Origin of the sequence: Paenibacillus sp. Leaf72, from assembly GCF_001422685.1 — a bacterium.
Lineage (GTDB): Bacteria > Bacillota > Bacilli > Paenibacillales > Paenibacillaceae > Pristimantibacillus.
Genome location: NZ_LMLV01000023.1, coordinates 403,701 through 460,013 on the forward strand (window position 1 = coordinate 403,701; position 56,313 = coordinate 460,013).

A 56,313-nucleotide genomic window follows, 5' to 3' on the forward strand; every position below is an offset into this window, starting at 1 on the left:
TAATCAACCAGGTTAGAATTATTGGCTATTGCTGGAATTCGCTCTTGATGTAGATCAGACATTCTATCACTCTCCCATCAAATCTATTACACCTTTACCGAGTGGAATACGCTTACATGGACGATTATAACATATCTGCTTTATTTTCGACCATGCTTTTCATTTGGCTGAATGTTTGCTATAACCATTAGTAGAACAAGCTTTACCATTTAGGCAGCACCACAGAGAGGGGAGTATGCCTTGCAGCATCGCAAACATTATCAGCAAGACAAAATCATACTCGAAGACGGCCGGGAGCTTGTGCTGGAAGGGCCTGTTCCCGCTGAGCAGCTATCACAGCTTATCATGCATCCAGACCTTGATGCGTTTCGCAGGCCTACCGAGCAGCATGAGGCGCTTGTGGAAATCGCCGCCTTGGAAGAAGGCCGCATTATTTTGACACGGGAAGCTGATTGCATCGTCGGTTATGTCACCTTCCATTACCCCGATGAGCTAGAGCGGTGGTCCGAAGGAAATATGATCGATTTGGTCGAGCTTGGCGCTGTCGAAGTAGCCAATGACTACCGCTCCTATGGGCTCGGCAAAAAAATGATCCAGCTCGCCTTCGCGGAGCAGCAGATGGAAAACCTGATTGTTTTCACAACGGAATATTATTGGCACTGGGATTTGAAAAGCACGGGTTTAAGCGTCTGGGAATATCGCACGATGATGGAAAAGCTCATGAAGTCTGTCGATATGATTTGGTACGCAACGGATGATCCGGAAATATGCTCTCATCCCGCCAACTGCCTGATGGTGCGGATCGGCAGCGAGGTGCCGCTGGCATCGATCGAACAGTTTGACCGCGTTCGGTTTCGGCAGCGGTTTATGTATTAAGGATAGATCGGCGTTATAGGCCGGAGGAGGACGTGATTCGTTTATGCCGTCAAATGCTATTTTTGTGCATCAGCCAGGCTGCTCGCTTTATAAATTTGGCGAGGAGCATCCTTTTAATCCGATCAGGCTGACGCTTACGGTTGACCTGCTTCAAGCACTGGGTGCGCTCCCCCAGAAGCATTGGCATGAGACGGACCGCCAAGCAAGCAGCCAAATGCTCGCGCTGGCGCATCGCCAGGACTACATAGAAGCGGTTAAACAGCTCAGTACGCAGACGCCAGCAGCGGAAGAACAAGACAGCTCCGGGCAATTTGGGCTTAATACGGAGGATACGCCTTTTTTCCCGGGCATGCATGACGCAGCGGCGGCTATCGTCGCTGGTTCCGTAGAAGCGGCGGAGCAGGTGATGAGCGGCAAGACGCTGCATGCTTATCATATGGCAGGCGGGCTGCATCACGCTTTTCCAGAGCGCGGTTCCGGCTTCTGCGTCTACAATGACGCGGCCGTAGCGATTAAGCATTTGCGGGAAACGTATAATGCGAGGGTGCTTTATATCGATACCGATGTCCATCATGGCGACGGGGTGCAGTGGATTTTTTACAATGATCCCGATGTGTGCACCTACTCTATCCATGAGACGGGCAAGTTTCTTTTTCCCGGTACCGGCTATGTGTATGAAAAAGGAACCGATGCGGGCATTGGCACGTGCTTTAATCTGCCAATGGAGCCTTATACGGAGGACGATTCGTGGCTGGAATGCTTCCGCTCCTCCATTACGAAGGTCGCGGCCGCTTTTAAGCCCGACATTATTATTAGCCAGCATGGCTGCGATGCCCACGCCTATGATCCGCTGTCGCATATTCATTGCAGCATGCGCATTTATAGCGAAATGCCTGCCATTATCCATGAGCTGGCCCATACGTTTGCGGGAGGCAAATGGGTCGCGCTAGGCGGTGGCGGCTATGACCTGTGGCGCGTCGTTCCGCGTGCTTGGGCACTCGTATGGCTGACGATGACCGATCACCCAATCGCCTTGGCGCTTGCCGGCAAAACGGGTGCGGGGCTCAAGGAAGCCGGGTTCACCCCTGAGAGCAATCTGCGACTGCCGCAGCAGTGGCTCGATAAATGGCAAGAAAGCAGCCCTAGCGGGCTGCCCGAATGGTGGCTGGATGATTTGGCGCAAATTCCGCCTATTCCCCGCCGTAGTGAAATTGAAGCCAAAAATCGTGCTATTTGTGAAATCGCAATACAGGATTTATAAGCTGGCGTGGCCGAACAGAGCGGGCTATCTATGAAAAACTGCGGGGTGAGAAGCTTTGAGGGAAAACTTAAGGGAAGCTTTCCGAGAAACGTTTAAGAGGCTTTCAAGGAAGCCTTCAAAAAAAACCTCCAAGCTTCCCCCGCTCGCTCTGCCTCAAAGCTCGAATGTCTTTTTCAAATGAGCCTCAAGCTTCGCTAAGCCATCATCCACATCAGGCTCGCGCATCGAAGAATAAAGCGAGAATGTAGGCAGCGGCTTCAGCCCGCAATACTCTTGGGTTTTATGTACGCTGAACAGCACCTCGTCCTCGCTTTTTCCTTCCAGGAAGCCCGCTGGATCGGAGAAAGCGCCAGCGGACGATCCCCAGGTGAGCGACAGCATATATTTTTTATCGGTGAGCAGCCCGCCCCGGCCAAACTTCGTCGCTTTGCCGAAAAAGATATTCGGCAGATAAATGTCGTCGATATATTTTTTAAGCAGGCCCGTAATGCTGAACCAATAAATCGGCGTCTGAAAAATAATGACGTCGGCCCATTGGAATTTTTGAATCTCCTGCTCCACCTCATAGCCCTCTGCAACCGTTGTTGTCTGAACCGTATGCTGCGCAGAAAGCTGTGAAACCGCCGCGGCAACGAGTGTCTGGGTCAGCTTACCTTGCGCTCTGTCATAATAATCATGTCCGTTCACAATCAGAATGTTCGTCATCTGCTTGCAGTCCCCCTGTAGGTGTTTAAAATGGCAAGCTTGCTTAGGCTACTGATAGACCAGTTCTACCTTGCTTATTAAATCAAGTGCAGCCTGCTTCGCCTCCTGCGGCGTATCGGCCACGGTAATGACATAACCGAGCCTGTCATCCGAGCTTCTGGCTACGGAAATCTGGTCGCCTTGCTGAACCGATATATGCGAACGGACGATAGCGTCTCCCGGCTGCAAATGCTCAAGCCCTTCTACAGAGGCAACGGTGCCGTCCTTCTCGGCCAGCAAATAAGCGATCGCCGCCGCTCGGCTGCGGCTGGCATGAACATTGACAGGTTCTGCTAAATAATAATGCACGGTCGCTTCAAAAAAATCAACACCGAGCGCTTGAACGAGCAAATCGGAGGAAATATTGTCCCCACCAGGCCGGCCGTTCACCTCAATGATGCGCGGTCCTTGCTCCGAAAGCTTCACCTCGACATGGCTAGGGCCATCCGTAATGCCTATTGCCCGCAGCGCGCTTACCGCTGTTTCAATAATTTCCGCTTGCTTATCCTTATGCACGGAGGTAGGCAGCGTATGCGCCACCTCGACGAAATAAGGCAGCGGCGACGTTATTTTTTCGGTAACGACCGCAAACGCCGGCTCGCTATTTTCCAGGAAAATTTCCACGCTGAACTCCTGGCCATCCAAATATTCTTCAACCAAATATTCCTCTCTCACTTTGAAATCCATATACGTTACTTTAAAATCCGAGATGATCGCCATCGCTTCCTTCAGCTCATCCTGCCCGGAAATAAAATAAACGTTTTGGCTGCTTGCGCAATTGGTCGGCTTAAGTACAATAGGATAGCCAATTTCACGAGCCGCAGCCTCCGCTTCCTCATAAGTTCTCACCTTCCTGTATTTTGCGCTGGGCACCCCAAACGCCTCATAGGCTTCACGGGCCAAATCTTTATTTCTTGATTTTAACGCCGCTTCATACGGCACGCTTCTAAGCCCCAGCCGCTCTGCCACCTTTGCCGTCAAATGCGAGGCATAGTCCGTCGCCGGAATTAAAGCATCCAGCTTGCCGAAATACGCTGAGCTGCGAATCGCCTCGTAAACGGACTCCTCATCTCTTATATCCGCAACAATTAAATCATGGTAAATGCCCTCATAGCCATACGTACGCGGGTTATCCACAGAAGATACAATCGAAATCACGGTGCAGCCCTGCTGAAAGGCAGCTCTTGCGAAGCTCACCCCGTAGAAGCTCGGCTCAACAAAAGCGACGATTTTAGTTTCGGTCATATAACCATTCTCCTTTAGTTCATGAATTTATACTTCCAGCGTTTTTTTCGCCTTCACGCCGCTGCTTGCTACTAGCATCCGGTGCAAAATCAGCCCGACGAGCATCAGCCCGCCCATGCAGAGAAAGCCAACAGCTGCGGAATAACGGTCGATGAGCAAGCCCAGCGCCGAAGCGGATACCGTCTGCAGCAGCAGCGAAATGGCCATCCACACCGACATCGCCCGGCCCATGTACGACTTCGACACACTCTCCATCAGCGTCGTCGTCATGACGATTCGCAGCGAGGAATTGCTGAGGCCGATGAGCACACTGCCCAAGTAAAGGATAAACGCAAATGTGTTGAATGCGACAGCGACTAATACACCGAAGGCTACGGCGAAAAATAAAGCAATCGTCGTATTTTTCGATAATTTCGCGGCCAGCGGAGCGGCAATGAAGCCCGATAGCAGCCCGCCAATGCCATAAAACATATCCGACAGGCCAAACACGACCGAGTCGCCCTTTACGGCATCGCTCACATAACCCGGCAGCACGACATTATAAATCATCGTGGATACTAACGGAATAATAGCGATGACGCCGAGGAAAAAAATAAACGGGCGCTCAGCCAAATAGCTGAGTCCATTTTTAAAGCTGGAAACAAACGATTCTTCTTTATTTTCAACCGCAATCGCTTCATAGCTGACCCGGAACAGCAGCAGGCTGCTGACGATAAACACAAGGGCATTAATAAGCAGAATCACTTCGAAGCCCGAATATTTATACAGCACGCCCGATGCTGCGCCAGCCATAAACATGCCGACCTGCAGGCTGATTTCGATTAAGGAATTGCCCTTAATTAAGTCCTTCTCAGGCAGCAGCTCCTGCACCAGGCTGCGGGAAGCCGACATATAGATGGTCCAGCCCATCCCATTTACGATCGTAAATAAATACAAATATTCAATGCGGAATCCAGTCCATAAAAACAAGCCCATAATAGCCAGCACAGCTGCCGCCCGGATAAAATACGTCCACTGAATAATCGCTTTGCGATTAAACTTGTCAGTCAAGCTGCCCACAAAAGGCGAAATCAGAAAGCCGGCGATCACATTCAGAGACAGCATAAACCCGATTGCGCTGATGGAGCCCGTCTCGTCCATTAGAAACCAGTTGGCGCCAATGGTGCTCATTCCTACTCCAAAGCCGGATATAATGTCCGAGAGAAAAAAATAACGGAATTTCGCTGGCCGCAGCACACTAAAAATCATCGGCATCTCCTCCGAGCTCTGCGATTTGCCTTGTCAGCGCTTCATAGCCAAAGCCTAAATAATGCAGCACATCAGCATGGCTGCCGCCATATATCGGCCATTCCTCGCCGCAATCATGCGAGTAGACCTGGCTCTCAGGCAGCAGCAGGGCGAGACTTGACGCTGTACCGCCAGCAGCCCGGTGCTCCTCTACAACAAGGAAGGTTCCCGCTGCCGCTTGCAGCTCCGCTTTGTAGCGCTTCAAGCTGTCGCGGTCGACATAGCAAAGATGCGCATGATTGACCCGCTCATTTTCCTGATAAATCCGGCTGCATATTTCAGTAGCCTGCTCGCCAATCGACACCAGGCACAGCGGCGCATCGCTGCGGACAGCGCCTTCGAACAGCAGCTCGCGGCAGCTGCTTGACTCATCACGGGCGAGGCTGTCGAACTTGTCATTGCGCGACAGGCGGATGTAATAGGGCTCCTTCGACGCTGCGGCCTCCTGTACGACCCGACGCGTCTCCGCTTCCCCATGAGGACAGGCGATACGGATGTTCTGGAACGTCTGGATAACCGCAATGTCCTCCAGACAATGATGCGTTGTCCCGAACCAGCCGCCCGATACACCGCCGTAAGCGGCGACGATTTTAATATTTTCACCCATATACCCTAGCGCCAGCTTCACGCCCTCTGCTGCCCGCAGAGCAGCAAATGACGCAAAGGTCGAGAAAAACGGCACGAAGCCTGCCTTCGACAGCCCCGCAGCAATATCTACGCTGGCGAGCTCTGCTATGCCTAGATTGAAGAAACGATCCGGATAGCTTTGCTGAAAAGGATGCTCCTTCCCTCCCAAGTCCGCCTCCAAGCAAATAATGTTCCCATTATCCGCTGCCAGCTTCGTTAATTCATCTTTGTAGGCCTCTCTTGCTGCCAAGCTGCTCATTGCAAGCCCCTCTTCCATTTCAGCGCTATTTTCTCGGAAATTTTGGCATAATGGGCATGCGGATTGCCTTCAATGGCAGCTACGCCCTTGCCCTTCACCGTGTGGGCCAAAATCGCCAGCGGCTTCTCCCCGTCCGGCTCCAGCGCTGCAATAATTTGCCCCAGATCATGGCCGTCGATCTCCTTCACCTGAAAGCCAAACGCTTCAAAGCGCTCCCGCAAATTCGGCAGCGGCGATATGTCGGCTAGCAAGCCGTCGTTCTGACCTCCGTTGCAATCGACGACATAAATAAAATTCGTAATGCCCTTCGCCTGCACGAGCTGTGCCGTTTCCCAGCACAGCCCTTCCTGAAGCTCGCCATCGCCGCCAATGGCAATGCCGAGCCCACTCGTACGCCGCAGCTTTTGTCCGAGCGCCCAGCCAGCTGCATAGGCTACCCCGTGACCGAGACTGCCCGTCGCAAATGGGATGCCAGGCAGCTTCGGGTTGGGATGCCCGGTGAATAGCGAATCTGCCCCGCCGTAGGAGGCCGCTGGATCATCCGATAAAATTCCGTACTGGTACAGCGCTGCATATAATGCCGCTGCGGAATGACCTTTGCTCAGCACGATGGCCGTATTCTCGTCCTGATGATATTTTGCATAGGCGCCTATGAGCAAATCGATGACCGACAAGCTGCCGCCGATATGGCAGCCTGTCTCACGAGCCGCCATATCGATAATAGAGCTGCGCGCAGCCTGCGCCTTTGCTAGCAATTGTTCAAACTCAGCTGAATGACTTGCCGACTGTACCAACGTACCCATAGGAACCCTCCTCCGATCGCAGGCGATACCATTCCTCAATTGCTCCCCGCAAAATCGCTCGCGCGCCATGCACCTCGCTGAGCTGCAAATACTCCTCATTCGTATGGTCGAGGCTCGCATCACCTGGGCCGTAAGCGACCATTGGTACGCCCTCCCAAGTCGTAGCCAGCGTATTCATATCGCTTGTTCCACGCTTTTTAATATAATGAATCGCTTTCCCCTTACTCGCAAAGCTGCGTACAAAGGCTTTCACTAATGGGCTGTTTCGCGGATTTGCGAAGCCCGGCGTAGCCCGCAGCACCGTTACAGAAACCCCATCGCCATAATCAAGCTGGATCTGCTTCGCATACTCCTTGCCCGCATCCGGGGAAATCCGAAAATTTAAAATACCCACAGCACTAAGTATTCCATTATGATTACTATGTTTTATATCAATAAGAGATGACAGATGGTTCGGGTCAACACCCCCTACCTGCTGCCGGATATCCGCCACAATCGTATAAAGCTGATCCAGCACGCTAATGCTGTCCTTGCCGGCGGAATGCTCCTGCGGCTTGCTTATGGCGATACTTAGCTTATATAGTCCGTAGTAGCCTAAGGTCAAGCTGTCCTCCCCGCTCGGCTCGCCGATAATGACCGCATCCGCCCGGTAATGATCCCTGACATAGAAGGCCCCCTTGGACGAAGATACTTCCTCCTCCACCGCTCCAATGACGAGCAGCGAGCCATCCTCTGGCACCTTGGCCTCATAAAGCATTTGAATGAAGCTGAGCAGGCTGCCCTTGGCATCGACCGTTCCCCGGCCAGCAATTCGCTCCTCATCGCATGCAACAGGCCAATTATAGGGCACGGTATCCAGATGGCCGAGCAGCAGCAGCTGATTAGGCCCGTTGCCTTTGCGGAACACCACATTGCCCGCCTCATCGACAAAACCGTTTACCTCTGGCAATTGCACGGCATTCAGCAAATAGTTCGCAAGCTCAGACTCGTCGCCGGATACCGACGGAATTCGAATCGCTTTTCTAAGCAAATCCGTCCCGTTAGCATCCCGCTGCATATTCCAAAACCATGTTTTGCCTGTGCCCGGCCGATTCAGCGAATGGGGGCCCGTTATGCTTACGTCGCAAATGCCTTTGCTGATGGCATGATTCGCCGCCCGTACCTTTTGCTTCATCCGTCCTTTGATGGAATGAATGTCATCGCCCAAGTAGACGTCGGATATCGTAGAAGCTGGTTCATCCACATTTTCCAAAAGCCCTGCCGTGCCTGTCACAAATCGCAAATGCTCGGCTGCAAGCTCGGTTGCAAGATGAGCGGCCAGCATGTCCGCATCGATGTTAATATATTCGCTTAGCTCACGGTCATAAATAGGCGGTGTCAAGCATACGACATCAAATACCTGCAGGGCGCCCTGTAGAAAATCGACGTTGCAGCCTGTAAAAGAGCCGAACAGGGAATCGCGAACGATAACCGTTTTGCCATCCTTGACCGCTTTAACCGGCTTCGATTTTTGTCCAAATACAACCTCGTTGTCACCGCCAATTTGGGCGAATACTTTGAGCTCGTAGCTTTTTAATTGCTCATGGATCTTCGCTAAAATAAACTCCTGATACGCCTCCCGAATGAGCGGCATCTCTGATGGAGAGCAGTACCGCGCCTCGTCTCCATTCGCTAAAGCGAGAACCGGAATGCTCCGGTTCAGCTGCTCGTATTTTTGCCGGATGCCTTCTGCACCACCGGCAACGAGCAGCACCTTTTTCCCTTTTTGCACCAGATCATTGAGCTCGGCAAACACTTCGGGATGGTGCATAATGGTGCTGCTCCCGAGCTTAATGACGTACAAGCTCTGGCTTGACATTAAGGCCACGCCCCCTCTAGCTCAAATTGTAAGCCTGCCTCCTCCGCAATGCCGCTGTACAGGTTCGCCGCCTGAATCGCCTGTCCCGCCGCTCCTTTAATCAAGTTGTCGATCGAGGCAATCGAGACGCAATTGCGCCCCTCTACATAAGCGCCAACTTCAGCGTAATTCGTCCCGGCTGTCGTTTTGATCATCGGATACGAATAGGAGCCGTTTTTGGAATTGAAATAATGGACAAACGGCTTTGCCGCATAAGCGCCATAAAATGCTTTTTTCACATCGATTTCGCTCGCATGCTCTTTCAGCAAGGAGTAGGAGGTAACGAGAATGCCTCGCGGCAAATCCAGGCTGTGTACGGAAAATTGCAGCTCCACGGAACGTTCCAGATGCTCCTCGAGCGCAAATTCGATTTCCGGCCTGTGGCGATGCCCATGCACTTTATAAGGACGGAAGTTATGGGCGCGCTCCGCGTGATGCTCCGTGCTCGCCTTGCCGCCGCCGCTGGAGCCCGTCTTGGCGTCCGAGATGACGCGCGGCTCAATCAGATTAGCTGCCAGCAGCGGAAACAGCGTATAAATCGTTGCGACCGCCATGCAGCCAGGCAAATTGACGACCTTCGCCTCCAAATTAATATCGCTGAACTCTGGAATAAAATAATGGCTGCCCCCTTGCGCCGGATGGCTGAGGCTCTCTGGATAATACTGCCGCAGCAGCTCCTGATCGTTCAGGCGATAATCGCCGCTGACATTAATCACATATTCGGCATGCTCGGCAATATGGTCGATATGTCGGGGCAATACCCCGGTCGGCAGACAGGAAAAGATGAAATCATAATGTCCAGAAAGCGAAGCCAGCTTTTGAAACTTTCCGCCATCCGCCCGTTTCTGGCGCGCCGACGAAACAAAAAATTTATCCAGCGGCAGCCCCGCCTTCGATTCCGAAGATACAAAATCAACTTTGAAATAAGGATGGCGTTTCAACAGGCGATAAAGCTCCCCGCCTGTAAAGCCATTGCCGCCCAAAATGGCGACGCGCTTCACGCTGCTCCTAGTTACACTCATCCGAGCCTCGCATCCCTCTCATATGATTTTTTGGCCGCCGTGTTCTGAAGCACGAGTTCACGAATAATCGCCGGGTTCGCATCAATTTTCTGAAACGCCAGCGCATATGCGGCTATGCGCTCATATTCAATGGGCGAGCGCAGCTCCCGGCAAATGGTCAGCGTTGAGCGCAGCATGCTCAGCGTCGCGGGGAAACGGTCGATATGGTAACCAAAGTCTTTGCGCTCTGACAACGTAAAGGGATACCCCCTGCCGAACCCTTTGCGATTTTGAAACGGCAGATGGCCTGGAATCGGCACGTTTTGCCATTCCCGTGCAAACACGCCTTCGCTCGATGCCAGCTCTTGAATGGCCTCTTTCACCTGATAATCCGGCAAACCTCCCAATCCCGCCGCTTCCGGGTCCAGCTTTATTCGGTACATATTGTAGCTATGCTTATGCCCCTCAGGCACATGAGGCCCTTTAAACAGCTTCGTTTGCGCTAAAATATTCGTTAAATAGCTCGCATTTCTCGCCCGGATCGCATCGTAATACGGCAAACGATCCAGTTGGCTAATGCCAAATGCCGCAGCGATCCAAGACATGCGGTAATCAATGCCTGTCTCCTGCAAAAAACTCAAAGCCCGCTCATAATCCTCCCGCTCCTTGAAGAAGGCGATGCCCCCCTCTCCGCCTACAGGAAAGTTTTTGTCCGCCATTAGACTCTGCCCCGCTCCATCGCCGATAGATCCGCACAGCTGGCCGCCAATGGAGGCCGAATGCGCATGGGAGGCATCCTCCACCAGCCGCAGCTCATGCTTGTCAGCGAGTGCCCTGAGCTGCGCCAAATCAGCTGGCAATCCATGGACATGGACAGGCATAATAACCTTCGTCCTCGCCGTGATCGCCTGTTCCACCAGCGCAGGATTCAAGTTATAGGTCAGTGGATCAATATCCACAAATACAGGGATCGCTTTTGCCGCCACAACGGCCTGTGCGGTCGCAATAAACGTAAACGCCGGAACGATGACCTCATCCCCGGGCTGTACGCCAACACCAACGAGCGCCAGATGCAGGCTTGACGTCCCGCTTGCCGTAGCGATCGCATAATTCGCCCCAACGTAGCTGCGGTATTTTTCCGTAAACTCATGAATCACTTCTTCCGGGCTTTGCTGAATGGACACTAGCATTTGAACGATATCTTCTTTCGTAATGGAAGGAAAGGTCGTCTTCCGGCTATCCTCGGGAATGACGGCTGGGCCTCCATAATAAGCAAGCTGCTCGTTAATCCAGGCTTCCGATGGCAAGCTCAGCGGCTTGCGGATAAAATCAGTTTTCATAGCCGCTATTCCTCCTTAGAAGCGATAATTTGACGCATGCCGCCACAAGCGGGCTGAGCCTGTAGTTAAACTGTGCGCCTGGCTGAATGTCCGGCTCCGCCTCCTCCTGCGTCCACATCGTCTTCAAATCGAAGGCGCCGAATATTTTCAGACGCTCCGCCTTGGTCCATACGCTCTCGTCATTTACCGAAATTGAGGCGCAGGGGCCGAAGCCAAGCTCCGTGAAATCCAGCACCAGCACGGGTGCTTTGTGCAGCTTAGGCTGTAGCTCTTGCTCAATGCGGGGCAAGTTATCCCACGTCACCGTTACCTTCTCGAAGCCTTGCTGCACATCAGAGTCCGTGACCAGCCCTACTCCGAGCCAGCTTGCAAAACGCTGATCCTGCTCGCTTGCTTCCTCCAGGCGCGTCAGCGAGCCATGGACGATATCCTGTCCCCAAAGCGCGGCATGCACCGCGCCCGTGTAGCTGTTGAACAAGGAAACATATTTGCTTTGTGTCAGCTTGCCGATGCTTTTTTCTAGCCCCTTGAGCTCACTCTCATTTTTTTCAATACTCATGATGACGCCCGAATTCAGCACACGGGATAAAACAAAGGAAAGAGAAAAATATTGCTCCTTTTTGATTACTGGTGTCACCTTCTCTGGAGCTGTAATAATTGTCGTATGGGCCATCGCCGATTCTCCTTTATCCGTAGCTTGTTTTCGTGGTTCATGGTTCATGGTTCGTCGTTTAACTGGAGCTCGATCATCTAAACTGCGTTAGGCGTTAACCTCCTGCCTCGTTCTGGAGGCCAATTTCCCCTGCAAATAAAGCGCGATATGAGCGGCTACATCGACGCCATGAATTTTCCAGGACTTCGAAAACTCCGGGTTTTGATTAACCTCGCATACGAGATATCGTTTATTTTGATAGTCATAAAATAAATCCAGACCGTAGATGCCTTCACCGAGCACCTCGGTCAGCTTGCTGCAAATCGATTCTATTTCCTTATTGACAGCAATAGGTTCAACCTCAGCCCCCAAATGCGTATTCGTCTTCCAGTTGTCGACCGACACCCGGCGAAACGCTACGATTGGCTTGCGGCCGACAATGACAACGCGAATATCATAATCCCCCTTATCCACGTATTCCTGTACGAGTACTGGAAAGGACTGCTGGGTCGGATCAAGCGATTCCCGTGCTGCAATCCAGCCATCTAGGCATTCCTTGCCGACAATGCGGGCAATGCCCCTTCCCCAGGAGGAGCTGGGTGGCTTGATTACAAATATGTTGCCAAAATCCTCGAACGATTCGAGGATTTTGTCTGCTGTAAAAGCGACCTTGAAGCGGGGCTGTGGAATGTTATGCTTTTGGAACACGATTGCTTGATGAATTTTATTTGTGCAAATGTTAATCGCTTTAACGGAATTAATCGTTTCAATGCCGGATAACTCCAGCATCGTTGAGCGGCTTAACGCTTTTTTCTGGGAGAGGCAGCGAATGAGCGCGACACCATACTGATCCGCCCAGCCCTGCTCAAGCGGCAGCTCCATCGAATCCAGATTTACTTGGACATGATGTCCAGCCTGCTGGAGCAGCTCATAGATTCGCTTCTCTTCCTCACGCAGCTTCGTCACACATAGCAAAATATCCGTGTTTGTCTGCTTCATCCCCTGGCTCCTTTACTCGCCCCAAGTTTCTTCAATCTCGGGAGCTAATGCAACTGAAATGCTATTATTTACGGCATGCACCTCATGCTCTTGTCCGCATGACGAGCACTCTACGATTTCTCCGCTTATTGCATCAGACTCAACACTAATTTCCGATTTGCATACGACACAGCTAACGTCTGCCATTACCTATCTCCACCTATCCTAAAGTTTAATTTGCGCCAACAGCCTTATTTTCAGAATATTCGGTCTTTTAAATCGTTTCCGCGCTACTCTACGCTCTCTTTTTTCTTCTCTCCTCCTCATTTAACCAAAAATAGTAAAATGCTGGTGGCAAGATGAATCGTACAATGGTTTTCCTATCGCTGTCAATTAAAATAGATAATTCCTATCGGAATATAATTATTTCTATCTATTTCCTATTTTGAATACTGATTTCCAACGACAAAAACCGCCATCCCGTGTGCCCGGATGGCGGTTTGATACCTTCTTATGAACTAAATATGTCGAAGCATGTCGTCAATAATGGCGTAGGAATTGTTAGCTGCTTTCACCGTGAACTCTGGGAAATTGACATGCGCAGATCCGTCAGCCTTGTCCGACATGGAGCGGATGACCACGAATGGCACCTCATTCATGTCGCATACATGGGCTACTGAAGCGCCTTCCATTTCGGCGCAAGCGCCATTCATCGTCTCACGCAACAGCCCAACCGTCTCGCGGCTCGCAATAAATTGGTCACCGGATAACACGATGCCTTTCAAGCTGCGCCCTTCGAACAAGCGATTGCTAGAATCAACGGCCAGCTGGACTAGCCGCTCATCCGCCACAAACTCCGAACGCGCATGGAATGGAATTTCACCGCGGGCGAAGCCTAGCGGCGTGCAATCCATATCATGCTGAACACAGCTCGTAGATACGACAATATCACCAATATTCAGGCTTGGATCAACGGCTCCGGCTACGCCAGTAAACAGCACGCAGTCCGCACCCAAATCGATTAAAATTTGCGTACATACAGCAGCGTTCACTTTGCCAACACCGGATTTGCAATAAATAACGGTCTTGCCATGAAACTGGCCTTCGTAATAAGTGATGCCAGCCTTAACGGTTTCTTTCGTTACTTGGACGTGCTGGCCGAGAAGTTCTATCTCTTCCACCATCGCCCCAATGATGCCGATTTTGTTAAAAGTCATGCTTCCTATACCCCTCCAACAGACTGGCGCACAATCATCTCATGCGGCAAAATGACTTTGGAGTGATCCACATTTTCTTTATTCATCAGCTTTGTGAGCAGACGCATCGATACAGCTCCGATATCATACATAGGCTGGGCAACGGCTGTCAATTGCGGACGAACCATCGAAGCCATGCGGCTGTTATCTACGCTAATAACTGAAATATCGCCTGGCACGCTCAGACCAGAGTCTTGAATCATATGAATGGCACCAATCGCCATCTCATCTGTCGCTGAGAATACCGCAGTTGGACGCTCGTCCAGCTCAATAAAATATTTCATGGCATCGATACCAGATTCATAACGGTAGTTGCCGATACGGACAAGCGTGTCATCATAAGCAATGCCAGCTGTCTCCAGCGCGCGCTTATACCCTTGGAAACGGGCATAGCCATTCGCAGGGTCCTGCAACGTGCCACTGATCATCGCAATGCGGCGGTGGCCCTGCTCCAGCAATTTGTTGACCGCATCAAAAGCCGCTTCCTCATGATTAATATCAACGGAAGGAATTTCGCCGTTCTCATCAGTCGTTGCGCATAATACGATCGGGACATTCGTTGTTTTGAACGCCTGCATATGCTCTTCCGTTACTGCTCCGCCCATAAAGAGCAATCCGTCAACCTGCTTCTCCAGCAGCGTGTTAATAACGCGAATTTCTTTATCCTTCTTCTTATCCGCATTACACAAAATAATATTATAGTGATACATATTCGCAATGTCTTCAATGCCCCGTGCCACTTCCGCAAAAATAGCGTTGGAAATATCGGGAATTACGACACCAACAGTCGTTGTTTTCTTGCTGGCAAGGCCCCTAGCTACCGCATTAGGACGGTATCCCAGACGCTCAATGGCCTCGTAAACCTTCTTGCGGGTTGCGGGTTTCACATTCGGATTGTTATTGACAACCCGGGAAACCGTAGCCATAGATACTCCTGCTTCTCTTGCTACATCATAAATGGTTACCGTCAAGGTCCTTCTCTCCATTATCTCAGATTTTTTACTTTCGCCCACTGCACAATAGAATAATCATACGACAAAATATTACTTTTCGCAATGTCAGCGCCGGGGCGCTTTCATTTCCGCACAAGCAACTGCTCGCATTCTCATCGTTTTATTGCGTTATGTATGCCTTGTCGGCCGGCTGATTTGGCCCAGCCGCTTCGTAATATCCGCTATCCATACTTGGTCCTCAAGCGCTTGAGCAAGCAGCAGCAGGTCCAGCAGCGCATCAATGCGCTCCTGAATAAGCCGTTCCACCGCAGCAGGATCGGATTGCTTCTTCGTGTTTCTAGCAATGACGAGCAGACTCGCCCATTCATTGCACTCATCGAAAAAAAAGGTCTGCTTCGATGGCTCTGCACCAAGCTGAGCAATCAGACCAGTCAAATCGGGCTTCACTTCCGGAAACACTTCACTTCGACTGCAGGCCACGCAGGAATAAATAGGCACATTGTCTATTTCCACTTTCCCAGAATAAATGACGGTACGCAGCTTCATCTTCATGATGTCACCACAATGACACCGCTTTTCCAAGTTGGTCCACTCCTTCACGCGGACGGCTGTACCGCCCTTCATCTCCGTTTATGCTCATAATTTGAGATGCGTAAAATATTCGACCTTTTTCGCAAAAACTCCTGCTTGTAGACTTATGTAATTTTTACTATTAAAAATGAACGATAAATGCAGGCTCCGAGCGTTGTCCGCCATTGGTGAAAGCCTGGAATACTGACAGCCGCTGTTTTCTGATTGATGTCCTTTGAATAAACTGGACTACCGGGCGATGCGCCGCCATAATCGGCGTACTGGCGGCAGCGCCACCAGAACAGCCCACACTGCAGCCCCAATCATGTCATTGCGGACATCGGCCGCATCCGGCATTCTGCCCCCTACGAAGGACTGATGAAATTCATCAGTGATGCCATACAGGCCGCACAGCAGCACAATCAACACTTTGATTACGATACGGTCGGCTCTCGCACCGATAGCGAAATCGATGGTGGCGGCGAGCATAAAATAAGCGACAAAATGTCCCCAATCAAAGCTCGCCATTTGCGGGAACAGCTTTTGAAAAAACGGCAGCAGCGTATTCATCTCTTCGCCCGTCGTCGCTGATGCAGCAAAAATCGCTGTCATGACGAGCACGGCTGGAATACAGCGAAGCACCCGCACCGAACGCTTTGCTATTGTTTGCTTCATAAGTTCTCCTTCGATACAATAGGTAAGACAATATGAATTGGAGGGGAAATCCTTGTCATTACACAATAAAACCGTTATTTGCTTACTTGATGATGAATTCGAAGATTTGGAGCTGTGGTATCCGGTATATCGCGCCCGCGAAGCGGGAGCTACCGTACTATATGCAGGTCCTGAGAAGGGCAAGAAGCATATTGGAAAATATGGCGTGCCCGCCGTTGCCGACCTCAGCTTTGATGAAGTGAACAGCAGCGACATTATTGGCCTGCTCGTTCCCGGAGGCTGGGCGCCGGACAAGCTCCGCCGCTACCCTAAAGTGCTTGAGCTTGTGCAGGAGCTTGATGCAGCTGGCAAGCCGATTGGCCAAATTTGCCACGCTGGCTGGGTGCTCATTTCTGCAAAAATATTGCAAGGACGGAAAGTCACTTCTACGCCAGGCATTCGCGACGATATGGAAAACGCTGGTGCCGAATGGTTTGACGAGGCGGTTGTCGTAGACGGAAACCTCATCTCTGCGAGACGTCCGCCCGATCTTCCGCCATACGCCAAAGCTTTCGTTGACGCTTTAGAGCAATACAAAGGCCAAGCGTAAACGGCTGAAGCCGTCCTTTGGCGGCAAAACAACCGTTTCGCGATGAAATATAAGTCTATTTATAAATGTAATACTTATAAATTCTTATATTTTAAGAAATAGAGGCGCTTTGCCTTCTGGCATCATTTTCATCCATAAACTGTCCTAGCAGCTCATGAATGTCCGCACTCGTGCGGCATTCCAGCAGCTTAGGCAGCAGCAAGCGGCTGTCTTCCTGCCTTGTGCGGAGCAGCCGCTCTTTCACCTGCAGCAGAGAATGCGAAGAAATACTAAGCTCATCAACATCGAGGCTTAACCATATCGGCAGCGCCTTGGCATCCCCTGCCAGCTCTCCGCAAACGCCCACCTTAATGCCGCTGCGGCGCGCCGCATCAATCGTCAGCTTAAGCATCCGCAGCACTGCGGGATGGAAGGGCTCGTATAAATGCGATATCTCCTCATTCATCCGGTCTACAGCAAGGGTAAACTGCACTAAATCATTCGTCCCAATACTGAAAAAATCAACCTCTCCTGCAAGCAGATCGGCAATGATTACCGCAGCCGGAACCTCGATCATGACACCTACCTGCAAATTCCGGTTATACGGCTGGCCTTCCTGCTCCAGCTCCTGCTTCGCCTCCGCTAATACCGCATTGGCTGCACGAACCTCCTCAACCGAAGAAATGAGCGGGTACATTAGCTTGACCTGTCCAAAATGGCTTGCCCGCAATATGGCTCTAAGCTGCACTTTAAACAAATCTTTGCGATCCAGTGATATGCGGATAGCCCGATAGCCTAGAAACGGATTGTCTTCCTCGGCAATATTGAAATAATCAAGCTGCTTGTCACCGCCAATATCAAGCGTCCTAATGATAAGCGGCTTGCCTTCCAGCTTCTCCGCTACGCTGCGGTATACTTCAAACTGCTCCTCCTCCAGCGGGAAGCGATTGCGGTCCATATATAAAAACTCGGTGCGGAACAAGCCGACGCCATGCGCTCCGCTGGACAAAGCAATTTCCAGCTCCTTGAAGGAGCTAATATTAGCAGCCAGCTCCAGCCGCTTGCCATCCGGCGTCATCGACTTATGATCGACGATATCGCGCAGACGGGTTTTCGCCTCCTGCTGCTGCCGCTGCTTCGCCGAATACAGCGCAATAACTTCCTGCTCCGGCTGCACATACATGACACCGTCTCCGCCATCGAGCACGATCATCTGGCCCGTCTGAATCGGTTCCTCCAGCTTCGCTTCCACGCCAACGACGAGCGGTACGCCGAGCGCCCTCGCCATAATAGCGGAATGGGAAGTCGTGCTTCCTGCCAGCGTTACGATGCCAAGCACATTTTGCGGATTAATATGGGCAAGCTGCGAAGGAGAAAGCTCCTTGGCGACGAGAATAAACGGCTTCGTGTTGGATGGAAGCTTAATTTCCGGCACGCCTAGCAAATGCTTAAGCAGCCGATTGCCGACATCCTTTATATCCAGCGCGCGCTCCTTCATATATTCATCATCCAGCAAATCAAACATCGTCACAAAATGATCGATCGCTTCCTTGACCGCTACCTCTGCTGCCTTGTATTGCCGGCTAATAATGCCTTGAATTTCATTCATAAACACCGGGTCGTCCAAAATCGCAAGATGCGCGTCAAAAATATGGGTTTCCGAAGGGCCAACCACTTCCCGCAGCTCGTCCTTCATTTGCTCGATTTCGAATTTTGACGTTCGGATGCCTTCATATACTCGCTCGAACTCACGGGCAAAATCAGCAACATCGATGCGCTGCTCCGGCAGCTCCCACTCCCAGCTGGGCAATACGAAAGATTTTCCGATCGCTATGCCTGCTGACGCTCCAATACCTTGTATCATGGCCTTTCCCCTCCAACTTGTATCTCTTTAAGCACGACCGACATCACGGAAGATTGTCCTTTTTTAACGGTTTTATATGGCGCAAATCGCCATGAACGTACCATATCCGAATTGGTAATCACCATCGGAGTAGCCAGCGATTTGCTCTCCTTGCGCACCTGCTGCAAATTAAAGCGGATGAGCAGGTCGCCGGGAAGCACCTTGTCCCCTTCTTTGACAGCAGCCTTGAAATAGCCTTTGCCGCCAAGCAGGGACGTGTCAATGCCGATATGAAGCAGCACTTCAAGCCCTTCCGGCGTTCGAATGCCAATCGCATGCATCGTCGGATAAATATGAATAACTTCACCTTTGACAGGCGAGACAAGCTCCCCTTTATCCGGTATGAACGCAACCCCATCGCCAACAAGCTTGCCGGAAAAAATCGGATCGGGCACATCGCTGAGCGCGATCATTTTTCCCTGCATTGGCGAGCTGAACAGCACCTGCTCCTGATCCCGCTGAATGGTATTCAAAATTTCCCCGCGAATCAGCTCCGAATATGTGCCGAAGACGACCTGCACATTGCCGCCGCCGAGCCGAATGACTCCGGCTGCCCCCAAATTGCGCAGCGCTGCGATATCAAGCTGCTTCTCATTGGCTACCTTCAATCGCAGCCGTGTAATGCAGGACTCCATTTTCACAATATTGTCCTTGCCGCCAATCGCCTGTAAAATAAGCGGCGCACGCTGCGGAATATCGCCAGCCCACTCATCGAGATGCGAGCCTTCCTCGCGCCCAGGGGTCGGAATTTGAAAACGGTCGATCGCCCAGCGGAACAAAAAATAATAAATGAGCCCGACTACGATACCGATTGGAATAAGCAGCCAGCCGCGCGTAGCCAAATGCTCGTTGACGATAAAATCAATCGCCCCGCCCGAGAAAGAAAAGCCATGGCGAATGCCAAGCTCATACGTCACCCACATAATGACGCCCGACAGCAGCGCATGAACGACGAACAAATAAGGCGCAACGAACAGAAAGGCAAATTCTACAGGCTCGGTCACACCAGTCAAAAAGGAGGCTAGAGCCGCGTACATAAACGTTTTGCGGATTTTAGGCTTAAGATCCTCCCTCGCCTCATGAATAATGGCAAGCGCGATAGCGGGCAGGGCAAACATCATCGTCGGGTACATTCCCGCCATGAATACGCCTGCTGTGGGATCGCCAGCGAAAAACCGCGGCAAATCGCCATATACGGTTGTCCCATCTGCCATCGTATAACTGCCAATCTGGAACCAGAACACATGGCTGACGAGATGATGCAGGCCAAACACGACCAAAATCCGATGGACAAAACCATAAAGAAAAACACCGAACCCGCCTCCTGAAGCTACAATGTTGCCAAGCTCTTCAAGCATGCGTTCAATATATGGCGTTAGTCCAATCATAAATATGGAAAATAAGACCGATATAAAGCTGACAAACAGCGGTACAAACCGCGGCCCTCCGAAAAATTGTATGTATTCAGGCAAACGCAAGTTCTTAAATCGTTCATAACTAAAGCCTGAGATGATGCCCATCAACGTTCCGATAAACACCGTCGGCTCAATTTCCGGCACAGCCGTCTGGGTAATGCCCACATAAATGAACATCCCGCCAAGTGCCGCTAAAGCAGCTGCAAGCGCATTTCCCGTCATTCCAAGCGCAATGCCTACCGCAAACAAATAAGGAAGGTAAGTAAAAATGGCGTGACTTGCGGCCTGCAAATAAAGCGTAAGCTGCGGCAGTCCAATATAATCCCACGGCAATTGACTGAGGCTCGAAAATATGGCTGCTGCTGGAAGCACAATCATTGGCAGCATAAATGCTCTTCCGAGCTGCTGCAGGCTTCCTAATATATTCACTTTCGTACCCCCTTTGCGGATTAAAATGTCTTTTTCTCGATGGTAAGGCTTTCCGCACGTTTTGTCAAAGTGAAGAGCGGGCCTCTCGGCCCGCTCCTGTTGATGATTCTCCCTATAAAACGATACAGGGGAGGGCTTAGCTTAAGCCCTGCGTATATAGCTTAGCGGTTTTGTCCAGCTTGCCATCCCAAATGTGAAATGACCGGACCGGATTGTGCATAAGCGTTCGTTGCGTGGTACACCGGATTTTGTCCTGTCGCCGATTGTACGGGCATGCCGCCATGCGTTTGGTTTTGATTATTGGACATGTTATTGGACAGACCTGCATATCCGCCGCTCGAGAAGTTTTGGTTAGCGTAGCCTGTGTGGGACTGAACATAATGCTGCTGTGGGCTCGATTGATAGCCTAAATGCGAGATCACCGGATTCGCTCCATAATTAGCCGAGCTTTGGTGCGAAGTATAGCTTGGAACTTGGTAATGCGACGTGTGCGATTGGTAGCCGCTATTCGGCTGATATTGATGCTGCATCATTCCCGCATTTTGTTGATGGCTTGGCAAATATGCAGCAGAGCTGTAGCTGTGCTGATTCGTCGCCTGATAACCGCCAATTGGAGATTGCACAATGCTGCTTGGGTTCTGGTTAAAGGTTGGCTCGCTCAGTTGGCCTTGATAATGCGACTGTACGAAGCCCGATGGCTGATAGTTGTTCGAAAATTGACCTTGTTGACCCAGTTGACCTTGCTGCCCTTGGAAATATCCTGGCTGTTGCGACATTTGATTCACGTGTTGTCCTCCTCGACATTAAAAAAGAAAGTCTTCATGAACGACATGCTGCATCGCCCCTTGAAGCCTTTCTTATTGTGTTAAATCGATCGGTTTTTTATTACAGTCAGGTTTTGGATTTTCCTTGCGGCAGCAAAATCGAATCCTCTACCTTAATGCAGCGGTCCATAATCACTTGCAATCCACCAGCTTCAGCGATGTTCGCTGCTTCATCATTAGCGATGCCAAGCTGGAGCCACAAAATTTTCGCACCAATTGCAACGGCTTCCTCCGCTACTTGCGGGGTATGCTCGCTGCGTCTGAACACATTAACGATGTCCACTTTAAATGGAATATCACTTAACGTTTCGTATCGGGTTTCACCCAAAATTTCTGCCGCCTTCACAGCCGGATTAACCGGAATGATGCGATAGCCTTTAGCCTGCATCGCCTGCGATACCATATAAGAGACGCGGTCAGGCTTGTCCGACAAGCCGACCACCGCTACAGTAGCACTTTGCTCAAGCAGCTGCTTAATTTCCTCGCGTGATGGATTTTCAAATGCCATATGAACCGCTCCTCCCTTATTCAACCTGTTTATTTCTCGTTCCGCAAGCTTATTCTACCCACTCTACGTTCGCACCAAGCGCCTTCAAATGGTCAAAATAAATCGGGTAGGACTTCGCTACATGGTGCGCGTCGCGAATACGGATCGGCTGCTTCGAGCGCAGTCCGACAATCGTCAAAGCCATAATGACGCGGTGGTCATAATGCGCATTAATTTCGACGCCGCCTTCAACGCCTTCCGGACGTCCGTGGACAATAATTTCGCTTTGACGCTCTTCTACATTTGCTCCCGCTTTGCGAAGCTCGTTCAAATAGTCGGTAATCCGGTCGCATTCCTTGTACCGCAAATTTTCAACATCATAGAAACGCGAGGTACCCTCAGCAAATACAGCTGCCGCTACCATCGCCAGCACCGCATCCGTCGCTTGGTCGCCGTCGAACTCAACAGCTTTCAGCTTGCCATTGCCCTTGACATGAACGATATCATTGTCATGAGTGAGCGGCACTTCCATCATGCGCAGCACATCTACGATCGCACGCTCGCCCTGCTTGCTTTTCTCAGCGAGACGGTGCACGATAACATCCGATTGCGTCACTGCCGCAGCCGCAAGAATCGCTGCCGAGCCTGGATAATCTCCTTGTACGATATAGGTTTTCGCTTCGTAGCTTTGGCCGCCTGGAATGCGGTAGCTCATCAAATCCTCGCTTGCATGAATGACGATGCCCGCTTGCTCCAGCACCTCCAGCGTTTGTCCAACGACAACCTTGGACTTCAAATCATTCAGCACTTCGATTTCGCTATCTTCTGCAAGCAGCGGAGTCAGGAACAGCAAGGCGCTCAAAAATTGCGAGCTGACAGCGCCGGACACTTGAATTTTGCCGCCTTTCGCTTGTCCGCCCTTAATCGTAATCGGCAGCTTGCCTTCATTATGGGTGACTTGTACGCCAATTTGCCCGAGCGCATCAATTAAATCACTGTGCGGGCGTTTGCCAAGCGAATCCGGATAACGGTTTACAAACGTCACTTCCGGGCACAGCGATGCGATGGCCATCAGGAAACGCAGCACAGCTCCTGCATTGCCTACGTCCAGTTCCTTGACATCCTTCGGATTACGGCCAAAACCGGTAATGACGATTTTCTCTTCATCTTCTTCTACCGTAGCGCCCAAATCGCGAATACAGCGGCGCATCGCATCGCTGTCCTCACTGTGAGCTGGATAATAAATGGTGCTCGTGCCTTCAGCAAGCGCAGCGACCAGCAAGTAGCGCGTCGTATAATTTTTAGAGGAAAGCGCTTGAATTTCCCCGTTTAACGTCGGTGTGGGCGTAACTAAAACATCTGTCATTTATTTTGTCTCCCTTGTTTGTATAATAGTTGCGCATACGGCATGCACATTGAGCGATGTCGTATCCAGCACCAGATGTGCAAAATCGTAAGCGTGCTTGCGCTGCTCCATAATCCGGTTCACATTCGCGGCAACGTCGCCTTGCAGCAGCGGCCTAGACGAATCGGACTGTACCCTCGCAATAATCTGCTCGGCGCTTGCCTTGAGTGCGACTACGAGACTTCCGCCCAGCATCGCCTCCCGGTTGGCTTCACGCAAAACAGCGCCTCCACCCGTCGCAATAATGGCCGGCTCCTTGCGGCTTAGCAGCTCTTGAATGATGCCGCTCTCCAAATCACGAAAGCCCGCTTCCCCAATTTCCGCAAACAGCTCTGCGACCCGCTTGCCCTGCGAGCGTTCGATTTCCTCATCGGTATCGAATCTTGCATAGCCGAGCTGCTCGGCGAGCAGGCGGCTGACGGTCGATTTCCCTGTTCCCATAAAGCCTACCAGCACAATTTTGCTGTGGCGGCCTGCTTCCTGATTCATTCTCTAGTGCCCCCATCAAATTAGTGTATCCTATTAATTTCTTCAACCATCATATCATTTTTCACAGCAAATCGGGTATAAAAAAGTTCATTTTGCCGTATCGTTGATAATGATGCTTATATCAAACGGTAGGAGGGTTGCCGTAATGACCAATGATCGTGAATGCTCAGCCGCACAGAAGGCGGAATTGCGTATTAGCCGTATTTTAAACCCCACTCATCCGCTTTCCCGCGAAGATGTCATCTGGATGCTCGAATATATTAAAAAAAAGGTGGCTGACGATGATCCTGCTTTAGCAGGTTTGTCGCAGCCACGATTGTTGCGTAATTTTCATTGCTTTGCAGAAGCGGCCATGAGCCTCATTCACCGCGGGCGCGCTTCCGAACAGGAAGCCGATCGTTTGCGGAGCTGGCTCAAAGAAGCGTCTTACGGTTTAACCGCAGCAAAAAGGAGCGAGCCGCACGAATAATGCCGCTCGCTCCTCTGCAAAGGCTCGATTAAGATTGAATCCAGTTGTAGTGGAATGTGCCTTCTTTGTCCAGACGTTTGAACGTATGAGCACCGAAGTAGTCGCGTTGTGCTTGAAGCAGGTTCGCAGGAAGACGCTCTGTACGGTAGCTGTCGAAGTAAGCAAGCGCGCTTGCGAATGCAGGTACCGGCGTACCGTTCGATACAGCCACGGAAACCACTTCACGCCATGCGCCTTGGTACGATTCAACGATTTCCTTGAAGTAAGGATCAAGCAGCAGGTTGCGCAAATCCGCATCGCGGTTGTAAGCATCCGTAATGTTTTGCAGGAAGCGGGCACGGATAATGCAGCCGCCGCGGAAAATTTTCGCAATTTCGCCGTATTGCAGGTTCCAGTTGTACTCATCGGAAGCTGCACGCATTTGAGCAAAACCTTGTGCGTACGAGCAAATTTTACTTGCAAACAAAGCTTTGCGTACGGATTCGATGAATGCCGCTCTGTCGCCTTGGAATGGTTGTTTTGCAGGACCGCTCAGCACTTTGCTAGCTGCTACGCGCTCTTCCTTCATAGCAGACAAGAAGCGAGTAAATACGGATTCTGTAATGATGGAAAGTGGAACGCCCAAATCAAGCGAGCTTTGGCTTGTCCATTTGCCAGTACCTTTTTGACCAGCGGAGTCCAAAATCACGTCAACCATCGGCTTGCCTGTTTCTTCATCGTATTTCGAGAAGATGTCAGTTGTAATTTCGATCAGGTAGCTGTCCAGCTCGCCTTTGTTCCACTCGCTGAAAATGCTGTGAAGCTCTTCAACGCTAACGTCAAGCACGTTTTTGAGCAGGTCGTAAGCTTCGCAGATCAGCTGCATGTCGCCATACTCAATGCCGTTGTGCACCATTTTTACATAGTGGCCTGCGCCGTCTGGTCCGATGTATGTGCAGCAAGCGTCGTCGCCGACTTTTGCCGAAATAGCTGTAAGGATTGGCTCAACCAGCTTGTAAGCTGACTCTTGTCCGCCTGGCATGATGGAAGGGCCTTTCAATGCGCCCTCTTCGCCGCCGGATACGCCCGTGCCGATGAAGCGGATGCCTTTATCTTCAAGCGCTTTGGAGCGGCGCTGTGTATCAGGGAAATAAGCGTTGCCGCCGTCGATAATGATGTCGCCTTTGTCCAGATGCGGCAACAGGGAGTCAATTGTAGCATCAGTACCCGCGCCTGCTTGTACCATGATCAGGATTTTGCGCGGAACTTCAAGCGATTGTACGAACTCTTCAACTGTATAAGCAGCAACGAGGTTTTTGCCTGCTGCTTCCTGGATCAGGTCATCCGTTTTCTCGCGGGAGCGGTTAAATACCGACACCGTAAAGCCTCTGCTTTCAATATTAAGGGCCAAGTTTTTGCCCATGACTGCCAAGCCAATTACACCGATTTGCTGTTTAGACATCTGGTTCTTCCATCCTTTGTTATTGTATTTGGGTCAACAATAGCTCTATTTTACTCCTTTTGTGCAGAGAAGAAAACTAGTAGGGTTTAAAAATATAATCAAAACACCATCAGTTTTATTGACCGCTTTAGAAAGTTTACCTTATATTGCGCCAGAATGCGACCTTCCACTAGCAAACATTGCCGCCATCCGGGCTATATTAAAAAAAAAACGGGAATAACCGCAATGGCTACACCCGCTTTATCTATTTTGTACAACCTTTGTTCTCAAATAGACGGCGTTTACAATTCGAGTTGCAGCATTTCCAGCCGCAGCTCGCCAAGCTTTGCTTTTGACGAAAGGACAGCAGCCTCATCTACAGCTTCCAGCGCTTCATACAGAACGGACAGCTCGTAATCAAGCTCATAGCGCAGCACCTGGGCGCGCTCCTCTGCTCGTTTGGATTGAAAAGCTTTGATCATTTCTTCCATGGTCACAAGCGGCTTCTTCTGATAAATAATCCGATGTTCCATACCGGACACCTCCACAAGTCGTATAATCTCACCGAACATAATGCTCTCAATGACGATTTGACGATCCTTCATTCGCTTGACCACCGCATGACCTCTGGAATCATTAATGAGCTTTTCCAGCAGCTCCGACAACCTCTCGTCCCGGATTAAATAGTCTCCCACCATCTTGTAGCTATCCTTCATCCGCTGAAACTTAAGCTTCACCAGCTTGCGGCCTGTTCGAATCGAGATGAGAAACTGTACCTCCGTTTCGCTCCAATACAAGGAGTACCCTTCCTGAATGAGATCGCGGATGAGATTTTGGATTTGCCGCCGTTCAAATCGCAGCTCCAAATTGCAATACTCGACTTCGTGGCTCTTATTCACGGCAATCCCTCCTTCAAAACAGTGTCGTAACACCTTTCACAAATTTGACTAAATGTTCTGACAATTTTGTCTTATTTCTATCTTATACTCCATCTTATGTTCTGGCAACTTGGATTATTGACTAATTTTAAAGCGAAAGTGGATTTTGGGTAAAAAAATAATACAAGCCGCCCCTAAACCGGGGCGGCTGTCAGCGTGAGCAGCAGCTTCTACGCGCTTACTGCGGCAATATAGACGTACGGAGTTCCTTGTCTGGCGCATCCGTCGTATAGTAATACATGTGCAAATCAAGATTGTCTCCATCGTAGTTCCGGAAAACCTCCGTCGAGCTGTTAATGCCATCGCCAGAGAAATTCGCGGTCAATATCTCGCTAGGGAAGCTTTTCTTACCTTCCAGTCGGTACGTCTGGTTGACGCCGCCGAACGTCTTGTCATCGCTTTCGTTTTGGACGAACACATCCGCCCCTTTGCGGTAATAGGTCCACTTAACCTCGTAGCCGCCTACTTCCGTTGTCATGTGCTGCTTCTCTTCGGTTATGCTGCTCAGGTGAATGACAGCATCCTTGTCCGTATGCTCTGTTACCTCATAGCTTTGAATGAGCGTAATCGGCGTCTGCTCTGTAACAGTAAGCCCCTGTGGACGCTCAAACCGGATAGAATTGGTATACGGGTCGTCGCTCCCCCAAAAATGGCCTTCCAGTATGGTTCCTCCCACATCAAGCTCATAATTTTTGAAGGAATACTGCATATATTTTTGCTCATGGCTAGTAGCAAGCCTAATTTGAGTTGGTGTAATGACAACCTGATCAATATTAAAACTGCCTTGCGGCAAATCAATCGGCAAATGAACATCACGTTTAATCGTACCGGCTAGCATTGCCTGTTTATCGAGCTGAAGCGGGAGATTCCATTCCCCCTCAATACGATTCTCTTCACGTGCGTAGCTTAGGCTATACGTTATATTGCCACTCTTTAATTCGCTTTGTTTAAAATATTGCTGCATCGTATATTCACCATTAGGCCCCGGTTTCCCAAATGTACCGCTGCGGCTTGTTTTAATCGGCGTGTCCCCGCTCTTGACGGTCAGCTCTGGGTAAGCATAGCCCGACACGGTTTTATCTGTAAAGCTGAGCGCGGAAGATAGCAAAACCTCGTCTCCATTTTGCTTGAAAAGCTGGACTTCCAGCTTGCCCATTCCATCCTTATCCAAATTAAAAACTTGTATGCCATCGCTTGCTAAGTCCAGTTCAATGGGAAGAGACGCGTTTGAGATGAAGCTTGCCTCCGACGCCGTAAAATCCACCTTATCGACTAACTGCTCTGGCGTCCATTCCGTCTCGAAATAACCGCGGTACGATTGGCTGGCCTCATCCCAGCCTCTCATTGAGTAGTTGCCATCAATCGTTTTACCGTTTGAGTCCGTCAAATGCATATTTGTGAAGGATAAATAACCGTCCTCCCCATCTGGTGGAACGAGGCTGTACAGCAGCACGGTACGATTGTCATCAACAACCGCTGTATGAATCGTAAACGTTGCATCGTCCTGTACTGCCGACTTTTCAATATTTTGTCCCATCCCTTGAGCTAATGCCGATTGAATGCCGCTTCTGCCATTCAGCAGCTGAATCCAGTCCATTTGATAGGCAAAAACCGGAGTCGCCGCAACTAAAGCAACGGCTGCTGCTATAAATAGACCGCGCTTCAGGCTGCGCGGCTTCCGCAAAACGCGCACAGATTCGTGCCCGGATGCTGCTGCACTAGATTTTCCTTGCTGCAAGCCTGCTCCGTTCAGCTGAGAACCCTCTGTTAGGGCAGCCCCTTTGCTGCCAATGGCTCCTTCAACGCCTGCTTGCTCAATCCGCTGCCACATCGCCTCAAAATCCGGATAGGCTGGCGGTTTAACTTCTTTTAAACGCTGAATCATTTCGTTCTCTGATGGCTTCATAGGACAGGCCTCCTTGTTTATTATGGGTCGAACTGCTTTCCAGCGACTGCTTCATCAGCTTCAGTCCTTTGTGCAGCCGCGATTTCACCGTGCCTACTGGAATACCTAGAATGTCTGCTATTTCTGGCAGCGTCTGCTCCTGCATATAGCGCAGCGCTATTACTGAGCGAATTTTCAGCGGCAGTTGCTGCACAAGCCTGCTGTATTCTTGATCCGTTTCCCGCTTCTCGACTACCTGCTCCACCGTTTCCGGCTGTCTGCGAGACAGCCATTCGCTTAAGCTTTCTTTAAGCCTCCCATTTTTGGAGCGGCGGATTGCATTCAGGCAGCAATTGACTGTCAAGCGCAGCAGCCAAGCTTTAAGCTGCTCCACCTGCCGCCATTCCTTGCGGAATGCTGTCACGAATACTTCCTGGCATATATCTTCCGCATCCGCTGCATTTCTGAGCATGTAGTAGCATGTTTTATAGACGTCCTTGTTATATTGCTCAAACAGCTCTCTTTCCGTCATAACCCGCTTTCCCTCCTCTCGCTCTCGCCGTGTACACCCTATTAACAATTAACGGAGTCAAAAGGTTCACTTTTCGCTCTCTAAATAATTCCACGCAAAAATAGTGCAGGCCCTCCCCACCAGCAAGCTGCGCCAGTGAGCAAGTACATGCACTATTGTAAATGATTCAATAGAGAAGCTGAATCCCCGTTATTGCTGGCTTGGGCGTAGTACAGCCGCGCCGAAAATAAGCAGTACGACAGCGAACAGCATTAAAATCAATATCGGCTGCGCAATGTCTAAGAGCCCGGCGCCTGTGCTCAGCCGGTCAATGGCTTGCAGCGCCCATTTTTGCGGCATGAAATTGGCCAGCTTCTGCAAAAATTCCGGCATCATCGACAGCGGAAAAAAACAGCCGCTGATCATCGAGGTAGGCGAGACAATGAGCAAATTGATTTGGCTGAGCTGATGGGCATTTCGCACGAGCCCCGCCACAGCCGTCATCACGCCTATTGCCGCCAGCATAAAGCATTCCAATACTAAAAGCATCGCACCGAAGGAAACGCCTGGCGAATAGCCAAATACAAAATAAGTGAGCGAGAGCACCAGCACAAGCTGAATGGTGCCGACCAATATGCTGCCCAAATAATTGCCTAGAGCAATATCGAAGGCGCGAAGCGGCGCCGTGTACATGCGCTGCATCGTCCGCATTTCCCGATCCTCCATTATAAAGCCGACAGACTGGCTGACCAGCAGCATGAGAAAAAGCAAAATCGATCCAATCATAATCGGATTGGCAGCCACTACCCCTAGCTTCATCGGAGTATGCTCTACGCTGACCGCAGGCTTCGCCTGCTGCTCCAGCAGCTCGCTCAGCTTCCCCGCATCAGGAGCAGCACCGCCAGAGGCTGCTAGCAGCAATTGTACGGAAGCCGCCATGCTGCTAGCCTCAGCCTCAAGCGAGGCTAGCAGCGAGGCATTCCACAGCTGCTCTGTCCAGCGATACAGCACCGGCTGTGGCTGCTCGCCGGCAAGCAGCCGCTCCGTGAAATCGGCAGGAATAAAAATGGCCGCATCCGCGTCACCAGCAGCAACGGCTTCCCTGAGCTGCTTGCCCGTCAAATCCGTCTGTATGCGCACCTCATAAAGCGAGTCCTGATTCACAATGTTCAGCATATAAGCGCCGAAAGCTCCTCGATCCGCATTGCTGACCGCAATAATTTCTTTATCCGCTTGCAGGCTGCTGAACAAGCCAGCGATAACCGACAAGGCAATTGCAGGAAGCAGCACATTTAGAAAAAAGCCCCGGCGCGTCCCCATCGTTCTGCGAATGAGCTGCATCGCAATTGGCAAGCTACGCATGCTGCTTCACCACCTTAGGCAAGCGAATAATTGCAAAAATAGCAAGAACGGCGGCTATAGCAGCCAATATACCGATATTTTGCCAAACGAGAACGCGGCTCGAACCATCCATTAAGCCGCGCAGAGCAGCATTCGCCCAAAAATTAATATTCAGCTTGCTGATAAGGCCGAGCTTGTTCTGAATCATCGCAACCATGCCCCCGCTTAAAAAAGTCATGCTGAAAATAATCGTGTTAAACAGCGTCTGCATCGTTTTGACGGTTTTGGCAAAAGAAGCTATCGTCAGTGCTAGTCCAGAGCCCGCGATAATGGTCAGCAGTGAGATAAGGGCGATTCCCCAGTAAGCCCCTCCCCAATCGACGCCGTAAACATACTTGGTAAAAACAATAATAATAATCGTCTGCATCACGCCGAGCAGCGCCGCACCGCTAATGATGCCCGCTACAACTCCATTAAACGACGCAGGGATGCCATATAAGCGCTGCAAGGTTCCTTCTCTTTTTTGCCGCAGCAGTGAAACCGCTCCCGTCATGCCGCCATACTGCAAAAACATGACCAAATAAGCGACAGAATAATATTGGATAGCCGATACAGAGCCGAAGGATTGGTCCGACCCGCCGCCCAGCGTCTGCACTTTAACGAGTGCAGCTGCATCCGTCTGGCGGCTCTCCAGCCCGGATAAGCTTTCAGGCCCAAGCACCTTGAAGGCCGCCACCTCCATGTTCACCTGAGACAGGTACGAACGAACGATAGAATGGGCCGCAATATTTTTACTCCCGTCATGACCGTCGAGGGTGTGCCAGCTTACGCTTTCTCCCGCTGCAAGCTTGGCGGAATAATTAGCAGGAATGATAACGCCGTAATCGGCTGCTCCATCCTGCACCGCCTCCCGCACCTCAGCCTCTGAGGAGAGCGCTGCGGGACGAACGTATGGGAGGATGTCAGCTCCTTGCCAGAAAGCATCTACACCTTCGCGCATCGCCCCTTGATCGGCATTGTATACCGCCACCTTCGCTGGTTTGATTTCGCTGTCAAAAGCGCTGCCAAGCAAATAGATGAGCAGCAGCGGAAGACCAGCGAGCACCACAAGCAGCGCATGCATTCGGCTTATTTTTATCCATTCATAGGTTAACGTAATCCACCATGTCCGCATGTTCCGCCCCCTATTCATCGCGAAGCAAGCGGCCGGTTAACTGGAGGAACAAGGACTCCAAATTCGGTTCGACGCGGGTCAGTTGCCGCAGCGAAATGCCGTGCTTTTGCAAAATAAACAGCAAATCCTGAAGGACAGATGGCGAATCCTTCACGGTAACCTCAAGCCTTCTCTGGCCGTCCTGCTCGTCTATCTTCTTGACGGCCGGATGCTCGCTCATCTCCTTCGCCGCAGCTGGATGGGCCTGATCGACTTCAAAAATAATGCGCTCCTCCTGCCCGACCTGCTGTCTGAGCTGCTCCTTGCTGCCGCAGGCAATAAGCTTGCCTTTATCGACAATGCCAATTCGCGAGCAAATCGCATCCACTTCCTCCATGTAATGGCTCGTGTATATAATGGCCGAACCCAGACGGTTAAGCTCGCGCACCGACTCCAATATATGATTGCGGGACTGCGGGTCGATGCCGACCGTCGGCTCATCCATAATAATAAGCTTCGGGCGATGGGTAATCGCGCAAGCAATGTTCAGTCTCCGCTTCATGCCGCCTGAAAACGTTGACGGCTTGTCTTTTGCCCGCTCCAGCAGCCCGACAAACTGCAGCGACTCCTCCACCCGCTGCTTCAGCAGCTTGCCTCTGAGTCCATACAATTTTGCGAAAAAAGCTACATTTTCCCAAGCGGTCAGCATGTCGTAAATCGCCAGCTCCTGCGGCACCAAGCCAATGAGGCGCTTAACGTCCAGCGGCTGCTTGCGGATGGAATATCCGCCAACGGTAATTTCCCCGCTACTCAATGGCAGCAGCCCCGACAGCATATGGATGGAGGTGCTTTTCCCCGCTCCATTAGGCCCAAGCAGTCCAAATATTTCGCCTTCGCCAATATCAAAAGTCAAATGGTTGACGGTAATGGTGCTGTCATATTTTTTAACGACATCTTTAAATGTTACTAGGCTCATCAAGCGCTCATCCTCCACGTTTATCATCTTGTGTCCATTATAAAACGCCGCCTCACGAGCATACAGCTCTACAAAGTCACAAAATGAAGGTGACGAAAGTCATATCATTGGCTCCGGCTGTATACAGCCGGTTTTTGGCGGATTATGCTATAATGAAACGATATAAATTAAAATGAAAAAACGCCTTAGGACGATAAAAGCCTAATGCGCTGCGGGAGCTAATCCGATATGAACGTACCATTTCACTGGTTTCGAGGCCTATTAATTGCTGGACCCGCAGTCATCAGCGTATTCTCGATTTCAGCTGCAAGCTATGCCTTTTATACGATCGGCGTACTGATAGCTTTGTCCCTCATTAAACTAGGTTCGCTGTTTCCGAAATACACGGCGTTGATTTTGTTGATAGAGCTGCTTGGCTTCGGATCGTTCGCCTATCATTTTGGCGGCGTCTTGTTTCTGCTCCCCTTCTCTACTTTAATAGCAGCCTTAAGCACGAAGCCCTCAGCTGGCATGGCCGCATTATGGACCCTGGCTGGAGGGGCATGCCTCTGGATCGCCATGCACGAACAAGCGCCGGGCATGATGGCTGCTATGCTGCTGCTGTGGCTGACGATTGCGGCGGTGCTGCAGGCTGCCCAGCAGGTAGAGGACAAGCGCAGCCAAGTGGAGACGCTGTATGCAGCACTTGCGCAAAGCCATGAGGAACTGGAAGCCGCAAGGCGCCGCATGCAGAGCTACGCCTCGCAGATTGAGCAGTACGCGCAGACTGAAGAGCGCAATCGCATTGCGCGGGACATTCATGACGATCTCGGGCATCGCTTGATTCGGGTGAAAATGATGTCCGAGGCCGCGCTGCATCTGTTCCAGGCAGACCCTGCCCGCGCGCAGGCGACGGTCGGGCAAATTCGCGACCAGCTGCAGGACAGCATGGAGCGGATGCGCCAAACGGTGCGCAGGCTCGCAGTGCCTAGCGAAGGAGACTCGAGGCAATATGCGCTGGACCGACTCGTTACAGATTCCGGCGAAGCGCTCGGCATCGCAGTCGCCTTTGAGGTGCAGGGAAATCCGCGCCCCCTCTATCCAAGCATGGAATTTATTTTGTTCAAAAATGCGCAGGAAGCCATTACGAATGCGGTTCGCCATGGCGGCGCTACAAGGGTAAAGGTAACGCTGCTTTTTCAGCCGAACACCGTAGCCCTAACGATAGCCAACAATGGGGCTGTGCCCGAAGGGGCCATAACAGCAGGGCTTGGCATGCGCGGCATGCGGGAGCGCATTTCATTAATCGGCGGAAAGCTGTCCTGGCAGTCGGAGGTTGGCTTCAGCGTGACGACTGAGCTCCCGCTGCTAGGCGGCAGTGCTGCTAATGATGCAGGCGAGCGACAAGCATTTGTGAAAGGATAGGAGGAAGCCGCTGCCATGATTACGGTATTGATTGTAGATGACGACCCGTTCATTCGGGAAAGCATGCAGGTTATTTTGCAGCTTGACCCGGAGCTCCACGTTGCGGGGGTATGCGCCGACGGCAAGGCGGCCGCTGAATTCGTGCAATCAACGAAGGTTGACGTCGTGCTGATGGATATTCGCATGCCTGGCTGTGATGGCGTCGAAGGCACACGGCTCATTCGGGCACAGGAGCAGCCTCCTGCCGTCCTCATCCTGACCACCTTCGATGATGACGATTATATTGTGCAGGCGATCCGCTGCGGCGCTGGCGGCTATTTGCTGAAGAACGTACCGCCAAGCCGCATTATTAACGGCATTAAAACCGTACATGAAGGCTCGCTGCTCATTCATCCCGATATCGCCCGCAAGCTGGCGGGCATGATTACGATGCCAGAAACAGAAGAAGCTGCAATAACTGAGCTTTCTTCAGAAGAGCAGACCAGCAGCGAGCTTGCGGCACGTTACAGCTTGACGCAGGCCGAGCAGCAAATTATTCGACTCGTGGCCGAGGGGCAATCCAATAAGGAAATTGCCGCATCGCTTTTTTTAAGTGAAGGCACGATCAAAAACTATATTTCCGATATGCTTCACAAGCTGGGGCTGCGGGATCGCACGCAAATGGCGATTTTTTATTTGAAATTATCATTCATTCCAAGCAAGGAGAGATAACCATATGACCATAAATACAGTAGCAAACAGCACGACCGAATTTACAGGATTTACACAAGAGGACTTCGATGTGTTTCAGCTTCAGGGATTAGCGGAGCGCATGGCGGGAATCCAGGAAAAAATCCAGCCTAAGTTCCACGCCATTGGCGAGCGCTTGCGCACCGAGCTTTCCATGCAGGCAGGCGACGAAATGTTTCTGCATGTAGCAAAGCATGCCCGCCGTTCCGTAAATCCGCCTAAGGATACTTGGCTCGCCATTTGCAATAATAAGCGCGGCTATAAGGCGCATCCTCATTTTCAACTGGGCCTTTTTGACGATCATCTATTTATATGGTTTGCGCTCATTTACGAGACGCCGAATAAATCCCGCATCGCTTCCGCTTACTTGAATCAGCTTGATGAGGTAATCGCGCAGGTTCCTTCCTCTTATGTCATTTCGCTTGATCATACGAAAAAGGAATCCGCTGCCGTCAGCGAAATGTCGGATGAGCAATGGAAGCATGCCCTCATCCGCTTCCGCGACGTGAAGAAGTCAGAGCTGCTCATCGGTCAGCATATTGCGGCTGACGACCCGATTTTGCGTGATGGCGAAGCGCTTATGAAGCTTGCTTCCTCAACCTATGAATCGCTGCTGCCGCTGTATCGCCGCTCGCTCGTGCAGGAATAAGACGCATAAAAGTATAGCACATGCTAAAAGCCGCTGCCCTTGTCTATTGCAAGGTGCAGCGGTTTTTTGTTGATCAGCAAATATTTCGGACATGGGAGTTGATGGGCTGAAAAGTAAGTGTTAGCCTATCGCTGATCATTTCGATAGCTTGCTTTTCAGCAGCCTTGCCGAGTAGTATGCAGCTACTCCAAACAGCATGACAGGCAATACCTGCAGCCACGCCCAAATAGGAGTGTTGTCCACCCAGCCAACGGTTACGTTTTTCTGCAAGTAGTCTACAGATGCATATTGTTCCATGATGTCGGGGACGTAATGTTTTGTCATATATATGCCTACCTTCTCCTCTCCTTGTAATCATATCCTCATATTACCATATATTTATTTTTAAAAAATAAAACTCTGTCCCTTTATCCTCAAAAAAAAGCAGCTCTAAGTATTCATTGCGGATGCCCAAAACGACCGAGACAAGCCTTTCCACTCCATCGCGTTTATAGTACTATCACTATATAAGGGAGGAGAGTTAATTTATGGTGAAACAACTGATCATCGGAGACGCCATGCATGAGCTGGCCAATACACGCCGAATACTGGAGCGCTTGCCCGAGGAGCATATGGCGTGGAAACCGCACGAGAAATCGATGACACTCGGAGGGCTCGTCACGCACCTGGTCAACCTGCTGAACTGGCAATTAGCTATGCGGGCGATCGCGCTCCGCACCTTTGGACTCAGCCATATGGTTCACCACCGGGCTCAGCTTGGGGTTTATTACCGCCTTCTCGATATTCCGGTGCCTGGCCTCTACGGTACTTCAGCCGACGAAGAAGGCAAATAAATGAAGCTGCACCGAACAGTCGTGGGGCATCGGCATGATCGCCTGTACTCTGCGACTATTTTATTCGGGACGATTTTCGGGCTAATCGTTTTTTTGTCACATATGAGTGCCCCTTTTTCTCCCGCCAGACCGCCCAGATATAGAGATTCCCCATTTCTTCTGCCCCCAGAAAAGAAAATAGAGCTGCCCGAAGGCAGCCCCAAAGAAAGTGATGATATTTGAAACACACGAGAAATATTAAGCTTGCGCTACAGCTTTCTTTTTATCCAATTGACGGAATTGCGCGAGCAGCAGCAGCGCTGCCAGACACAGAATGCCTCCGGATACATAAGGAAGCCTCAAATCCAGTGTAAACAGGAACGTTCCCGCCAGCGGCCCAGCAATTCGTCCCAGGCTGTCCATCGACGAGCTGAGGCCAGAGGCAACGCCCTGCCCAACTGTCGTCTTCTGGGTAATTAATGACGTTACACAAGGGCGAATGAGCGCATTGCCGATGCCGAACACGGCCAAGGAAAGGGTTGCCCACCAAAGCGAATGCGCAGCGAGCAGCATGAAAAAGCCGATGCTCGATATAACTAGCCCGATGGCAATGTATTTGCCCTCTTCGCCAGCTTTGATCCTTCTGCGCACGACACCACCTTGAATTAAAGCCCCGACAAAGCCGCAGACGAAAAATAAAATCCCAACCTGCAGCGGCGTTACATCAAAGCGCCTCATGCCGAAAAACTGCAAGGTCGCTTCTAATCCCGCCAGTGTAAAGGTAACGAAAAACGCAAGTATGTACAAATATTTAAGCGGCCCGGTAAATGCTTTCCAGCGCGACTCTCGGCGGCTCGCCCCGCTGCGGCGCTGCTCCGGTGTCAGCGATTCCTTGAGCTTGGCCCATGCAAGAATGAAAGTAATCAGCGCAAGGATGGAAGCTGCATAAAACGGCATCTCCAGCGACACGAGGCTCAGCAGACCGCCAAATCCCGGCCCAATCGTAAAACCGAGGCCGATTGACATGCCAACCAGTCCCATGCCCTTGGTGCGCTCCTCGGGCGTTGTAATATCCGCTACGTAAGCAACAATAACCGAAGTCACTGCACCGGAAAATAACCCTCCCAGCACACGGGACAAATACATCAGCGTCAAATTGCCCGACGACAAGCCGAATAATACAAAGCTTAAAGCGAAGCCAAGTACGCCAATGAGAATGATAGGCCGTCTGCCGATTCGGTCAGACAAGCTTCCCCAAACTGGCGACAGCACAAACGATACGGCCGAATACACCGCGAGCATCAAACCCGTATGCGCCTCAGCGCCAAGCGGATCTGCTGCTTTAATAATTTCGGGCATGACCGGGATAATAATCCCGAAGCCAATAAATGTTGTCATTAAGGTAGCCATTACAATTAACAAGCGTCTGTCCATTAAGCTCATCCCCTCCACACGTTATGTTATCATAACTGGCTGTTTTCTGGTAATGAACAAATGGAGAACAAATAGGACGAGCAGCATTGCACCGCTTACTAAAAATGGTGCCTGATGCCCGAATGTATCCCACAGCTTGCCGGACAAAATCGTGCCCAGCACCATGCCGGAGCCTTCGATCGTCAGGAAAAAGCCCCATACTGCACCTCGCTCTTCTTTCGGAATCGCTTGAGCAATTAAAGCATTCCATGCCGGGATGATGCAGGCATAGCCAAGTCCTACAATCGCCACAATAACCAGCACCAGCGGCAGTGAACGAGTCATGCCTAGCAGCGGCAGCGAGATCGCGGCGAGGAGAAAGCCGACATGCAAAAACCATTTTGTCCCGAGCCGATCGACAAACTTCCCGACTGGGATTAGCCCCAGCACTGTAATGGCGCCGCCCGCGATAAGAAACCAGCTGTACTGGGCAGGCGTCAGATGGAGCACTGAACGCGCGAACAGCGTTAAGATCGGCGTCAACAGCCCCAGCGAGAAGTTCTGCACAAACATTGCCGGATAAAGCAGCTTGCTGGCATGAAGCGACTTGCCCACCTTGGCAAAATAACGGCTGGCCCGAACTTTGAGCGGCTCTCTTGCAGCATCACTTGTGTTCGCTGCATGCGAATCCGTCTGCGCCGCAGCCTCTTCCGCTGCGCCTGAACGCTGCTTCATGCGCCCGCGACCGGGCAGAAACATCGTCGTCAGGACAACGACGATCATGCCGCCAATAATGAGGCGGAACGCTGCCGTATACGAGCTGGACAGCAGAAAATTAATCGCAATCGGCCCCGCGCCCACGCCAACCAGCCAAGCGACATAGACGACACTCATCGCCCGGCCGCTCGCTTCCTCTCCAGCCTCCTCTGTTGCTCCTGTAATGACGCAAGGCCATAGCGGGGACGACCCGATGCCAAGCAGCAGGCAAGCGACTACAATCCAGCTCGTATGATGCACGAAAGCGACAAGCAAAACAGAGGTGAACGTCAGCACAATACCCGCAAGCATTACGGAGCGGTAGCCCAAACGGTCAATAAGCCAGCCAATCGGGCTGCGGAACAAATTATCGCCAATATATTGCAGCGCCAGCGCCCAGCCAATCGCATAGGCAGATAAACCCAGCACCGTACCCATGTACACTGGCAAAATGGAGATGAGCAGCGCGCCCTTTACAAATTCAATAATAAACATAATAATCAGCAGCTGAATAATAAAAGGAGAGCGCCAAATAACGACGCCGGATGGCTTTATGCCCCTATGTTCTTTCATTAAATATCGAGCCTCCGTTTCTGCTGCAAGCAAGCGATCCAGGTGAAACGGCTCGCGCTGTCCTTTGGCAGCGCGGCGCGTTTCATTCCGAGAAATATAGAGAAAGGATTGCGCAATGCTATACTTTCCTATATTTCAAGCGCAAACGGCTGTCGCCGTCCTTTGGCGGCAAAGCACCGTTTCGCGTAGAAATATAGAGAAAGTACCGCGCAATGCTATACTTTCCTATATTTTTAAAAAAAGCTTCTTGCATTCCGACTTGTTTTTGCTATACTCAACCTTGTTTGTATTTTAACTAGAGAGGCAGGGATGAAAGCGATGGATCATAACAAAACCCCGCTCTTCAGCGCATTACGCCGCCATGCGGAACAGAATCCAACCCAATTTCATATTCCAGGACATAAGAAAGGGTTAGGCAGCGATGCCGAATTTCGTGCATTTATCGGCGATAATGCGTTATCGATCGATTTAATAAATATAGCTCCGCTGGATGACCTGCATCAGCCAACCGGCGTTATTGAGGAAGCCCAGAAGCTTGCAGCCGATGCTTTCGGCGCAGATTATACTTATTTTTCCGTGCAAGGAACGAGCGGTGCCATTATTACGATGATTATGAGCGTCTGTCTTCCCGGCGATAAAATCATCGTTCCGCGCAATGTGCATAAGTCCATTATGGCAGCGATTATTTTTGCAGGTGCCCGTCCGATCTTTATCTCACCCGTGCGTGACGAAAATCTCGGCATTGATCACGGCATTACGACACGCGCTGTCAAACGCGCGCTGGACAAGCACCCCGATGCGAAAGCAGTGCTTGTTATCAACCCGACGTATTATGGCGTATGCGCCGACCTGAAGGAGATCGTCGATCTCGTGCATACGTTCGATATTCCGGTTCTCGTAGATGAGGCGCACGGCGTACTCATTCATTTCAATGAAAAGCTTCCGATGTCTGCGATGCAGGCTGGCGCAGATATGGCAGCGACGAGCGTTCATAAGCTGGGCGGCTCGATGACGCAAAGCTCCGTGCTGAACGTGCGCGGCGGGCGGGTTAATCCCCACCGCATTCAGACGATTATCAGCATGCTGACGACAACGTCGACATCCTATATTTTGCTGTCATCGCTCGATACGTCGCGCCGCAATTTGGCTTTGAACGGTCACAAGCTGGCTGAACAAGCGATTGAGCTTGCCCAATATGCGCGCAAGACCATCAATGAAATCCCCGGCTTGTACTGCTTTGGACGGGAAATTTTAGGTGGCGAAGCTACCTTTGATCTCGACCCAACCAAGGTCGCTATTCATGTCCGTCATCTCGGCATTACCGGCTATGAGACGGAAAACTGGCTTCGTGACCATTTCAACCTCGAAATTGAAATGAGCGATATGTATAACATTCTTTGCCTTGTTACGCCTGGTGATACATCCGATTCGATAGAAAAATTGCTGGAGGCGCTGCGCGCGCTGTCGGACAGCTTCAATGAAGGCGCCGAGGCCCGAGAACTCGTTGTCAAAATCCCGGATATTCCCCAGCTGTCGCTCTCGCCGCGCGATGCTTTCTACGGACAGACCGAGGTCGTTCCGTTCAAAGAGTCGGCTGGCCGAATTATCGCCGAGTTTATTTATGTTTACCCACCTGGCATCCCTATTCTACTTCCAGGCGAGGTTATTTCCCAGAAAAATATCGACTACATCGTCGAGCATGTTGAAGTTGGCCTCCCCGTTAAAGGTCCGGAGGACCGCAACGTAGAATTCGTTAAAGTCATTTTCGAGGAAACGGCTATTTCCTAGACATCGTTATATTTCAAGGTGAAACAGCTGACGCCGTCCTTTGGCGGAGCGGAGCGTTTCATTCCGAGAAATATCCTTTCCTATATTTGAACAAAAGACACCTGCTGTCCCATGAGCATTCGCCCTTGGTAACGCAGGTGTCTTTTGCATGCAAAGCTTAGCTGCATGATGGCTTGGTAGAGCAGCGTAAAGAGCGAGAAATCTACTCTTCTTTTGCCGCGTTTTCAGTAACGGCGATTTCTTCATAAATCTTCGTTACGCGATCCCATTCTTCATCGTCTTCGATACCAACGAGGAATGCCTCGTCGTTCTCTTCCTCGATGCGGAAAATAACGCCGTCTGCTTCAGGATCATTGCGATCCAGCAATACCGCATAAGCGTTGTTTTCGGATTCAAACGTATAAACCATGACCATTTCGCGTTCTTGGCCCTCATCGTCCGTTACAATAAATACACTTTCTTCATGTTCATGGTCTTCTCCGCAACCGCAATCTGCGCCATGATTATGCTCAGTCATTGTTTTACCCCATTTCAGTCAATTATCCATACCTGTGTATCGTACCATGAGTCCTAGCAGCGGTCAAACAAGCGTAAACGGCTGTCGCCGTCATCCGGAGGCAAAGCTACCGTTTCGAGGGTGAAATATAAGAAATTATAAGCTTGAAACTAATAATTTCTTATATTTCGAAAAAGCCCGCGTTTCCTCCACTTGGAAGAAACGCGGGCCATTGCCGTTATTGCGAAGAAATCAGCTTCTCCGAGACGAGCGTCCAATCGTCGGACGAGCTCGTTTTCAGGAAAAATCTCACCGCATATTTTCCCGAATACTCGAAGTTATACTTCATGTCTTCCGTCCGATACCAGAAGTTATCCTTCGTAATCTTATCGGTCTGTGTCTGAATAACCTTCTCGCTGCCATACGGATCAAATATAGATACTTTAACCGCGGCAATATCCGTCTTCAAATTGTCGACCTGCGACAATACGCTGAACGTATATGAGTTGCCCTTCGTCACATTGCCAAACAGCTTGCTATCCTGCATAAGTACAATATGTACATTCGGTCTCGTTAAGGTTGCCTTCTTATTCTGCCCATCCCAATTGACGATGGTTTGCAGGCTATTGGCTATTTCCCGAATCGGCAGGTAAGTCTTGCCATCCACCATAATGCCGCCATCTTCAAGCTCGCTGCCATTCAGGAGAACCTTAACAGTCTGCGATGCTGCACTCGCAATCATTAAGGTACTGCTGCATAAAAAAAGCGCCAGCAGCAAAACCGCTACTTTTCTGAATTTCATAGATGAGTACCCTCCATCCGCTTTGTCTGGATATATGGTTATACTCTTCAAAATGAATAGAGTTGCGCTGTTACAGAAACTTTTTCAGCCTTGTACCAGCGCTATATTTTGTCTCCAGCATAGGCGGGTGCTCTCCCTTTTTTCAGACGATCATTTACAGGGATTTAAGCAGCATGCCCGTGCGAAAAAAATTGTAGAAATGTGCGGTTGCCTGGGAAATATTCGGGTTAATGATACGTACGGGTGAGCACGCAAGGAACCCCTTTTCCAACTGCGCCCGGCTCAGACATTCGGTCCAAATACGCGAGTCCCCTTGCACAAGGTGTCGGACACACTTCGCAGACTGGGGATAGCACCAATTTGTAGTGGTACTGTTTCCGTTCACCTGACGGTTGTTTCTTCTTAACGTTTTTGCCTTTTCCTTTGCTCATTGATGCTCTGTCCTCCCTGCCGGTTCTTGCTCATGCATTATATGTAGCTACCCGGCAAAGGGTATCTCTATTTGTCAGTTTGCCATTCATTTGATACATTGGATGTAGCGAGATGATTTCTATGACGGGGGTGTTCCAATGAATATACAAATGATCGGAACTGGGAGTGCTTTTGCCAAGAAATATGATAATAACAATGCGTTAATTGAGGTGCCTGGGTACAAGCTGCTGGTCGATTGCGGCATTACGCTGCCTAAGGCGCTGCACGAGACGAATCGTTCGTTCGATGAGCTGGATGCTGTGCTGATCAGCCATATTCATGGCGACCATGTGGGCGGGCTGGAGGAATATGCTTTTCAGATGATGTTTCTCTATGGAAAAAAGCCGGTGCTGTACATCGCCTCCTCGCTAGTAGAGCCGCTGTGGGAGCAGACGCTGCGCGGCGGGCTGACGCAGGGACCGCTTCAATCCATTAATGACTTCTTTGAAGTGAGACGGCTCGAGGAAGGCGTAGAGCATGAGCTGCATCCGGGCTTGAAGGTGAAGCTGCTTCAAACCGAGCATATTGTGGGGAAAGACAGCTATTCGTTTATTTTCAATCAGCAATTTTTTTATTCGGCAGATATGAAATTCAGTCAAGCGTTGCTGGAGCAGCTTGTTGAGGATGGCGTCGATACGATTTTTCACGACTGCCAGCTAATTGCGCCCGGTGTTGTACATGCCTGTCTCGACGAGCTGCTGACACTGCCAGAGCTGCTGCAGGAGAAGGTGTGGCTCATGCATTACGGGGATACGATGGAAAATTACATAGGCCATACGGGGAAAATGCGCTTCGTTCAGCAGCGTGAGATTTATACGGTGTAGGTACGAGTCGCAGAAATGATCAGCAACCATAACAAAAAGAGCCTGACGCTTTTTCGCGTCAGGCTCTTCTTGCTGCTGGCTATGCTTAGCTCAGGCTTGCCGTTTAAAACATCGGAAGCTGGTCCAAATTGTTTGTAGGATCGCCGTCCGCGTCGCCACGGATATACGTTTCACCATCTCTGCCTTTGAAAGCATTCACACCAGCGATCTGCCCTGCCTGCACCTCTTGCAGCGCCGTCTGGTAATCCAGTACACGGCCCGATGATGTTTTAAAACTCGTCAGGTCACCGTCGCCATTTTTCTGTACCGCTACAATATGTTCTCTTTCCCCGCCAGTCATTTCATTTGTGCTCATTCAAAGCTCGCCTCCTTCGGATTGTGAGCGGCAATTACCGCCCGCCACTCGGCATTCAATCGATAGGATGCGTAGCTTTTGAAAATTTTATACGGCATGATGCAAATATTAATCAGAAACAAAAAAGACCGAAAACCCTTGTTATAAAAGGATTCTCGGACCTTCTTTACTGTATGATCTGTAGTGGGCTCGAACCACTGACCCCTACCCTGTCAAGATAGTGACAAGGTATTACCATAGCTTCCTTTGACCTCCTAGAGCTTGCTGGCATTGCATTTCCCTCATTTGTTAATAGTCTTTGTCTTCCTGTTCCCACCCCTACTATTCACTATTGCGGCACCAACTTTCGCGCCAATTTTTTAATGGTGTGATGCCTTGATATTAAAGGGAAAATAGTGATTATTGGGGTGGGCCTCCTATATTAAAATTTAGCCTCTCCTTCCATCCATCTAAGGAATACACTTTTCGAAACTTTCTTCATTCTCCCGATCCTCAATACATGGTATTGTCCCGAGTTCATCAAATCGTAAGTTTGCCTCTCGCCAATCCCGAGTATCTTTTGTATGTCGGATGCCACTAGCACGGATGGATATTGTTCTGTGCTTGTATATTCTTCTGGCATAGTATAAACGCCCCTTTCAAAATAATGTACCTTCCCAGCCTTTTGACACTTTTTCATGAGCTCTCTTTATATAGGTTGAAACACTACTTTCGGAGAGTTTGAGCATCCGTGCAATCTGTTGATGCGGTATCGCATGCCCATGAGCCATTACATAACATTCACGCTCCTGTGGGCTTAATCTCCAATACTTCCTCCAGCGCCTTTTTCTCATCCTCAGTGAGTGACGATCCGCTCCGACTATTAACCGGATTCGCAAAGCTCTGCATAATCATCGGGTCCAGCAGCACGGTATTTTGATACACGCTGCGCCGCTCAATGCCCCTGCGCGTACCTGGCTGCTCGCCTCCAGTAGCTCGGGATTGTCGTGTATGTTGCCGATGACCTCTATTGACTCTCTGTCGACCACATAAAACCCCAACCCAATTCGATGACATAATCTCTTTTACAATGCGGGCATGTGACGATATCGCCAATTCCAAACTCTTCTGGCACTGTCGTTCCCTCCCATGTATTTCTGTATTCTTCAATCCATTTCGGAAGGCTGATTCTATAGGCTTTTTTTCGCATCTAGATCATAATGATTTTTTATCGAGAACAGAATATTTATTTTCCCCGTAGGGAAACATATACTCGTGATAAATTCAAAACAAGGAGCGATTAATGTAATGAAAAAATTATTCCCGTTGCTATTCACCTTAGTAATTCTGTCATCTGCACTGTCTATTCCTGCCTTTGCGCAAGGAACGCCAAGCCTTTCCCATGCAACAAACAACAGCCAGATGAACAGCTATGGAACAAACAATAATACAGAAGGTAACACAAATCTTAACGCGAACAACTACCGAACAAATGCCACGACTGATGATAATGATTTTGATTGGGGCTGGCTCGGATTGCTTGGCTTGGCCGGACTGTTTGGTTTAAGAAGCCGTGATCGGGAACGCACCTAAAAAATTAACCAAATAATTTTTCCAAAAACCCCTGCTTAAAACCAGGGGTTCTGTATGTTTGGCAGCCTCAGCTAGAAGTAATTTCAAAAATCAAAATATACGCAGAATTGCATATTTATCTGATCTCTGAGCAAATTAATTCAGTAAAAATCAAGGAATGAAAAGGAGCAAATTAAATGGGCATTTTAAGCGGTAATCCAAAAGACGAACCTATGCACTATGGTGAAATCTACGGTGTGTGGCAAGCTTCAATGGTAGCAAAAGGAATCGTGTCATGTTACCAAGCGTTCATGAACCATGCCGGCGACAAGGACCTCAAGAAAATCTTGGATGCACTTATCGACCAAGCGAAGCTTGAGATCAGAGAACTGGACGAATTACTTACTAACAATGGGATTGCGCCTGCTCCTTTATTAGCGGAAAGACCACCAGTTAAACTCGAGGATATCCCAGTTGGTGCGAGATTCACTGATCCCGAGATTGCTGCTGCTATCTCCGCAGACACGGCTGCAGGAATCGTTGCATGCAGCCAAGCTATGACGCAATCGTTAAGGGAAGATATTGGTGCATTATTCGCTAAATATCATCTCTCGAAGACAGGTATTGCTGTTCGTATTTTGGAAATGAATAAAGAAAAAGGTTGGCTAATTCCCCCTCCGCTCCAATTAAAAAGACCTGAGCCGGTAAAAGCTTAATTTTATCGATCCTGCTTTCATAAAGCAGGATCTTTCTTTTCAGATAAATGGTCATTTCCCTCGACTTCATAGCCCTGCGGGAATACTTTTTTCGCATATCCATGAACGTCATTCGTTTTAACCGTGCCCGACTTTACGTTTATATGCATGTGGGCTTTGCTCGCTACGTCTCTAATCCACGCCGCATTTTCTAATATTTCCTTGTCACTCATATCCGTGATGCGATCTAACTTTTTTCAAAGTTTCCTGCCTGTTCATCTGTCGTTCCCTCCCATTTGTCACCTCACTTAGGGCGTTAACATACATTGTTATTGCCTACACACTTGAAAAGGATGGTAACGATTTGGATAATAGGATGGCATGGGAACATCATTTGAATTTAGCCTCTACGTATAAGATGCTTGCTGATAAATATGAATATATAGATCATCCGTTACACGTTTACTATGGAGGCGAATATAGAAAACATCTAAGTGAAGTTGAAAAGCATTTCCTTGCTATGCATCAGATGCACCCTTCTTGAGCGGCCAATAATGGCTGCTTTTCTTTTTTTACCCTCCTCTATGCACTTCATTATTCATTGTGTTGTATCGTTGAGTTGGCGGTAATTCTCGAATTCTCCGCCCTCACCTTCGCATACCGGACATTCAAATGCTGTATTGTCCAGTTCGTACAAAACGCCTGCTCCGTCGCATAAAAGGCAGTTCACAAATTTATTGCCTTCCGTCATGATCAGCCCGCCTAGTACCTGTTAGCCTGACTCTCGCCTGAACTGATTATAAAAATGACTCGCTGGCATCGTATGCTTGTCCGTGTCGTAATCGGTACGTCGGTAATGGATATCGCCGTCTACGTCCTCGTACATCGCGAATACCAGCTCGACGTCAGATATGCTCTCGAAAAAGTAATATAGCTTCTGTCGGATGTAGATTTTACGGCCCATCAGTATCCTTTAGCTTGATCATCCCAATTCCAAAGCCCCTGCTGCCCCTTGGCTGCTATCGGCCCTGCAAGCCGCCGAACCTCTGTAAGCTCCCATGCGTAACGGCCTTCCTCATACCAACCAAAATTGACTTCTGGCTTCCAGCATGAATTGCTAGTGCCCCCCGATGCTTCGTCGACCAACCGCGCGTTTCGTATTGCTTGGCACCAATCGCGATTAGTGTCGCCCATGGCTGTATGATCGTAATAGCTTTCATTTTGTGCTCCACCTCCACAGCTAAAACCCCAATTTTACCCAATATATCAAATGCACAATCGAATCAATTAAACTTTGAATATAATAGATTAATTGACGGAAAGGAGATGATTTGAATGGGATACGAATATGCCAAAAAGAAAAAGGTTAAAGTTATATTTGTTAAACCTGGTCAAAAAATTCTTATTATCGGAAAGAAGCATTGGAAAAAGAAACCTCATTGCTAAGCTTGTGGAGTGCTTGCTCATACAAGCGCTCTTACATACTCGATCCGGACTATCATTTTAAGCTTGCTCCTTTCCCCTCTATAGGGGTTATAATTGCAGCATCTGCTGAACGTTAGCCGTCCGGCGTTCAGCTATTTCCACGTATTGCGGCCCGATCTCGATGATCGTACATTTTCGCCTGTGTTTATGCACCACTTCTAAACTCGTGCCACTCCCGCCGAATGGATCAAATACCTTGTCGCCAACCGAGCTGCCTGTTCCACACGGAGCGTTTATTCCGGAAGCCAAAATACTTCACATCTACTCTATCTTCTCTATGCTGCTTGCTCTTACCAGGCACGTCTCCTTCATTAACCTTTCGAGCAAAACTGTATGCCGCACCTACTGCCTTCATGGTCCCGTTCGTTTTGGCGCCTCCGTTTGCGCGATTTGATCCAGCTTGCCCCTCGAAATCCTGTGACAATCCCACAATGCTAGATGCTGCCATTGGTTCCTTAATCGCTTCGGCGTTGTAGTAATATTTTTCCGATTTTGACATGAGGAACACGTATTCATGAGCCTTTGTAGGGCGATCCCTGACGCTCTCCGGCATGCAGTTAGGCTTATGCCAAATGTTGTCCATTCTGAGATACCAGCCGTCTGCTTGGAGCGCGAATGCCACACTTCACGGTATGCCTATTAAATCTTTTGGCTTAATACCCTTATTAACAGAAACTCGGCAGCGCGAGCCGCCCTTTTTGGGATTTGCTGGGTCTGGCCAATTCTGATCGGCGCGAGTCTGTAAAATATTCTGTGTAAACTCTCAAACCCGATTACAATAGAAGAAAGGCTGGTTTGAGAGGATGGCACCGATGGCGAGATTCAATAAGGAACAAGTGAAGGCATTTGTGAAGGAAAACAACCTCAAAACGATGGAAAGGAGCTATTTGCAGAGACGCTGCAATCCATGCTAGAGGCTGAGCTCGACACGGAGCTGGGCTATGAGAAGCATGATGTGAAAAGCAAAGCGACACGTAATAGCCGTACCGGGAAAACGAAAAAGACGGTAACGAGCGAGTACCGCGAAATGGAGATAGCCGTGCCTCGTGGTCGTCATGGTGAGTTTGAGCCCGTTATTGTAAAGAAGCATCAGTCCACCGTCACCGGTATTGAAGACCAAATCATCGCGATGTACGCGAAAGGTGTCAGTACGAGGGATATTCAAGATCACCTCCATCATTTGTACGGAATAGACGTCTCACCAACCATGATTTCAAACGTGACGAACAAAATCGTCCCCCTCATTAAAGAATGGCAGAATCGGCCGCTGCAAGGCATCTACGCAGTCGTATTTATGGATGCGATTCATTACAAAGTGAAGCAAGACGGCGCCATTGTGAATAAGGCCGCCTACATGGTCATTGGCATCGATTTAGATGACAACAAGGACGTATTAGGCATGTGGATTGGGGAGCACGAGTCCGCTAAATTTTGGCTCAGTGTATTAAACGAGCTTAAAAACCGTGGTGTACAGGACATTAGGCATGTGGATTGGGGAGCACGAGTCCGCTAAATTTTGGCTCAGTGTATTAAACGAGCTTAAAAACCGTGGTGTACAGGACATTCTGATCACCTGTGTGGATAACCTCACAGGCTTCTCCCAGGCCATCTCCGCCTGCTATCCGAACACCGAGATTCAGAAATGCATCATTCACCAAATCCGTAACTCCATCCGTTACGTCTCCTACAAGGATCTAAAAAATGATGTCAGTTACAATATTTATATCAGTCTCCAATTTTGAAACTGATTCTTTTTTCGTTTCACTCATACATGCTTTTCTCCTCTCTCTTACATTCGTCCCATTACTACCTAGAAGACCAAGTATTTCGAGTATCAACACTTAAATCATCTGCCGCCGCTGCAACGGTGGCTTTTTCATTGCTATCTGACATAATGAATGTTCCTCCTCTTATGATTACTATGGTTTGTAGTTATCTTCTTGTTCCCGCTTCCAATCATCCTCTCTTAACGTCAATGTTTCAGCCGCTTTCATACTAAGACTTTCTCGGATTCTCCGTTCAGCTGCCGCCACTTCTTCCGAAATGATTGTTCTTATGGATAACTCAATTGAAATACCCAGCTTACAGCCCCCTAAATCGTATTTTAAATACATTTTATAGGCAAAAAAATAAGCACACCTTTACATCCTATTTTAAATACAGTATTATGAATTTGTCGTATTAATAATACTGTTTTATAGATCAGGAAATAAGACTCTCGGCTCGCCTTTTAGTCGGTCGCAAATTCTATTCATTAGTTTAACACTTGGATTTACACGACCGTATTCTAAGCTTCGGATATGATCAACATGTACTGATAACTCAGAAGCCAGTGCTTCTTGAGTCAACCCCTCATCAACCCTAGCTTTTTTGAGTTCGACTCTTTTCAATTTGTCACCACCTTGTTTATTCGTTGTGATCATCATGCATTGTATTTCAAATACAGTCAACAGTATTTTTAATACAATTTATTTCGGAAGGATGTAAAGTTATTATGTCACTAGGAAGCCGTATTAAAGTTCTAAGAAAATCCCTCAATCTTACACAAAAACAAATTGCGGATAAGTTAGGGATGGGCAATTCCAATTTCGGGCACATCGAAAATGACAGAGTAACGCCTACTAGCAAAGATTTAGACACCCTAGCGGAAATTCTCGGGACTTCTACGGATTACCTTTTAGGACGCGAGGAACAAATTCAAGCCCCTTCTTGGGCAACAGAAAACGACATTTTTGATTTAAAAAGGTTGTTAGAAGCTGATGGTGAAGTGCTATTTGATGGCGCGCCAATAAGTAAGGAAGACAAACTTAAAGCAAAAGAATTTCTAACAGTTCTTTTTTGGGAAAGTAAGAAGAAGCAAAATAAATAGCAAAAAAAATGCATAACACTCTATGATCTTGCGCTTCCACCGCTGCGAGGCGGTTTCTTATAGACAAAAAAAGAACATGCGTTCTGTTTAGGGGAATGAAATGCCAAAAGGTAGCATCGAAAAGAGAGGAGAAAACACTTGGAGATTACGAGTCGATTTATTAAATTTCACGGGCTACGACACAGTTCAGGTACTCTAATGTTAGAAGATGGCGAAGATGATGCAGCTAACTTTGATTCCCTTCTCATTGCGATTCAGCGTAGACTAGGGCATGCCAGGTTATCGACCTCAGCTGACACTTACATGCATATCACCAAAAAATTTAGACAACGCACAGCGAATAAATTCGATAAATTTTCTAGAAAAAGTACACAAGATTGATCCTGAATAGTCTTATAAAATCAATTAGCAAAGAATCCGTCCCCAGAATGTCCACAGATCGCTTTTCACTGACAGTAAGCAAAAAATTGAAAAAACCCAAGAAACCATATATAATGCGGCTTCTCAGGCTTTTTCTTTGTATGATCTGTAGTGGGCTCGAACCACTGACCCCTACCCTGTCAAGATAGTGCTCTCCCAGCTGAGCTAACAGATCGTATATTAGCGACGTTTATTAATATACCAAGCTTGAGCGGAAAAGTCAACCATTTTGCTATTATTTTTTTTGAGCTTCAAAAAAAGCTTCGTCCTCCAATCAACCGGAGAATGAAGCTTTTTGTTTTCAGCCTATGCTCCATTTCAGCTCGGGAATTGAACATTTCCCGGAACTATATAAGCGCCTGATGTACCGTTTGCTGGAAGTGCGGGAATCGTATCCAGAACCGCTTTCCCGCGAATATCGGTTATCCGAACCTGCAGCGGGCTTGTCCCCATGTTCGTGCCCAAGAAATGGTTATAGTCCATTTTCTCCAGATTGATCCACGCGCCAGCCTTCTTATATTCCATTTTCATGACCGGATAAAAATGATTGCGCACTTGAATCGCCGCCCACCACTGGCTGCTGCCTTCCTTCACCCGGTACGAAAAATTTCCGGTTATCGGCGCTTTCACGACTTTCCATGAAATATTGATTGTGCCTGCCGACATTTCCCCAATTTTAGCAAAAGCGTTTGGCGACAAGTCAAGCGCTCCCGGAGCGCCTTCCGGGTATAAATCGGTGACATAGACGACCGTTTTGCCCTTAGGCCCCGTAACCTCCAAGTAAGCGCCCGCAAGCGCCGCTTTGACCCCATTGTAATTCATATCAGTCGGATTTAAGGCCGTAATTTCCATATTCGGATTAATCGGATCAAGCAGTACTGCACCGCCCGAATATCCTGAGCCTGTATACGTCGCATAGCTTGTACGCACATCGTTCCAAGCTGCAAACGCCTGCACCGCCGGGTACAAAACGAACATCGCAAGACAAACGATTCCAAATTTGACTACACCGTGCTTTTTTTTCATAACAGAAACCTCCTCCACATTTTTGAAACCCTAAATCTACCAGTAGAGTCCATTCTAAGTGGTGAGGAGGAATATTTGCTAGCACTTTCGATACTTCTTTTCTAGCATTTTAATGACATTTCCCAACAAAACTAGACTTTATTCGTCAAAAACAAGGAGCATCTGCCGCTTCGGCTAGCTTGCGTTATTGTTCACCTTCATAATATCCATGAACGGAATTTTAGTAATTTCTTCACCTTTCGCTACGTGCACCAGCCTCGTCCGGGAATCCATTTTTACAATTAGCCCCGCAACGGGTTCTTCCCAGTTCCACACCTCAAAAAGCAGCTCAATACCCTCTTGATACGCTTCAACCAGGCGCTCTCCGAGCTCCTCCAATTCAAACTCATCCCTTGTCGGGCGCTTTGGTTTCTTTGCCATTACTTCCGTCTCCATTCTATGTTTTAGTACATGACCTTCATTTAACTCATGCCTTTTTCAACCCATCTTTAAATCATACCCTTTCTTCAAAGCATTTGTCATGGAGATTATGAAATTAGGCAAAAAAACATCCCCCTGCCATAACATGGCAAGGGGATGCTTCTTCTCTATTTTTAACTTAGAACGCATGGTTAAGGAAATACTGATTAGGTCAGGATGGAACTAAGCCGCTTCTATTACCACATACAGGAGCAAATGATGATAACCAATAGAATGAACAGTACAAGAATAGCGCCTGGGCTTGTGAAAGCACCGCCTACTTTATTTCCGCAGCCACCGTATCCTGGACCTACTCCTACATTTCCTACTTCATATCCCATTTCGTTGCTCATCTCCTTTTTTTAAGGTACACAGCATCATATGGTCAAAAGCCAAAAAGGGTTGGGCTTTCAGGCAAAATGGGTATTTGCCTCGATGGACGGGTGCCGCTGCTTCTTTTTTTAATTTTCCGTTTACATTACGTTCATTCCCAGATAACTAAACAGGTGCATACTGACTTTAAGCAGGAGGTGATTCACCCATGTATTATGAAGAAGATCGCGTACCGTTCGATGCGCCAGATGAAGTCATTGTCAAAGAGGAGAAAAAAGAATAAGGAAACGCCAAGGCTTCCCGGACACAATGGGAGCTTTTTTTATTTTATTTTCAGCTTCGTTTCAGTGCAGTTTCAGATGGTTAATCCATACTAGCAACATACTCCCTTTTAATATATTTTTGGGCCCGCTTGAATAGCGGGCTACTTTTTTGCCTATTTTCAAAAAAAATGATCAGATGGCCTTGAAATATAAATTTAATGTTGTTATCAGTTGGCATTCATTTTATTTTAAGGTTGGCTGCCTATACTAATCACATGACCCCCCACTATTTATATAGTTAATCCTTGACGACTCGCCTTCCGGCGGGTTCTTTTTTTTGCTTAAAGATGCGTGCGTGAATGGCTATTTATATCATAGAAAAAAGCATTAAGCTAAAAATCAGCTTCGTTTCATTTCTATTTAAGGTGCGAGGCGCATACTGACTTTACTCTCTTTTCGACATATATGGTTGTGACCCGCAGCGATGCGGGTTATTTTTTTTGCCTAATTGTATTCATCCCTCCGCCATGCTTGCCGATAATAAAGGTGGAGGTGGTGAATAATGGATATAGCAGCATTATCAACGTCACTTAGTCAAGCATCACTCGGCACGGCTGTATCGGTTCGCATGCTGGATATTGGCCAAGACCAAATGCAAGTGCAGGCACAAGGACTTATCAAAATGATGGAGCTCAGTGTAAATCCAAATGTCGGCAGCCTACTAGATATTAAAGTATAGGATAGGCAAGTGTGGAGCGGGAAGGTCAATCCTTCCCGTTTTTTCATGTTGTAAAGAAAATAGTACGCTTGCTAATTAGCCTATAAGCGAACAAATGAATCGATTTCGCTTCGTTTTGCAACAATAAAAGAAATAGCAACGTCTGGGATGATATAAGAAAGCGAAAAAAATAAAGAGGTGACTGGAAATGAAGAAAAAACCACTACTGTTAACCCTTATCTTGACCATGATGATGCTGACAATCGGACAAAGTGCCTGGGCCTTCAACGATGTCAAAAATGACCCGAATGCCAAAAAAATTGAAGCGCTCCAGCAGCAAGGCATTATTTCCGGGGACAAAGACGGCAATTTCCGCCCGCAGGGCAAACTGACTTATGCAGAAGGAATCTCCATGATTGTCAAAGGACTTGAGCTTAACTTCGATCATATTCGTTTCATTAAGCAGCCGCTGGCAGCCGACTATTATACGAATATTAAAGATGACAAATGGTACTCCCAAGCTTTCATCATCGCCCATTTCTACGATCTTGGTGTAGCTAAAGATGTGAAAGCAAATGACGTGATGACTCGCGAGCAATTCGCGCAGCATTTGTTCAAAGCGATTGACAATAAAGTGACTTATGCCATGATTGAAATGTATGTGATGCTTAATGATGAGGCCGATGTAAATCCAGATTTTATGGGCAATATCCAAAAGCTGCTCCTCAGCAAAATCGCAACGCTTGACGCAAAGCAAAATTTTTACCCAACGGCTTCCATTAAACGCAGTGATGCTGCGGCATGGCTGCATGATGGAATTGCATTTATGAAGGAAATGAAGGAAAATGAAGCACCTGCTACGGGAAATGAGCCAACGGATAACCCTTTCACAGATGCAAGATTGACCGTTACGCCAGTCAATGCTGAAGTCAATAAAGTGACGGTAACAGCAACGGTGCCTCATCCAGGCTATGGCATTCAAATTTCCGGCATCACGTTTGATGGCGACCAAGCCACTATTAAGTTAGAGCGCACGGAGCCTAAACCCGATCAAATGTATCCCCAAGTGATTACAGAAGTACAGGTTACAACTTATGTAGATGCTAAATTCAAGCCCGTTCTTCCAACAGCCGCTAATGCCGTTTCAGGCAGCTCCGCTGCTGCTCCTGCGGGCAGCAATACGTCTGTCGCTTCCTAATAATTGAAGCTGAAGAGCTTCAGCTAAAACCATTTTAAAAAGCCGCTGAACTACGCGTAAGCCATTACGCAAGTTCAGCGGCTTTTGGTTTGTGAATGAATGCGGTTATACAGCTTGAAAAATTATAATGCCGGTATACTCCAATCGATTTCTCGCTCTCCCAGCTCGTTCAGATAACCATTTGCTTGCGAGAACGGCTTGCTGCCGAAAAATCCGCCACGGGCAGACAATGGACTAGGATGTACGGACGTAATGATTTTATGCTTGTCCGTGTCAATGAGCTCCAGCTTCTTCTGGGCGGGATTTCCCCATAAAATGAATACGACCGGACGCTCGCGTTCATTAAGCGCAGTGATGATACGGTCAGTGAAGGTTTCCCAGCCCTTCTTCTTATGCGAGTTGGCTGCGGCCGCTTCCACTGTCAGCACCGTATTTAGCAGCAGCACCCCCTGCTCTGCCCAAGCTCGCAGCGAGCCATGGGATGGAATCGGGCAGCCCAAGTCTGCATGAAGCTCCTTATATATGTTGCCCAGCGACCTTGGCACCGCAACTCCTGGCTGCACGGAGAAGCTCAGGCCATGCGCCTGGCCTTCTCCATGATAAGGATCCTGTCCTAAAATAACGACCCGCGTTCCTTCATAAGACGTGTAATTAAGCGCATTAAACACATCCTCCTGCTTCGGATAAACGGTTTTGGTGCTGTATTGCTCCGTCAAGAAAACTTCTAATTTCTTGAAGTAGGGCTGTTCAAATTCAAATTGCAGCTTAGCTGCCCAATCATTGTTCAACTGCTGAAACACCGCGTAGTCCCCTCTCTATGTATAACGTTATTTTCTCCCAAAATCTGCTTTAATTTCTCCCCATTCCTCAGTGTTCCATTTGAGCACTTTATTCGGATAGGTGTTCGTCTTGAGCCATCTCTCCGCTTCGTCTGTCAGCGCCCAAATTTTTGCTGTAGAGGCATCTCTTACGAGGGTCGATGCGACCTTCTTATTACGCAGCCAGCTGAGTGCCGTTCTGGAGTCGCTGTATACCGTTCTCTCGCTGCCCTTCTGCTTCAAATAGGCGAGTGCATGCACAACGGCGATAAATTCACCGAGATTGTTCGTACCATTCGGAATCGGCCCTACATAAAATAAAATTTCGCCTGTCTGCGTATCGACTCCCTTGTACTCCACTGGACCCGGATTGCCCCGCGTACCGACATCTACAGAGATGCTGTCATAATCGATTTCTCCGGACTCTTGCGGCTTGGAAGCCGTTTTCTTAAAACCGCCCGAGCTGCTGCTTGCGCCGCCTGCCGTGCTTTTCCCCTTGCCCCAGTGGCTGCGCCAGCCCTCCTTGAAAGCGGCCTCCGCCAGCGCCTTGGATTCAAAGGACTTATATTTCGCATCCTGAACGCCATTCACCTGCTCCTGGCATTCCTTCCATGTTGCGAATACGCCTGCTTGCTTGCCTACCCAAACGACATAATATTTTGATTTCGCCATTAGCTTGTTCTTACCACCTTTACCAAACGTCCATCCTTCTATTAAATCGAAAAATGCGGCTCCTGTCCACCCGGATGACAGAATCAAACAAGGTGAA

61 protein-coding genes, 1 tRNA gene and 2 pseudogenes (1 of these 64 cut by a window edge) are annotated in these 56,313 nt (G+C 49.3%); 16 read left to right on the top strand and 48 right to left on the bottom strand.

Features of this window, described 5'->3' with window-relative positions; all coding sequences use genetic code 11:
• A protein-coding gene (acsA, locus tag ASF12_RS20450; protein ID WP_056038654.1) for an acetate--CoA ligase crosses the window boundary here: on the bottom strand, window positions 1-62 show its start. It extends 1,663 nt beyond the left edge of the window; the window shows 62 of its 1,725 coding nt (coding positions 1-62); it begins with the start codon at window positions 60-62; the stop codon falls past the left edge of the window.
• A gap of 178 nt (window positions 63-240) precedes the next feature.
• Here acsA and ASF12_RS20455 point away from each other — a divergent pair, with 178 nt between their 5' ends.
• Both ASF12_RS20455 and ASF12_RS20460 read left to right on the top strand, forming a co-directional pair.
• Window positions 241-876 carry a GNAT family N-acetyltransferase gene (locus ASF12_RS20455; RefSeq protein WP_056038658.1) on the top strand — a complete coding sequence of 212 codons (636 nt, stop codon included), beginning with the start codon at window positions 241-243 and terminating at the stop codon, window positions 874-876.
• Window positions 877-919: 43 nt separating this feature from the next.
• Window positions 920-2,137, top strand: coding sequence for an acetoin utilization protein AcuC (locus ASF12_RS20460; RefSeq protein WP_056038660.1), 1,218 nt, complete (start codon window positions 920-922; stop codon window positions 2,135-2,137).
• A 153-nt stretch (window positions 2,138-2,290) separates the two neighbouring features.
• On the opposite strand, the gene ASF12_RS20465 is transcribed toward ASF12_RS20460, so the two are convergent.
• The 15 genes from ASF12_RS20465 to ASF12_RS20535 form a co-directional block, all read right to left on the bottom strand.
• Window positions 2,291-2,842, bottom strand: a complete 552-nt coding sequence (locus ASF12_RS20465) for an NAD(P)H-dependent oxidoreductase (protein WP_056038664.1) — start codon at window positions 2,840-2,842, stop codon at window positions 2,291-2,293.
• Between the two features lie 48 nt (window positions 2,843-2,890).
• Entirely contained in the window at window positions 2,891-4,126 is a 1,236-nt protein-coding gene (locus ASF12_RS20470; RefSeq protein ID WP_056038666.1) for an ATP-grasp domain-containing protein, read from the bottom strand.
• A gap of 27 nt (window positions 4,127-4,153) precedes the next feature.
• On the bottom strand, window positions 4,154-5,374 hold the full coding sequence (locus tag ASF12_RS20475) for an MFS transporter (protein WP_056038669.1): 1,221 nt from the start codon (window positions 5,372-5,374) through the stop codon (window positions 4,154-4,156).
• The gene (locus tag ASF12_RS20480) at window positions 5,364-6,299 is read right to left on the bottom strand and encodes a transketolase (RefSeq protein ID WP_056038671.1); all 936 of its coding nucleotides are present in this window, start codon (window positions 6,297-6,299) and stop codon (window positions 5,364-5,366) included. Before ASF12_RS20480 ends, ASF12_RS20475 begins: the two co-directional genes overlap by 11 nt.
• Entirely contained in the window at window positions 6,296-7,102 is an 807-nt protein-coding gene (locus tag ASF12_RS20485) for a 1-deoxy-D-xylulose-5-phosphate synthase N-terminal domain-containing protein (RefSeq protein ID WP_056038674.1), read from the bottom strand. Before ASF12_RS20485 ends, ASF12_RS20480 begins: the two co-directional genes overlap by 4 nt.
• Window positions 7,065-8,960 carry a M20/M25/M40 family metallo-hydrolase gene (locus ASF12_RS20490; RefSeq protein WP_056038675.1) on the bottom strand — a complete coding sequence of 632 codons (1,896 nt, stop codon included), beginning with the start codon at window positions 8,958-8,960 and terminating at the stop codon, window positions 7,065-7,067. The genes ASF12_RS20485 and ASF12_RS20490 overlap by 38 nt, the downstream gene beginning before the upstream one ends.
• Window positions 8,960-10,021 (bottom strand): N-acetyl-gamma-glutamyl-phosphate reductase, encoded by a 1,062-nt coding sequence (gene argC / locus ASF12_RS20495; protein ID WP_056038678.1) that lies wholly within the window; start codon window positions 10,019-10,021, stop codon window positions 8,960-8,962. Before argC ends, ASF12_RS20490 begins: the two co-directional genes overlap by 1 nt.
• Window positions 10,018-11,340, bottom strand: a complete 1,323-nt coding sequence (locus ASF12_RS20500) for a DegT/DnrJ/EryC1/StrS aminotransferase family protein (protein WP_056038681.1) — start codon at window positions 11,338-11,340, stop codon at window positions 10,018-10,020. The genes argC and ASF12_RS20500 overlap by 4 nt, the downstream gene beginning before the upstream one ends.
• Window positions 11,330-12,013 (bottom strand): hypothetical protein, encoded by a 684-nt coding sequence (locus tag ASF12_RS20505; protein WP_056038685.1) that lies wholly within the window; start codon window positions 12,011-12,013, stop codon window positions 11,330-11,332. Before ASF12_RS20505 ends, ASF12_RS20500 begins: the two co-directional genes overlap by 11 nt.
• 87 nt (window positions 12,014-12,100) lie before the next feature.
• The gene (locus ASF12_RS20510) at window positions 12,101-12,991 is read right to left on the bottom strand and encodes a RimK family alpha-L-glutamate ligase (protein WP_056038688.1); all 891 of its coding nucleotides are present in this window, start codon (window positions 12,989-12,991) and stop codon (window positions 12,101-12,103) included.
• 12 nt (window positions 12,992-13,003) lie between these two features.
• On the bottom strand, window positions 13,004-13,177 hold the full coding sequence (locus ASF12_RS20515) for a lysine biosynthesis protein LysW (protein WP_046230559.1): 174 nt from the start codon (window positions 13,175-13,177) through the stop codon (window positions 13,004-13,006).
• Between the two features lie 311 nt (window positions 13,178-13,488).
• Complete coding sequence (locus ASF12_RS20520; RefSeq protein WP_056038691.1) at window positions 13,489-14,187, bottom strand: 5'-methylthioadenosine/adenosylhomocysteine nucleosidase; 699 nt, start codon at window positions 14,185-14,187, stop codon at window positions 13,489-13,491.
• Between the two features lie 5 nt (window positions 14,188-14,192).
• Window positions 14,193-15,197: a catabolite control protein A gene (gene ccpA / locus ASF12_RS20525; protein WP_056038693.1), complete on the bottom strand. Its 1,005-nt coding sequence runs from the start codon at window positions 15,195-15,197 to the stop codon at window positions 14,193-14,195.
• A gap of 150 nt (window positions 15,198-15,347) precedes the next feature.
• Window positions 15,348-15,761, bottom strand: a complete 414-nt coding sequence (locus tag ASF12_RS20530) for a hypothetical protein (RefSeq protein ID WP_056039103.1) — start codon at window positions 15,759-15,761, stop codon at window positions 15,348-15,350.
• Between the two features lie 237 nt (window positions 15,762-15,998).
• Window positions 15,999-16,424, bottom strand: coding sequence for a VanZ family protein (locus tag ASF12_RS20535; protein WP_056038697.1), 426 nt, complete (start codon window positions 16,422-16,424; stop codon window positions 15,999-16,001).
• A gap of 52 nt (window positions 16,425-16,476) precedes the next feature.
• On the opposite strand from ASF12_RS20535, the gene ASF12_RS20540 reads away from it, so the two are divergent.
• Window positions 16,477-17,013, top strand: a complete 537-nt coding sequence (locus tag ASF12_RS20540; protein WP_056038700.1) for a type 1 glutamine amidotransferase domain-containing protein — start codon at window positions 16,477-16,479, stop codon at window positions 17,011-17,013.
• Between the two features lie 91 nt (window positions 17,014-17,104).
• On the opposite strand, the gene ptsP is transcribed toward ASF12_RS20540, so the two are convergent.
• The 6 genes from ptsP to ASF12_RS20570 form a co-directional block, all read right to left on the bottom strand.
• Window positions 17,105-18,856 carry a phosphoenolpyruvate--protein phosphotransferase gene (ptsP, locus tag ASF12_RS20545; protein WP_056038703.1) on the bottom strand — a complete coding sequence of 584 codons (1,752 nt, stop codon included), beginning with the start codon at window positions 18,854-18,856 and terminating at the stop codon, window positions 17,105-17,107.
• Window positions 18,853-20,739, bottom strand: coding sequence for a glucose PTS transporter subunit IIA (locus ASF12_RS20550; protein WP_056038706.1), 1,887 nt, complete (start codon window positions 20,737-20,739; stop codon window positions 18,853-18,855). The genes ptsP and ASF12_RS20550 overlap by 4 nt, the downstream gene beginning before the upstream one ends.
• Before the next feature lie 161 nt (window positions 20,740-20,900).
• Window positions 20,901-21,524: a hypothetical protein gene (locus ASF12_RS20555; protein WP_056038709.1), complete on the bottom strand. Its 624-nt coding sequence runs from the start codon at window positions 21,522-21,524 to the stop codon at window positions 20,901-20,903.
• Window positions 21,525-21,630: 106 nt separating this feature from the next.
• Window positions 21,631-22,071 carry a CoA-binding protein gene (locus ASF12_RS20560; RefSeq protein ID WP_056038712.1) on the bottom strand — a complete coding sequence of 147 codons (441 nt, stop codon included), beginning with the start codon at window positions 22,069-22,071 and terminating at the stop codon, window positions 21,631-21,633.
• A gap of 49 nt (window positions 22,072-22,120) precedes the next feature.
• Window positions 22,121-23,416 carry a 3-phosphoshikimate 1-carboxyvinyltransferase gene (gene aroA / locus ASF12_RS20565; protein WP_056038715.1) on the bottom strand — a complete coding sequence of 432 codons (1,296 nt, stop codon included), beginning with the start codon at window positions 23,414-23,416 and terminating at the stop codon, window positions 22,121-22,123.
• Window positions 23,417-23,944, bottom strand: a complete 528-nt coding sequence (locus tag ASF12_RS20570; protein ID WP_056038717.1) for a shikimate kinase — start codon at window positions 23,942-23,944, stop codon at window positions 23,417-23,419.
• Between the two features lie 145 nt (window positions 23,945-24,089).
• Between ASF12_RS20570 and ASF12_RS20575 the strand changes: the two genes are divergently transcribed.
• Window positions 24,090-24,413 (top strand): hypothetical protein, encoded by a 324-nt coding sequence (locus ASF12_RS20575; protein WP_056038721.1) that lies wholly within the window; start codon window positions 24,090-24,092, stop codon window positions 24,411-24,413.
• Between the two features lie 28 nt (window positions 24,414-24,441).
• Here the strand turns inward: ASF12_RS20575 and gndA are convergent, their stop codons facing one another.
• From gndA to ASF12_RS20610, 7 genes are all read right to left on the bottom strand, one after another.
• A complete protein-coding gene (gene gndA / locus ASF12_RS20580; RefSeq protein WP_056038723.1) occupies window positions 24,442-25,854 on the bottom strand; it encodes an NADP-dependent phosphogluconate dehydrogenase in 1,413 nt (470 codons plus the stop codon).
• Between the two features lie 281 nt (window positions 25,855-26,135).
• Window positions 26,136-26,732 (bottom strand): hypothetical protein, encoded by a 597-nt coding sequence (locus tag ASF12_RS20585; RefSeq protein ID WP_056038727.1) that lies wholly within the window; start codon window positions 26,730-26,732, stop codon window positions 26,136-26,138.
• Window positions 26,733-26,949: 217 nt separating this feature from the next.
• The gene (locus ASF12_RS20590; protein ID WP_056038730.1) at window positions 26,950-28,677 is read right to left on the bottom strand and encodes a DUF4179 domain-containing protein; all 1,728 of its coding nucleotides are present in this window, start codon (window positions 28,675-28,677) and stop codon (window positions 26,950-26,952) included.
• A complete protein-coding gene (locus tag ASF12_RS20595; protein WP_056038733.1) occupies window positions 28,631-29,188 on the bottom strand; it encodes an RNA polymerase sigma factor in 558 nt (185 codons plus the stop codon). Before ASF12_RS20595 ends, ASF12_RS20590 begins: the two co-directional genes overlap by 47 nt.
• 189 nt (window positions 29,189-29,377) lie before the next feature.
• Entirely contained in the window at window positions 29,378-30,529 is a 1,152-nt protein-coding gene (locus tag ASF12_RS20600; RefSeq protein ID WP_056038738.1) for an ABC transporter permease, read from the bottom strand.
• Window positions 30,522-31,682, bottom strand: a complete 1,161-nt coding sequence (locus ASF12_RS20605) for an ABC transporter permease (protein WP_056038740.1) — start codon at window positions 31,680-31,682, stop codon at window positions 30,522-30,524. Before ASF12_RS20605 ends, ASF12_RS20600 begins: the two co-directional genes overlap by 8 nt.
• A gap of 10 nt (window positions 31,683-31,692) precedes the next feature.
• On the bottom strand, window positions 31,693-32,637 hold the full coding sequence (locus ASF12_RS20610; RefSeq protein WP_056038743.1) for an ABC transporter ATP-binding protein: 945 nt from the start codon (window positions 32,635-32,637) through the stop codon (window positions 31,693-31,695).
• 228 nt (window positions 32,638-32,865) lie between these two features.
• On the opposite strand from ASF12_RS20610, the gene ASF12_RS20615 reads away from it, so the two are divergent.
• Genes ASF12_RS20615 through ASF12_RS20625 form a run of 3 tightly spaced genes read left to right on the top strand, consistent with a single transcriptional unit; the run spans window position 32,866 to window position 35,419 of the window.
• Window positions 32,866-34,041, top strand: a complete 1,176-nt coding sequence (locus tag ASF12_RS20615) for a sensor histidine kinase (RefSeq protein ID WP_056038746.1) — start codon at window positions 32,866-32,868, stop codon at window positions 34,039-34,041.
• A 15-nt stretch (window positions 34,042-34,056) separates the two neighbouring features.
• Window positions 34,057-34,752, top strand: a complete 696-nt coding sequence (locus ASF12_RS20620) for a response regulator transcription factor (protein WP_056038749.1) — start codon at window positions 34,057-34,059, stop codon at window positions 34,750-34,752.
• Window positions 34,753-34,756: 4 nt separating this feature from the next.
• Window positions 34,757-35,419 (top strand): DUF1054 domain-containing protein, encoded by a 663-nt coding sequence (locus ASF12_RS20625; protein WP_056038751.1) that lies wholly within the window; start codon window positions 34,757-34,759, stop codon window positions 35,417-35,419.
• Between the two features lie 135 nt (window positions 35,420-35,554).
• Here ASF12_RS20625 and ASF12_RS20630 read toward each other — a convergent pair whose 3' ends face one another.
• Window positions 35,555-35,743 carry a hypothetical protein gene (locus ASF12_RS20630; RefSeq protein WP_056038754.1) on the bottom strand — a complete coding sequence of 63 codons (189 nt, stop codon included), beginning with the start codon at window positions 35,741-35,743 and terminating at the stop codon, window positions 35,555-35,557.
• Between the two features lie 203 nt (window positions 35,744-35,946).
• On the opposite strand from ASF12_RS20630, the gene ASF12_RS20635 reads away from it, so the two are divergent.
• The gene (locus ASF12_RS20635; protein WP_056038755.1) at window positions 35,947-36,252 is read left to right on the top strand and encodes a DinB family protein; all 306 of its coding nucleotides are present in this window, start codon (window positions 35,947-35,949) and stop codon (window positions 36,250-36,252) included.
• A 237-nt stretch (window positions 36,253-36,489) separates the two neighbouring features.
• Here ASF12_RS20635 and ASF12_RS20645 read toward each other — a convergent pair whose 3' ends face one another.
• Both ASF12_RS20645 and ASF12_RS20650 read right to left on the bottom strand, forming a co-directional pair.
• Window positions 36,490-37,665, bottom strand: coding sequence for an MFS transporter (locus ASF12_RS20645; RefSeq protein WP_056038762.1), 1,176 nt, complete (start codon window positions 37,663-37,665; stop codon window positions 36,490-36,492).
• A 21-nt stretch (window positions 37,666-37,686) separates the two neighbouring features.
• Complete coding sequence (locus tag ASF12_RS20650; protein WP_056038766.1) at window positions 37,687-38,973, bottom strand: MFS transporter; 1,287 nt, start codon at window positions 38,971-38,973, stop codon at window positions 37,687-37,689.
• A gap of 318 nt (window positions 38,974-39,291) precedes the next feature.
• Here ASF12_RS20650 and ASF12_RS20660 point away from each other — a divergent pair, with 318 nt between their 5' ends.
• Window positions 39,292-40,761 (top strand): aminotransferase class I/II-fold pyridoxal phosphate-dependent enzyme, encoded by a 1,470-nt coding sequence (locus ASF12_RS20660; RefSeq protein ID WP_056039105.1) that lies wholly within the window; start codon window positions 39,292-39,294, stop codon window positions 40,759-40,761.
• Window positions 40,762-40,963: 202 nt separating this feature from the next.
• Here the strand turns inward: ASF12_RS20660 and ASF12_RS20665 are convergent, their stop codons facing one another.
• The 3 genes from ASF12_RS20665 to ASF12_RS33855 all read right to left on the bottom strand — a co-directional run bounded on the left by ASF12_RS20665 (window position 40,964) and on the right by ASF12_RS33855 (window position 42,490).
• Window positions 40,964-41,278 carry a DUF1292 domain-containing protein gene (locus ASF12_RS20665; protein WP_056038772.1) on the bottom strand — a complete coding sequence of 105 codons (315 nt, stop codon included), beginning with the start codon at window positions 41,276-41,278 and terminating at the stop codon, window positions 40,964-40,966.
• Between the two features lie 217 nt (window positions 41,279-41,495).
• The gene (locus ASF12_RS20670) at window positions 41,496-42,059 is read right to left on the bottom strand and encodes a stalk domain-containing protein (protein ID WP_056038776.1); all 564 of its coding nucleotides are present in this window, start codon (window positions 42,057-42,059) and stop codon (window positions 41,496-41,498) included.
• 227 nt (window positions 42,060-42,286) lie between these two features.
• Window positions 42,287-42,490 (bottom strand): hypothetical protein, encoded by a 204-nt coding sequence (locus ASF12_RS33855; protein WP_081418934.1) that lies wholly within the window; start codon window positions 42,488-42,490, stop codon window positions 42,287-42,289.
• Window positions 42,491-42,628: 138 nt separating this feature from the next.
• Here ASF12_RS33855 and ASF12_RS20675 point away from each other — a divergent pair, with 138 nt between their 5' ends.
• Window positions 42,629-43,354: an MBL fold metallo-hydrolase gene (locus tag ASF12_RS20675; RefSeq protein WP_056038780.1), complete on the top strand. Its 726-nt coding sequence runs from the start codon at window positions 42,629-42,631 to the stop codon at window positions 43,352-43,354.
• Window positions 43,355-43,457: 103 nt separating this feature from the next.
• Here ASF12_RS20675 and ASF12_RS20680 read toward each other — a convergent pair whose 3' ends face one another.
• The 3 genes from ASF12_RS20680 to ASF12_RS35790 form a co-directional block, all read right to left on the bottom strand.
• On the bottom strand, window positions 43,458-43,694 hold the full coding sequence (locus tag ASF12_RS20680; protein WP_056039108.1) for a DUF3892 domain-containing protein: 237 nt from the start codon (window positions 43,692-43,694) through the stop codon (window positions 43,458-43,460).
• Window positions 43,695-44,347: 653 nt separating this feature from the next.
• Entirely contained in the window at window positions 44,348-44,542 is a 195-nt protein-coding gene (locus tag ASF12_RS36610) for a sigma factor-like helix-turn-helix DNA-binding protein (protein ID WP_081418935.1), read from the bottom strand.
• Entirely contained in the window at window positions 44,490-44,804 is a 315-nt protein-coding gene (locus ASF12_RS35790; RefSeq protein ID WP_235533223.1) for a hypothetical protein, read from the bottom strand. The genes ASF12_RS36610 and ASF12_RS35790 overlap by 53 nt, the downstream gene beginning before the upstream one ends.
• A gap of 192 nt (window positions 44,805-44,996) precedes the next feature.
• On the opposite strand from ASF12_RS35790, the gene ASF12_RS20695 reads away from it, so the two are divergent.
• Window positions 44,997-45,281, top strand: coding sequence for a WGxxGxxG family protein (locus ASF12_RS20695; protein WP_056038785.1), 285 nt, complete (start codon window positions 44,997-44,999; stop codon window positions 45,279-45,281).
• A 176-nt stretch (window positions 45,282-45,457) separates the two neighbouring features.
• Window positions 45,458-45,976, top strand: a complete 519-nt coding sequence (locus tag ASF12_RS20700) for a DUF3231 family protein (RefSeq protein ID WP_056038788.1) — start codon at window positions 45,458-45,460, stop codon at window positions 45,974-45,976.
• 577 nt (window positions 45,977-46,553) lie between these two features.
• On the opposite strand, the gene ASF12_RS34630 is transcribed toward ASF12_RS20700, so the two are convergent.
• The 4 genes and pseudogenes from ASF12_RS34630 to ASF12_RS36620 all read right to left on the bottom strand — a co-directional run bounded on the left by ASF12_RS34630 (window position 46,554) and on the right by ASF12_RS36620 (window position 48,023).
• Window positions 46,554-46,706: a hypothetical protein gene (locus ASF12_RS34630; protein WP_155973320.1), complete on the bottom strand. Its 153-nt coding sequence runs from the start codon at window positions 46,704-46,706 to the stop codon at window positions 46,554-46,556.
• 212 nt (window positions 46,707-46,918) lie between these two features.
• Window positions 46,919-47,175, bottom strand: a pseudogene (locus tag ASF12_RS20715) (hypothetical protein).
• A 313-nt stretch (window positions 47,176-47,488) separates the two neighbouring features.
• Window positions 47,489-47,596 (bottom strand): hypothetical protein, encoded by a 108-nt coding sequence (locus tag ASF12_RS36615; protein WP_442952543.1) that lies wholly within the window; start codon window positions 47,594-47,596, stop codon window positions 47,489-47,491.
• Between the two features lie 31 nt (window positions 47,597-47,627).
• Complete coding sequence (locus ASF12_RS36620; RefSeq protein WP_056038800.1) at window positions 47,628-48,023, bottom strand: DNA methyltransferase; 396 nt, start codon at window positions 48,021-48,023, stop codon at window positions 47,628-47,630.
• A gap of 289 nt (window positions 48,024-48,312) precedes the next feature.
• Between ASF12_RS36620 and ASF12_RS20725 the strand changes: the two are divergent.
• Window positions 48,313-49,140 (top strand): annotated as a pseudogene (locus tag ASF12_RS20725) (IS256 family transposase); the annotation flags it as partial.
• A gap of 495 nt (window positions 49,141-49,635) precedes the next feature.
• On the opposite strand, the gene ASF12_RS33870 reads toward ASF12_RS20725, so the two are convergent.
• Complete coding sequence (locus ASF12_RS33870; protein WP_081418937.1) at window positions 49,636-49,866, bottom strand: helix-turn-helix transcriptional regulator; 231 nt, start codon at window positions 49,864-49,866, stop codon at window positions 49,636-49,638.
• 68 nt (window positions 49,867-49,934) lie between these two features.
• Between ASF12_RS33870 and ASF12_RS20735 the strand changes: the two genes are divergently transcribed.
• Entirely contained in the window at window positions 49,935-50,309 is a 375-nt protein-coding gene (locus ASF12_RS20735; protein WP_056038807.1) for a helix-turn-helix domain-containing protein, read from the top strand.
• Window positions 50,310-50,831: 522 nt separating this feature from the next.
• Here ASF12_RS20735 and ASF12_RS20745 read toward each other — a convergent pair.
• The 3 genes from ASF12_RS20745 to ASF12_RS20755 form a co-directional block, all read right to left on the bottom strand.
• Window positions 50,832-50,904 (bottom strand) — tRNA-Val (locus ASF12_RS20745).
• A 143-nt stretch (window positions 50,905-51,047) separates the two neighbouring features.
• Window positions 51,048-51,707: an expansin EXLX1 family cellulose-binding protein gene (locus ASF12_RS20750; protein ID WP_442952545.1), complete on the bottom strand. Its 660-nt coding sequence runs from the start codon at window positions 51,705-51,707 to the stop codon at window positions 51,048-51,050.
• A gap of 222 nt (window positions 51,708-51,929) precedes the next feature.
• Window positions 51,930-52,175, bottom strand: coding sequence for a YolD-like family protein (locus tag ASF12_RS20755; protein WP_046230532.1), 246 nt, complete (start codon window positions 52,173-52,175; stop codon window positions 51,930-51,932).
• Window positions 52,176-53,372: 1,197 nt separating this feature from the next.
• Here ASF12_RS20755 and ASF12_RS33875 point away from each other — a divergent pair.
• Window positions 53,373-53,549: a YjfB family protein gene (locus ASF12_RS33875; RefSeq protein WP_081418938.1), complete on the top strand. Its 177-nt coding sequence runs from the start codon at window positions 53,373-53,375 to the stop codon at window positions 53,547-53,549.
• A gap of 187 nt (window positions 53,550-53,736) precedes the next feature.
• The gene (locus tag ASF12_RS20760) at window positions 53,737-54,726 is read left to right on the top strand and encodes an S-layer homology domain-containing protein (protein WP_056038816.1); all 990 of its coding nucleotides are present in this window, start codon (window positions 53,737-53,739) and stop codon (window positions 54,724-54,726) included.
• A gap of 122 nt (window positions 54,727-54,848) precedes the next feature.
• Here the strand turns inward: ASF12_RS20760 and ASF12_RS20765 are convergent, their stop codons facing one another.
• Complete coding sequence (locus ASF12_RS20765) at window positions 54,849-55,526, bottom strand: uracil-DNA glycosylase (protein ID WP_056038819.1); 678 nt, start codon at window positions 55,524-55,526, stop codon at window positions 54,849-54,851.
• A gap of 27 nt (window positions 55,527-55,553) precedes the next feature.
• Entirely contained in the window at window positions 55,554-56,216 is a 663-nt protein-coding gene (gene rnhA, locus ASF12_RS20770) for a ribonuclease H (RefSeq protein ID WP_056038823.1), read from the bottom strand.
• Window positions 56,217-56,313: the final 97 nt, after the last annotated feature.

Coding starts and splice junctions, on each gene's coding strand:
- ASF12_RS20460 (WP_056038660.1), top strand. CDS start 920: ATGCCGTCAAATGCTATTTTTGTGCATCAGCCAGGCTGCTCGCTTTAT.
- ASF12_RS20465 (WP_056038664.1), bottom strand. CDS start 2,842: ATGACGAACATTCTGATTGTGAACGGACATGATTATTATGACAGAGCG.
- ASF12_RS20470 (WP_056038666.1), bottom strand. CDS start 4,126: ATGACCGAAACTAAAATCGTCGCTTTTGTTGAGCCGAGCTTCTACGGG.
- ASF12_RS20475 (WP_056038669.1), bottom strand. CDS start 5,374: ATGATTTTTAGTGTGCTGCGGCCAGCGAAATTCCGTTATTTTTTTCTC.
- ASF12_RS20480 (WP_056038671.1), bottom strand. CDS start 6,299: ATGAGCAGCTTGGCAGCAAGAGAGGCCTACAAAGATGAATTAACGAAG.
- ASF12_RS20485 (WP_056038674.1), bottom strand. CDS start 7,102: ATGGGTACGTTGGTACAGTCGGCAAGTCATTCAGCTGAGTTTGAACAA.
- ASF12_RS20490 (WP_056038675.1), bottom strand. CDS start 8,960: ATGTCAAGCCAGAGCTTGTACGTCATTAAGCTCGGGAGCAGCACCATT.
- argC (WP_056038678.1), bottom strand. CDS start 10,021: ATGAGTGTAACTAGGAGCAGCGTGAAGCGCGTCGCCATTTTGGGCGGC.
- ASF12_RS20500 (WP_056038681.1), bottom strand. CDS start 11,340: ATGAAAACTGATTTTATCCGCAAGCCGCTGAGCTTGCCATCGGAAGCC.
- ASF12_RS20505 (WP_056038685.1), bottom strand. CDS start 12,013: ATGGCCCATACGACAATTATTACAGCTCCAGAGAAGGTGACACCAGTA.
- ASF12_RS20510 (WP_056038688.1), bottom strand. CDS start 12,991: ATGAAGCAGACAAACACGGATATTTTGCTATGTGTGACGAAGCTGCGT.
- ASF12_RS20515 (WP_046230559.1), bottom strand. CDS start 13,177: ATGGCAGACGTTAGCTGTGTCGTATGCAAATCGGAAATTAGTGTTGAG.
- ASF12_RS20520 (WP_056038691.1), bottom strand. CDS start 14,187: ATGACTTTTAACAAAATCGGCATCATTGGGGCGATGGTGGAAGAGATA.
- ASF12_RS20535 (WP_056038697.1), bottom strand. CDS start 16,424: ATGAAGCAAACAATAGCAAAGCGTTCGGTGCGGGTGCTTCGCTGTATT.
- ptsP (WP_056038703.1), bottom strand. CDS start 18,856: ATGATACAAGGTATTGGAGCGTCAGCAGGCATAGCGATCGGAAAATCT.
- ASF12_RS20560 (WP_056038712.1), bottom strand. CDS start 22,071: ATGGCATTTGAAAATCCATCACGCGAGGAAATTAAGCAGCTGCTTGAG.
- aroA (WP_056038715.1), bottom strand. CDS start 23,416: ATGACAGATGTTTTAGTTACGCCCACACCGACGTTAAACGGGGAAATT.
- ASF12_RS20570 (WP_056038717.1), bottom strand. CDS start 23,944: ATGAATCAGGAAGCAGGCCGCCACAGCAAAATTGTGCTGGTAGGCTTT.
- ASF12_RS20575 (WP_056038721.1), top strand. CDS start 24,090: ATGACCAATGATCGTGAATGCTCAGCCGCACAGAAGGCGGAATTGCGT.
- gndA (WP_056038723.1), bottom strand. CDS start 25,854: ATGTCTAAACAGCAAATCGGTGTAATTGGCTTGGCAGTCATGGGCAAA.
- ASF12_RS20590 (WP_056038730.1), bottom strand. CDS start 28,677: ATGAAGCCATCAGAGAACGAAATGATTCAGCGTTTAAAAGAAGTTAAA.
- ASF12_RS20595 (WP_056038733.1), bottom strand. CDS start 29,188: ATGACGGAAAGAGAGCTGTTTGAGCAATATAACAAGGACGTCTATAAA.
- ASF12_RS20600 (WP_056038738.1), bottom strand. CDS start 30,529: ATGCGTAGCTTGCCAATTGCGATGCAGCTCATTCGCAGAACGATGGGG.
- ASF12_RS20605 (WP_056038740.1), bottom strand. CDS start 31,682: ATGCGGACATGGTGGATTACGTTAACCTATGAATGGATAAAAATAAGC.
- ASF12_RS20610 (WP_056038743.1), bottom strand. CDS start 32,637: ATGAGCCTAGTAACATTTAAAGATGTCGTTAAAAAATATGACAGCACC.
- ASF12_RS20615 (WP_056038746.1), top strand. CDS start 32,866: ATGAACGTACCATTTCACTGGTTTCGAGGCCTATTAATTGCTGGACCC.
- ASF12_RS20620 (WP_056038749.1), top strand. CDS start 34,057: ATGATTACGGTATTGATTGTAGATGACGACCCGTTCATTCGGGAAAGC.
- ASF12_RS20625 (WP_056038751.1), top strand. CDS start 34,757: ATGACCATAAATACAGTAGCAAACAGCACGACCGAATTTACAGGATTT.
- ASF12_RS20630 (WP_056038754.1), bottom strand. CDS start 35,743: ATGACAAAACATTACGTCCCCGACATCATGGAACAATATGCATCTGTA.
- ASF12_RS20635 (WP_056038755.1), top strand. CDS start 35,947: ATGGTGAAACAACTGATCATCGGAGACGCCATGCATGAGCTGGCCAAT.
- ASF12_RS20645 (WP_056038762.1), bottom strand. CDS start 37,665: ATGGACAGACGCTTGTTAATTGTAATGGCTACCTTAATGACAACATTT.
- ASF12_RS20650 (WP_056038766.1), bottom strand. CDS start 38,973: ATGAAAGAACATAGGGGCATAAAGCCATCCGGCGTCGTTATTTGGCGC.
- ASF12_RS20660 (WP_056039105.1), top strand. CDS start 39,292: ATGGATCATAACAAAACCCCGCTCTTCAGCGCATTACGCCGCCATGCG.
- ASF12_RS20665 (WP_056038772.1), bottom strand. CDS start 41,278: ATGACTGAGCATAATCATGGCGCAGATTGCGGTTGCGGAGAAGACCAT.
- ASF12_RS20670 (WP_056038776.1), bottom strand. CDS start 42,059: ATGAAATTCAGAAAAGTAGCGGTTTTGCTGCTGGCGCTTTTTTTATGC.
- ASF12_RS33855 (WP_081418934.1), bottom strand. CDS start 42,490: ATGAGCAAAGGAAAAGGCAAAAACGTTAAGAAGAAACAACCGTCAGGT.
- ASF12_RS20675 (WP_056038780.1), top strand. CDS start 42,629: ATGAATATACAAATGATCGGAACTGGGAGTGCTTTTGCCAAGAAATAT.
- ASF12_RS20680 (WP_056039108.1), bottom strand. CDS start 43,694: ATGACTGGCGGGGAAAGAGAACATATTGTAGCGGTACAGAAAAATGGC.
- ASF12_RS36610 (WP_081418935.1), bottom strand. CDS start 44,542: ATGAGAAAAAGGCGCTGGAGGAAGTATTGGAGATTAAGCCCACAGGAG.
- ASF12_RS20695 (WP_056038785.1), top strand. CDS start 44,997: ATGAAAAAATTATTCCCGTTGCTATTCACCTTAGTAATTCTGTCATCT.
- ASF12_RS20700 (WP_056038788.1), top strand. CDS start 45,458: ATGGGCATTTTAAGCGGTAATCCAAAAGACGAACCTATGCACTATGGT.
- ASF12_RS34630 (WP_155973320.1), bottom strand. CDS start 46,706: ATGACGGAAGGCAATAAATTTGTGAACTGCCTTTTATGCGACGGAGCA.
- ASF12_RS36620 (WP_056038800.1), bottom strand. CDS start 48,023: ATGGACAACATTTGGCATAAGCCTAACTGCATGCCGGAGAGCGTCAGG.
- ASF12_RS33870 (WP_081418937.1), bottom strand. CDS start 49,866: ATGATGATCACAACGAATAAACAAGGTGGTGACAAATTGAAAAGAGTC.
- ASF12_RS20735 (WP_056038807.1), top strand. CDS start 49,935: ATGTCACTAGGAAGCCGTATTAAAGTTCTAAGAAAATCCCTCAATCTT.
- ASF12_RS20750 (WP_442952545.1), bottom strand. CDS start 51,707: ATGTTCGTTTTGTACCCGGCGGTGCAGGCGTTTGCAGCTTGGAACGAT.
- ASF12_RS20755 (WP_046230532.1), bottom strand. CDS start 52,175: ATGGCAAAGAAACCAAAGCGCCCGACAAGGGATGAGTTTGAATTGGAG.
- ASF12_RS33875 (WP_081418938.1), top strand. CDS start 53,373: ATGGATATAGCAGCATTATCAACGTCACTTAGTCAAGCATCACTCGGC.
- ASF12_RS20760 (WP_056038816.1), top strand. CDS start 53,737: ATGAAGAAAAAACCACTACTGTTAACCCTTATCTTGACCATGATGATG.
- rnhA (WP_056038823.1), bottom strand. CDS start 56,216: ATGGCGAAATCAAAATATTATGTCGTTTGGGTAGGCAAGCAAGCAGGC.